The 55,994-nt window shown below is 71.9% G+C and carries 55 protein-coding genes and 2 pseudogenes (1 of these 57 running past the window's edge); 26 read left to right on the top strand and 31 right to left on the bottom strand.

From position 1 onward, the window contains the following. Positions 1-327: pseudogene (locus AC1DE0_RS05010) on the top strand (HNH endonuclease signature motif containing protein); the annotation flags it as partial. Here the strand turns inward: AC1DE0_RS05010 and AC1DE0_RS05015 are convergent. The 6 genes from AC1DE0_RS05015 to AC1DE0_RS05040 are packed head-to-tail and all read right to left on the bottom strand — an operon-like array spanning position 299 to position 5,449. Next, complete coding sequence (locus AC1DE0_RS05015) at positions 299-742, bottom strand: SPFH domain-containing protein (protein ID WP_478097789.1); 444 nt, start codon at positions 740-742, stop codon at positions 299-301. The pseudogene AC1DE0_RS05010 and the gene AC1DE0_RS05015 sit on opposite strands and share 29 nt — an antisense overlap. A 50-nt stretch (positions 743-792) precedes the next feature. Continuing rightward, positions 793-1,116 carry a TfoX/Sxy family protein gene (locus AC1DE0_RS05020; RefSeq protein WP_478097792.1) on the bottom strand — a complete coding sequence of 108 codons (324 nt, stop codon included), beginning with the start codon at positions 1,114-1,116 and terminating at the stop codon, positions 793-795. A gap of 4 nt (positions 1,117-1,120) precedes the next feature. After that, positions 1,121-1,471, bottom strand: a complete 351-nt coding sequence (locus tag AC1DE0_RS05025; RefSeq protein ID WP_478097794.1) for a TfoX/Sxy family protein — start codon at positions 1,469-1,471, stop codon at positions 1,121-1,123. 32 nt (positions 1,472-1,503) lie between these two features. Continuing rightward, a complete protein-coding gene (locus tag AC1DE0_RS05030) occupies positions 1,504-2,631 on the bottom strand; it encodes an endonuclease/exonuclease/phosphatase family protein (protein ID WP_478097796.1) in 1,128 nt (375 codons plus the stop codon). Positions 2,632-2,648: 17 nt separating this feature from the next. After that, complete coding sequence (locus AC1DE0_RS05035) at positions 2,649-4,091, bottom strand: MFS transporter (protein ID WP_478097798.1); 1,443 nt, start codon at positions 4,089-4,091, stop codon at positions 2,649-2,651. Between the two features lie 32 nt (positions 4,092-4,123). Next, a complete protein-coding gene (locus tag AC1DE0_RS05040; protein WP_478097801.1) occupies positions 4,124-5,449 on the bottom strand; it encodes a M20/M25/M40 family metallo-hydrolase in 1,326 nt (441 codons plus the stop codon). Positions 5,450-5,477: 28 nt separating this feature from the next. On the opposite strand from AC1DE0_RS05040, the gene AC1DE0_RS05045 reads away from it, so the two are divergent. Beyond that, the gene (locus AC1DE0_RS05045; protein WP_478097803.1) at positions 5,478-7,067 is read left to right on the top strand and encodes an LLM class flavin-dependent oxidoreductase; all 1,590 of its coding nucleotides are present in this window, start codon (positions 5,478-5,480) and stop codon (positions 7,065-7,067) included. 16 nt (positions 7,068-7,083) lie between these two features. On the opposite strand, the gene AC1DE0_RS05050 is transcribed toward AC1DE0_RS05045, so the two are convergent. Continuing rightward, positions 7,084-7,632 (bottom strand): type 1 glutamine amidotransferase domain-containing protein, encoded by a 549-nt coding sequence (locus tag AC1DE0_RS05050; protein WP_478097805.1) that lies wholly within the window; start codon positions 7,630-7,632, stop codon positions 7,084-7,086. Between the two features lie 133 nt (positions 7,633-7,765). Here AC1DE0_RS05050 and AC1DE0_RS05055 point away from each other — a divergent pair, with 133 nt between their 5' ends. After that, positions 7,766-8,485 carry an MBL fold metallo-hydrolase gene (locus tag AC1DE0_RS05055; RefSeq protein WP_478097807.1) on the top strand — a complete coding sequence of 240 codons (720 nt, stop codon included), beginning with the start codon at positions 7,766-7,768 and terminating at the stop codon, positions 8,483-8,485. 24 nt (positions 8,486-8,509) lie between these two features. Then, entirely contained in the window at positions 8,510-9,496 is a 987-nt protein-coding gene (locus tag AC1DE0_RS05060; protein WP_478097809.1) for an LLM class F420-dependent oxidoreductase, read from the top strand. 6 nt (positions 9,497-9,502) lie between these two features. Here AC1DE0_RS05060 and AC1DE0_RS05065 read toward each other — a convergent pair whose 3' ends face one another. The 3 genes from AC1DE0_RS05065 to AC1DE0_RS05075 all read right to left on the bottom strand — a co-directional run bounded on the left by AC1DE0_RS05065 (position 9,503) and on the right by AC1DE0_RS05075 (position 12,475). Continuing rightward, the gene (locus tag AC1DE0_RS05065; protein WP_478097811.1) at positions 9,503-10,033 is read right to left on the bottom strand and encodes a DUF4395 domain-containing protein; all 531 of its coding nucleotides are present in this window, start codon (positions 10,031-10,033) and stop codon (positions 9,503-9,505) included. A gap of 29 nt (positions 10,034-10,062) precedes the next feature. After that, positions 10,063-10,833 carry a DUF6498-containing protein gene (locus AC1DE0_RS05070; RefSeq protein ID WP_478097814.1) on the bottom strand — a complete coding sequence of 257 codons (771 nt, stop codon included), beginning with the start codon at positions 10,831-10,833 and terminating at the stop codon, positions 10,063-10,065. Positions 10,834-10,921: 88 nt separating this feature from the next. Next, entirely contained in the window at positions 10,922-12,475 is a 1,554-nt protein-coding gene (locus AC1DE0_RS05075; protein ID WP_478097816.1) for an MFS transporter, read from the bottom strand. A 94-nt stretch (positions 12,476-12,569) separates the two neighbouring features. Here AC1DE0_RS05075 and AC1DE0_RS05080 point away from each other — a divergent pair, with 94 nt between their 5' ends. Beyond that, positions 12,570-13,367, top strand: a complete 798-nt coding sequence (locus AC1DE0_RS05080) for a deoxyribonuclease IV (RefSeq protein ID WP_478097818.1) — start codon at positions 12,570-12,572, stop codon at positions 13,365-13,367. A 186-nt stretch (positions 13,368-13,553) separates the two neighbouring features. On the opposite strand, the gene AC1DE0_RS05085 is transcribed toward AC1DE0_RS05080, so the two are convergent. Both AC1DE0_RS05085 and AC1DE0_RS05090 read right to left on the bottom strand, forming a co-directional pair. Then, entirely contained in the window at positions 13,554-13,676 is a 123-nt protein-coding gene (locus tag AC1DE0_RS05085) for a hypothetical protein (RefSeq protein WP_478097820.1), read from the bottom strand. Then, positions 13,673-13,957, bottom strand: coding sequence for a hypothetical protein (locus AC1DE0_RS05090; protein ID WP_478097822.1), 285 nt, complete (start codon positions 13,955-13,957; stop codon positions 13,673-13,675). The genes AC1DE0_RS05085 and AC1DE0_RS05090 overlap by 4 nt, the downstream gene beginning before the upstream one ends. Before the next feature lie 109 nt (positions 13,958-14,066). Here AC1DE0_RS05090 and AC1DE0_RS05095 point away from each other — a divergent pair, with 109 nt between their 5' ends. From AC1DE0_RS05095 to AC1DE0_RS05110, 4 genes and pseudogenes are all read left to right on the top strand, one after another. Then, positions 14,067-14,471, top strand: a complete 405-nt coding sequence (locus AC1DE0_RS05095) for a DUF6855 family protein (RefSeq protein WP_478097824.1) — start codon at positions 14,067-14,069, stop codon at positions 14,469-14,471. A 23-nt stretch (positions 14,472-14,494) separates the two neighbouring features. Further along, a pseudogene (locus AC1DE0_RS05100) lies at positions 14,495-14,872 on the top strand (phosphotransferase); the annotation flags it as partial. After that, entirely contained in the window at positions 14,797-15,414 is a 618-nt protein-coding gene (locus AC1DE0_RS05105) for a phosphotransferase (protein ID WP_478099548.1), read from the top strand. The pseudogene AC1DE0_RS05100 and the gene AC1DE0_RS05105, both read left to right, overlap by 76 nt. A gap of 10 nt (positions 15,415-15,424) precedes the next feature. Next, positions 15,425-15,826, top strand: a complete 402-nt coding sequence (locus AC1DE0_RS05110) for a DUF3224 domain-containing protein (protein WP_478097827.1) — start codon at positions 15,425-15,427, stop codon at positions 15,824-15,826. Between the two features lie 89 nt (positions 15,827-15,915). Here the strand turns inward: AC1DE0_RS05110 and AC1DE0_RS05115 are convergent, their stop codons facing one another. Continuing rightward, positions 15,916-21,036, bottom strand: coding sequence for a GH92 family glycosyl hydrolase (locus AC1DE0_RS05115; RefSeq protein WP_478097830.1), 5,121 nt, complete (start codon positions 21,034-21,036; stop codon positions 15,916-15,918). Positions 21,037-21,273: 237 nt separating this feature from the next. On the opposite strand from AC1DE0_RS05115, the gene AC1DE0_RS05120 reads away from it, so the two are divergent. Then, complete coding sequence (locus tag AC1DE0_RS05120) at positions 21,274-22,305, top strand: LacI family DNA-binding transcriptional regulator (protein ID WP_478097832.1); 1,032 nt, start codon at positions 21,274-21,276, stop codon at positions 22,303-22,305. A gap of 32 nt (positions 22,306-22,337) precedes the next feature. Then, on the top strand, positions 22,338-23,378 hold the full coding sequence (locus AC1DE0_RS05125; protein ID WP_478097834.1) for a class I mannose-6-phosphate isomerase: 1,041 nt from the start codon (positions 22,338-22,340) through the stop codon (positions 23,376-23,378). 10 nt (positions 23,379-23,388) lie between these two features. Here AC1DE0_RS05125 and AC1DE0_RS05130 read toward each other — a convergent pair whose 3' ends face one another. Together AC1DE0_RS05130 and AC1DE0_RS05135 are read right to left on the bottom strand one after the other, a co-directional pair. Beyond that, positions 23,389-24,240 carry an ABC transporter permease gene (locus tag AC1DE0_RS05130; RefSeq protein WP_478097837.1) on the bottom strand — a complete coding sequence of 284 codons (852 nt, stop codon included), beginning with the start codon at positions 24,238-24,240 and terminating at the stop codon, positions 23,389-23,391. Further along, positions 24,237-25,286 carry an ATP-binding cassette domain-containing protein gene (locus AC1DE0_RS05135; RefSeq protein WP_478097839.1) on the bottom strand — a complete coding sequence of 350 codons (1,050 nt, stop codon included), beginning with the start codon at positions 25,284-25,286 and terminating at the stop codon, positions 24,237-24,239. Before AC1DE0_RS05135 ends, AC1DE0_RS05130 begins: the two co-directional genes overlap by 4 nt. Positions 25,287-25,521: 235 nt before the next feature. Between AC1DE0_RS05135 and AC1DE0_RS05140 the strand changes: the two genes are divergently transcribed. Further along, positions 25,522-25,944: a helix-turn-helix domain-containing protein gene (locus tag AC1DE0_RS05140; protein WP_478097841.1), complete on the top strand. Its 423-nt coding sequence runs from the start codon at positions 25,522-25,524 to the stop codon at positions 25,942-25,944. Positions 25,945-25,978: 34 nt separating this feature from the next. Here AC1DE0_RS05140 and AC1DE0_RS05145 read toward each other — a convergent pair whose 3' ends face one another. The 3 genes from AC1DE0_RS05145 to AC1DE0_RS05155 form a co-directional block, all read right to left on the bottom strand. Next, positions 25,979-26,932 (bottom strand): phage tail tip lysozyme, encoded by a 954-nt coding sequence (locus AC1DE0_RS05145; protein WP_478097843.1) that lies wholly within the window; start codon positions 26,930-26,932, stop codon positions 25,979-25,981. A 13-nt stretch (positions 26,933-26,945) separates the two neighbouring features. Then, entirely contained in the window at positions 26,946-28,022 is a 1,077-nt protein-coding gene (locus AC1DE0_RS05150) for a peptidoglycan recognition protein family protein (protein WP_478097845.1), read from the bottom strand. Positions 28,023-28,091: 69 nt separating this feature from the next. Then, the gene (locus AC1DE0_RS05155; protein WP_478097847.1) at positions 28,092-28,841 is read right to left on the bottom strand and encodes a D-Ala-D-Ala carboxypeptidase family metallohydrolase; all 750 of its coding nucleotides are present in this window, start codon (positions 28,839-28,841) and stop codon (positions 28,092-28,094) included. Between the two features lie 301 nt (positions 28,842-29,142). Between AC1DE0_RS05155 and AC1DE0_RS05160 the strand changes: the two genes are divergently transcribed. Together AC1DE0_RS05160 and AC1DE0_RS05165 are read left to right on the top strand one after the other, a co-directional pair. Next, positions 29,143-29,595, top strand: a complete 453-nt coding sequence (locus AC1DE0_RS05160) for a hypothetical protein (RefSeq protein WP_478097849.1) — start codon at positions 29,143-29,145, stop codon at positions 29,593-29,595. Positions 29,596-29,774: 179 nt separating this feature from the next. Continuing rightward, a complete protein-coding gene (locus tag AC1DE0_RS05165) occupies positions 29,775-32,177 on the top strand; it encodes a tetratricopeptide repeat protein (RefSeq protein WP_478097852.1) in 2,403 nt (800 codons plus the stop codon). Here the strand turns inward: AC1DE0_RS05165 and AC1DE0_RS05170 are convergent. Genes AC1DE0_RS05170 through AC1DE0_RS05180 form a run of 3 tightly spaced genes read right to left on the bottom strand, consistent with a single transcriptional unit; the run spans position 32,164 to position 34,648 of the window. Beyond that, positions 32,164-32,787 (bottom strand): ClpP family protease, encoded by a 624-nt coding sequence (locus tag AC1DE0_RS05170; RefSeq protein ID WP_478097854.1) that lies wholly within the window; start codon positions 32,785-32,787, stop codon positions 32,164-32,166. The two genes, AC1DE0_RS05165 and AC1DE0_RS05170, sit on opposite strands and share 14 nt — an antisense overlap. After that, positions 32,784-33,392, bottom strand: coding sequence for an ATP-dependent Clp protease proteolytic subunit (locus AC1DE0_RS05175; RefSeq protein WP_478097856.1), 609 nt, complete (start codon positions 33,390-33,392; stop codon positions 32,784-32,786). Before AC1DE0_RS05175 ends, AC1DE0_RS05170 begins: the two co-directional genes overlap by 4 nt. A gap of 38 nt (positions 33,393-33,430) precedes the next feature. Then, positions 33,431-34,648: a glycosyltransferase 87 family protein gene (locus tag AC1DE0_RS05180; RefSeq protein WP_478097858.1), complete on the bottom strand. Its 1,218-nt coding sequence runs from the start codon at positions 34,646-34,648 to the stop codon at positions 33,431-33,433. Positions 34,649-34,714: 66 nt separating this feature from the next. Here AC1DE0_RS05180 and AC1DE0_RS05185 point away from each other — a divergent pair, with 66 nt between their 5' ends. Further along, a complete protein-coding gene (locus AC1DE0_RS05185; RefSeq protein ID WP_478097861.1) occupies positions 34,715-36,361 on the top strand; it encodes an FAD-binding dehydrogenase in 1,647 nt (548 codons plus the stop codon). A 133-nt stretch (positions 36,362-36,494) separates the two neighbouring features. Continuing rightward, positions 36,495-37,004 (top strand): Hsp20/alpha crystallin family protein, encoded by a 510-nt coding sequence (locus AC1DE0_RS05190; RefSeq protein ID WP_478097863.1) that lies wholly within the window; start codon positions 36,495-36,497, stop codon positions 37,002-37,004. Between the two features lie 97 nt (positions 37,005-37,101). Here AC1DE0_RS05190 and AC1DE0_RS05195 read toward each other — a convergent pair whose 3' ends face one another. Next, positions 37,102-37,686, bottom strand: a complete 585-nt coding sequence (locus AC1DE0_RS05195; protein ID WP_478097866.1) for an MFS transporter — start codon at positions 37,684-37,686, stop codon at positions 37,102-37,104. On the opposite strand from AC1DE0_RS05195, the gene AC1DE0_RS05200 reads away from it, so the two are divergent. Then, entirely contained in the window at positions 37,685-37,843 is a 159-nt protein-coding gene (locus tag AC1DE0_RS05200; RefSeq protein WP_478097868.1) for a hypothetical protein, read from the top strand. The genes AC1DE0_RS05195 and AC1DE0_RS05200 overlap by 2 nt on opposite strands. A gap of 24 nt (positions 37,844-37,867) precedes the next feature. Here the strand turns inward: AC1DE0_RS05200 and AC1DE0_RS05205 are convergent, their stop codons facing one another. The 6 genes from AC1DE0_RS05205 to AC1DE0_RS05230 form a co-directional block, all read right to left on the bottom strand. Next, positions 37,868-38,950: a DNA polymerase IV gene (locus AC1DE0_RS05205; protein WP_478097870.1), complete on the bottom strand. Its 1,083-nt coding sequence runs from the start codon at positions 38,948-38,950 to the stop codon at positions 37,868-37,870. Positions 38,951-38,988: 38 nt separating this feature from the next. Then, positions 38,989-39,432, bottom strand: a complete 444-nt coding sequence (locus AC1DE0_RS05210) for a hypothetical protein (protein WP_478097872.1) — start codon at positions 39,430-39,432, stop codon at positions 38,989-38,991. 99 nt (positions 39,433-39,531) lie between these two features. Next, a complete protein-coding gene (locus AC1DE0_RS05215; RefSeq protein WP_478097874.1) occupies positions 39,532-40,839 on the bottom strand; it encodes a hypothetical protein in 1,308 nt (435 codons plus the stop codon). A 491-nt stretch (positions 40,840-41,330) separates the two neighbouring features. Then, a complete protein-coding gene (locus AC1DE0_RS05220) occupies positions 41,331-43,541 on the bottom strand; it encodes a penicillin acylase family protein (RefSeq protein WP_478097876.1) in 2,211 nt (736 codons plus the stop codon). Beyond that, positions 43,538-43,966 carry a TIGR03618 family F420-dependent PPOX class oxidoreductase gene (locus AC1DE0_RS05225; RefSeq protein ID WP_478097878.1) on the bottom strand — a complete coding sequence of 143 codons (429 nt, stop codon included), beginning with the start codon at positions 43,964-43,966 and terminating at the stop codon, positions 43,538-43,540. Before AC1DE0_RS05225 ends, AC1DE0_RS05220 begins: the two co-directional genes overlap by 4 nt. Beyond that, positions 43,963-44,409: a hypothetical protein gene (locus tag AC1DE0_RS05230; protein WP_478097880.1), complete on the bottom strand. Its 447-nt coding sequence runs from the start codon at positions 44,407-44,409 to the stop codon at positions 43,963-43,965. The genes AC1DE0_RS05225 and AC1DE0_RS05230 overlap by 4 nt, the downstream gene beginning before the upstream one ends. A gap of 51 nt (positions 44,410-44,460) precedes the next feature. Here AC1DE0_RS05230 and AC1DE0_RS05235 point away from each other — a divergent pair, with 51 nt between their 5' ends. The 3 genes from AC1DE0_RS05235 (at position 44,461) to AC1DE0_RS05245 (ending at position 46,409) form a co-directional block, all read left to right on the top strand. Next, on the top strand, positions 44,461-44,856 hold the full coding sequence (locus AC1DE0_RS05235; protein ID WP_478097882.1) for a DUF2237 family protein: 396 nt from the start codon (positions 44,461-44,463) through the stop codon (positions 44,854-44,856). 1 nt (position 44,857) lies between these two features. Then, entirely contained in the window at positions 44,858-45,649 is a 792-nt protein-coding gene (locus tag AC1DE0_RS05240) for a pentapeptide repeat-containing protein (RefSeq protein WP_478097885.1), read from the top strand. Positions 45,650-45,743: 94 nt separating this feature from the next. Further along, positions 45,744-46,409, top strand: coding sequence for a hypothetical protein (locus AC1DE0_RS05245; RefSeq protein WP_478097887.1), 666 nt, complete (start codon positions 45,744-45,746; stop codon positions 46,407-46,409). Between the two features lie 3 nt (positions 46,410-46,412). Here the strand turns inward: AC1DE0_RS05245 and AC1DE0_RS05250 are convergent, their stop codons facing one another. After that, positions 46,413-47,396 (bottom strand): DUF389 domain-containing protein, encoded by a 984-nt coding sequence (locus AC1DE0_RS05250; protein WP_478097889.1) that lies wholly within the window; start codon positions 47,394-47,396, stop codon positions 46,413-46,415. Positions 47,397-47,492: 96 nt separating this feature from the next. Between AC1DE0_RS05250 and AC1DE0_RS05255 the strand changes: the two genes are divergently transcribed. The 4 genes from AC1DE0_RS05255 to AC1DE0_RS05270 all read left to right on the top strand — a co-directional run bounded on the left by AC1DE0_RS05255 (position 47,493) and on the right by AC1DE0_RS05270 (position 50,682). Then, a complete protein-coding gene (locus AC1DE0_RS05255) occupies positions 47,493-47,876 on the top strand; it encodes an ArsR/SmtB family transcription factor (RefSeq protein ID WP_478097892.1) in 384 nt (127 codons plus the stop codon). After that, complete coding sequence (locus AC1DE0_RS05260) at positions 47,873-48,796, top strand: cation diffusion facilitator family transporter (RefSeq protein ID WP_478097894.1); 924 nt, start codon at positions 47,873-47,875, stop codon at positions 48,794-48,796. The genes AC1DE0_RS05255 and AC1DE0_RS05260 overlap by 4 nt, the downstream gene beginning before the upstream one ends. Beyond that, entirely contained in the window at positions 48,793-49,425 is a 633-nt protein-coding gene (locus AC1DE0_RS05265; protein WP_478097896.1) for a cation efflux transmembrane domain-containing protein, read from the top strand. Before AC1DE0_RS05260 ends, AC1DE0_RS05265 begins: the two co-directional genes overlap by 4 nt. Positions 49,426-49,491: 66 nt before the next feature. Continuing rightward, a complete protein-coding gene (locus tag AC1DE0_RS05270; protein WP_478097898.1) occupies positions 49,492-50,682 on the top strand; it encodes an MFS transporter in 1,191 nt (396 codons plus the stop codon). Here AC1DE0_RS05270 and pdxR read toward each other — a convergent pair. Next, entirely contained in the window at positions 50,645-52,105 is a 1,461-nt protein-coding gene (pdxR, locus tag AC1DE0_RS05275; RefSeq protein ID WP_478097900.1) for a MocR-like pyridoxine biosynthesis transcription factor PdxR, read from the bottom strand. The genes AC1DE0_RS05270 and pdxR overlap by 38 nt on opposite strands. A gap of 80 nt (positions 52,106-52,185) precedes the next feature. Between pdxR and AC1DE0_RS05280 the strand changes: the two genes are divergently transcribed. Both AC1DE0_RS05280 and AC1DE0_RS05285 read left to right on the top strand, forming a co-directional pair. Continuing rightward, on the top strand, positions 52,186-53,487 hold the full coding sequence (locus AC1DE0_RS05280; RefSeq protein WP_478097902.1) for an amino acid permease: 1,302 nt from the start codon (positions 52,186-52,188) through the stop codon (positions 53,485-53,487). Between the two features lie 44 nt (positions 53,488-53,531). Continuing rightward, complete coding sequence (locus AC1DE0_RS05285; protein ID WP_478099550.1) at positions 53,532-55,451, top strand: APC family permease; 1,920 nt, start codon at positions 53,532-53,534, stop codon at positions 55,449-55,451. A gap of 23 nt (positions 55,452-55,474) precedes the next feature. On the opposite strand, the gene AC1DE0_RS05290 is transcribed toward AC1DE0_RS05285, so the two are convergent. Beyond that, positions 55,475-55,994, bottom strand: partial view of a GNAT family N-acetyltransferase gene (locus tag AC1DE0_RS05290; RefSeq protein WP_478097904.1) — the 3' portion only. Its footprint extends 14 nt past the window's final position; the window shows 520 of its 534 coding nt (coding positions 15-534); its start codon lies beyond the right edge, outside the window — the gene reads right to left on this strand; the stop codon is at positions 55,475-55,477.

The raw sequence follows: 55,994 nt of genomic DNA on the forward strand, positions 1-55,994 counted from the left end.
CACGTCCCCGCGACCCGGTGCGACCTCGACCACGAGATCCCGTGGCCGGCCGGCGAGACCACGGTGACGAACTGTTACGCCAAGGAACGCCGCCACCACAACGTCAAGACCCACGGCATCTGGACCAGCACCCCCGTCGCCGACGACGGACTCGAGTGGACCACGCTGACCGGCCGCAGCTACACCACCTACCCCAAGGACTGGCGCGAAGGACTCGGCCCGCCGCCCGACACCGGGTCACCGCCGGATCCCGTTCAGACACAACTTGATCCACCGGAACCTCTCGCCTCTCACCCAGTCACGGACTCTGAGCTGCCACCGTTCTGAGCCCTGGGCGCGTCACCTCGCTGGTGGCCGCAGAGATCTGAGCAGTCGGCAGCACCGCGCCACGCCCCACCACCTCGTCGGCGGTCAGCGTCGCCAGGCCGTCACGCAGGGCGACCTGCGCGGCGACGTACACGGTCGCGGCCGGGTCGTCGGCGACCTCGGCGAACGCGACCGGGTCACGAACCGACCAGCGCACGACCGCGGAGACGCGCATCGACACCCCGTCCGAGGTCAGGACCTCCTGAGGCGCCAGCTGGAGCAGTCGCTCGCGCAGGTCGAGCACCACGAGCCGCTGCCCGCGGAGCCGACGGTGCCGTCCTGCGGGCAGCACCTGCTCGAGGACGCCGTGGCGGTAGCGCAGCGCGCAGTGGCGCGGCTGGATCGTGAACTTCATCAGTGACATCGACAGGGACATGCGGGCGACCTCCTTCGCCTGCACGCCAATGGTTTTCGGCCGAGGAGTCCTCAGCGGTGCTGACCGGCGACGTGGTCACGCGCTCGGAGCAGCCATGCGAGCTGCTCGGCCGGTGGCATATGGGAAGGGACGCTTCGGTATGCCTTCATCTGCCGGGTGCCCATCGTCAGCACCTCAGAGCCCGGCATCGCGCCGAGCTCTGCCAGGGCATCCGGACCGAGCTTGACGCCGATCTGCGCACCCATCGCGACGGCGAAGACGTGACCGTCGACGAGCGCGGCGAGCGTGCCGAACATCGGCCGCAGCTCCACGCGGTCGTCATTGCCGACGAGGTCGCGCAGCTGGGCGCGTGCCGCCTCGTCAGCGGGAGCCACCGGTCTACTTCTTCGGCTTCTTGACCTTGGGCGGCAACGTCGCCACATGGTCGCGCGCCCGGTCGACCCAGGCCGCACGCGCGTCGTCGTCGAGCTCGGCGGGCAGCGACAGGTAGCCGCCCATCGGGCGCTCGGCCGCACCGAAGGGACCGCTGCCGGGCAGGGCCCGCAGCTCGTCGAGACCGGCGGGGTCGAGCTTGACCCCGACGTTCTCACCGAAGAGCCCGGCGAACATGTTGCCGTTGACGAAGGCACCGAGGCTGCCGAACATCGGCTTCACCTCGACCCCGGGAGCATCGTGCACGAGAGACCGGAAGTGGGCCTTGGCTTCGTCGCTGTGCTTCGGCATCTGCATGGCCCCATCACACCACTCGCGGCCGACGGGCGTCAGAGATCGAGGTCCGCCCACACCGCGGCGTGGTCGGACGCAGCGTCCTGCTGCCGCTTGAGCGTGTCGTACATCGGCCAGCGCCCTGAGGCGGTCCACACGCCCTTCCGGTGCACGCCCGCAGCCGTGATGCGGTCGAACAGCGCCGGGGAGCACAGGATGTAGTCGATCTTGTTGCCCTTGTTGGCGGTGCCATAGGTTCCCGGCCAGCCGCCGTCGTCGAACCCGGCGAAGGCGGAGACGTCGCGCAGGTCGCTCGGCGTGCCGGCGACGCCAGTGCCACCTGACCCGAGCAGCGGCGACAGCGGGCCGCTCGTCGGAGTGTCGTTGAGGTCGCCGATCACCGCGACGAGATCGTGCCCCTCCGACCGGCGCTGCTCGTAGATCTCGCGGACCCGCTGGGCCTGGCGCTTGCGCCGCACGTTCGCCTCGGGCCCGCCGTAGCCCTTCGACTTGAGGTGGTTGACGAGCACCAGCAGCCGCCCACCGCCGGGGAGCGCCAGCGACAGCTCCGGGCAGTCCCTGCTGAAGACCGGACCGGCCAGGTCGGCGTCATCCACGTGGCTCACGATCCCGGTGATCTCGACGTCGCCGCGGGTGAGCAGGCCGACGTCGATACCGCGCTCGTCGTTGCCGTCGATGAGCATGACGTGCCCGTAAAGGCGTCCGCCGAGCGCGGCGAGCTGGTCGGCGTTGAAGTGCTTGAGCGCCCACCGGTCCTCGGCCTCGACGACGCCGAGCACGTCTGCCTGGAGGTCGTGCACCACCTGTGCCGTATGCCGCACGGCCAGGTCGGTGACCGTCTCACGCTCGAGCTCGAGCCAGCCGATCCAGTCACCGCGCCCCTCGGCGACCACGGTGACCGTGCCGTCGCGGGACCGGCTCACGAGACGCCCGCGGTTCTGGCGCAGGCGCACGAAGGCAGCATCGTCCGACTCTGCGAGCCCGAGCGTGCCGAGGAGCTCCACGATCGTCAGCTTGTCGGCAGCCGAGTAGACCTGCTGCTGAAGGATCTTCGTCAGCTCGGTGTAGGCCTCGAGGAGTGGTCGACCCGCTGCCCAGTCGCTCGAGGCGAGCAGCTTGGCCCGGTCGAAGAGGTTCTCGACGTTGTACGAGGCGAGTCGCATGCCTCAACGGTCCCGCGTCAGGCTCTCTGGCGCGACTCCGACGCATGGACGACGAGGAGGAAGACGGCGGCCACCAGCGCCGTGACGCCGCAGATCGCCCACACCGTCATGTAGCCGGACAGGGAGGCGTGCGCCGTCGCCTCGACGTCCACCGACCCCGTCGAGGCCAGCGCGATGGCGAAGACGCTGGAGGCGAAGGCGCCGCCGATCGTCTTCGTCGTGTTCGTCATCCCGGTCGCCAGTCCCGTGTGCGTCGGTGGCGCCTGCGCCGCGGCAGCCGTCGGCAGGCCCGCCACGAGCGCCCCCGACCCGAGGCCCGCGATCACCATGTTGGTCAGGGTCTGCGTGAGCGTGTCGTGGAACGGCAGGAACAGCAGGTAGCCCACGCCCACGAGCACCGCTGCGACGACCATGGCGATGCGTGTGCCGACGCGACGAGCCAGCACGTGCAGCAGTAGCGCGCCAACGGCGAGGGACAGCACGTAGCCACCGATGATGATCGACACCCGGCCGGCACTGGCCCCGAGCCCGTAGCCGGTCACCGCGGGGTCGGTGCGCGCGAACGTCGACAGGGGGATCTGCGCCCCGAGCACCGAGACACCGAAGAGGAAGGCCGTCGCCTGGACCGGCCACTGGCCCCGGGCGGAGAGGATGCGCAGGTCGACGAGCGGCCAGGAGCACCGGAGCTCCAGGCGCGCGTAGGGCACGAAGGTCACTGCACCGAGCAGCATGACGAGCCAGGCCCATACGTTGCCGGGGCCCTGGATCCGCACCATGACCAGGCCGGCCATGACGAGCCCCAGGGCCAGGGTGAGCAGTGCGAAGGCGCGCCAGTGGACGCGACCCTCGCCCAGCGCAGGTGTGTCCTCCACGCCGAACCAGATCGCGAAGAAGGCCAGCGTGACGATGACGGCGGGCAGGGCGAGCAGCCCGGTCATGCCGAGCGACTCCGCGAGCGCACCGCTCGTCAGGGCGCCGGCGATGACACCGAGCTCGAGACCCGCGACGAGCAGCCCTGCGGCGCCACGGACGCGGCTCTCCGCTCCCCCGGTGCGGCGGTGGATGATCGCCACCTCCATCGGCAGCCACACGACGTAGAAGCCCTGGATGGCCCAGGCGACGAGAAACGTCCCGAAGTTGGGCGCGAAGGCAACGCCCCATGAGGCCAGCGCGGTGACGACCGTCGACAGGAGCAGCACCTTGCGGTGACCGATGAGGTCGCCCAGCCGGGCCAGGAGCGGCACGACGAGAGCCGACACGATGAGCTGCGCCGCCTCGAACCAGTTGACGTCGGCGTCCTTGATCGACAGGTGCCGGGCGATGTCGGTGAAGATCGGCGTGTAGTAGCCCTGCAGCACACCGCTCGCGAGCTCGACGCAGATGAGGAAGCCGACGACCTTCGTGATCGGGCTGCGGGCCATCGCCCGGGCGGCGTCAGAGACGGCCGTGCTGTCGGACATGCGGATCCTGTTCTCGCGCGAGGTTTTCGGAGTCAGAGCTGCTCGATGAGGCGGCGGTACCACGCGATGCCGTCGATGAGGTCGGTCACGCCGATGCGCTCGTCGACACCGTGGATCGAGGCGCGCTGCGCATCGGTCATGCGGAACGGCGTGAACCGGTAGACGCGCGGCCAGACGCGGTGGAAGTGCCGCGAGTCCGTCGCCGCGAGCATCACGTACGGCACCGCGACCGTGCCCGGGAAGACGTCCGTGAGCGTCGACTCCAGGAGGGCGTATGCCGTGTCGTCCGTCGGCGACAGCGGGCTGGGTTCGTCGCCGCTGACGAGGCTCACCTCGACCCGAGGGTCCTTGACGGTGCGGCGAACCCGCTCGATCGCGCCGTCGACCGTCTCCCCCACCATGACGCGCATGTTGACGTGGGCCCGCGCGGTCGCGGCGATGACGTTCGCCCCCGGCGAGCCGCTCAGCTGCGTCACGGCGACAGTCGTCCGCGTCAGCGCCGCCGTCTCGTGCCCGAGGCGCGGCAGGACCCGGCAGAGGAGCGGACGCAGCAGCCGCGCGCTGCCGAACACGGCGGCATACGGCATCCGGGCGTGGGCGCCCGCGCGCTCCAGCATGTCCACGGTGGCGTCGGGCAGGTGGCTCGGGAACGGCTTGCGCTCGAGGCGCAGGATGGCGCGTGCCAGCCGCGCGGTCGCGCCCATCCGGCGCGGCGCGGAGGCGTGCCCGCCGTCGCCACGCGAGATGAGCTCGACGTCGACGGTGCCCTTCTCGGACACGCCGATGACGGCCATCGGCGCATCGACGCCGGGGAGCGCCCCCTGGACGATCGCGCCGCCCTCGTCGATGACGAACCACGGCTCGACCCCACGCTCGCGAAGGAGGGCCACGGCGTCCTTGGCCGCGCGCCCGGACACCTCCTCGTTGCAGCCGAACGACAGCCAGACGTCGCGACCCGGCACGACGCCGTCGTCGATCAGCGCCTCGACGGCCGCGCAGGTCGCGACGAGCGACCCCTTGCAGTCGAGCGCGCCACGGCCCCAGACGAACCCGTCGACGAGCTCAGCAGCGAACGGCGGGTGCGACCAGACCGACGGGTCGTCCACCGGCACCACGTCGAGGTGTGCCATCAGCACGACCGGAGCCTCGCGCGTGCGGCCTGGCCAACGCATGAGCAGGGCGTCGCCACAGATCCGCTCGATCTCGCACGCATCGTGCAGCCGGGGGAAGCGCTGACGCAGCTCCGTCAGCAGCGCATCGAAGGCAGCCCGGTCCTCCTTCTCGGCGTCCCAGTCGGACACCGTGGGGATGCGGATGAGCGCGCGCAGCGCCTCGACGGCAGCGTCGTCCCCGGTCATGTTGCGGAGCGTATGCCACGCTGACGGCATGGACTACGGGCACGAGCTGCGGTTCGGGGTGTTCGCGAGCCCGGACGCCTCGCGCGTCCACGAGACCCTCGAGCTGGCGCAGCTCGCCGACGTCCTGGGACTCGACCTGTTCACGGTGCAGGACCACCCGTACAACGCGAAGCACCTCGACACCTCGACCCTGCTCACGGCGGTCGCCACCCGCACATCGTCCATCCGCGTCGCGGCCAACGTCGCCAACCTGCCACTGCGACCGCCGGTCGGGCTCGCCAAGCAGGTGGCCACCCTCGACGTCATCAGCGGCGGGCGAGCCGAGCTCGGCCTCGGGACCGGAGCCTTCTGGGACGCCATCGTCGCGTCAGGCGGCGAGCGCCGGTCGCCCGGGGAGGCCGTCGACGCCCTCATCGAGGCGATCCGGATCATCCGGGCCGCCTGGGGCCAGACACCGGGCCAGCCGGGTGCCCGCTCGGTCACCCTCGAGGGCGAGCACTACTGGGTGAAGGGGATGCATGCCGGGCCGTTCCCGCTGCACCCGGTCGAGATCTGGCTCGGCGCCTACAAGCCGCGGATGCTCCGCGTCACCGGGCGGCTGGCCGACGGCTGGCTGCCGAGCCAGGGCTACGCCGAACCCGACGCCCTCCCTGCGCTCAACGCCACCATCGACGAGGCCGCCGACGGCGCCGGACGGGGCGCGCAGGCGATCCGCCGGATGTACAACGTCTTCGGCCAGTTCGGCACGGGCAGCGGCTTCCTGCGCGGCACGGCCGACGACTGGGCCGAGCAGCTCGCCGGGTTGAGCCTCACGGCCGGCATGAGCACCTACGTCCTCGGCACCGACGACCCCGACGTGCTTCGCCGCTTCGCGGGCGAGGTCGCGCCCGCGGTGCGTGAGCTCGTCGACGCCGAGCGCGCCCGGCGCGCCGGCGGGTCCACGCCCACACCGCACGCCGCGGCCGCGGCGGTCGATGCAGCCTCTTCCCCGAGGCCCGACCGCCTCCCGCTCGCGGTCCGCCCGACTCCCGACAGCCCCCGTCTCAGCGCCGACCTGCCCTGGCGGGAGGACGACCGGCCCGTGACCGCGAAGCCCGACCACGCGGCATACTCGCCGGCCGAGCAGGCGGTGCCGCAGCACCTCGTCGACGTGCACGACCACCTCCGCGGCGAGCTGGCGCAGCTGCGCGACATCGTCGGGCAGGTGCGCCGCGGGTCGCTGTCGACGGGCGCGGCACGGTCGGTCCTCAACACGATGGCCATGCGTCAGAACAACTGGACGCTCGGTGCCTACTGCGAGACCTACTGCCGGCTCGTCACCGGCCACCACACGCTCGAGGACCGCAGCATCTTCGTCCACCTGCGCCAATCCGAACCGGACCTCGGTCCGGTCATCGACCGGCTCGAGCAGGAGCACCACGTCATCGCCGACGTGCTGGAGCAGGTCGACGAGGCACTCGTCGGTCTGGTCGGCACCGACGGCTACGGCCGTGCCGGCGAGGGCGCGCTCGACGAGATCGAACGCGCCCTCGACCTGCTCACCGACACGCTGCTGTCACACCTCGCCTACGAGGAGCGCGAACTGCTGCACCCGTTGGCGCGCAACGGTTTCGGCTGATCCGAAGCAGTCGCGGTCAGGCTGACTCGGCGGCTGCCCCGTGCTCCAGGGCCTCGACCACCGCGCCGCAGAAGTCCGGCAGGTCGTCGGGCTTGCGGCTGGTGATGAGGTTGCCGTCGACGACGAGCGACTCGTCGACCCAGCTGCCGCCGGCGTTGCGGATGTCGGTCTGCAGGCTCGGCCACGACGTGAGCCGTCGGCCCTTGACCACGTCGGCCTCGACGAGCGTCCACGGCGCGTGGCAGATCGCCGCGACCGGCTTGCCCGAGGCCACGAAGTCCCGGGCGAACGCGACGGCGTCCGGCTGCATGCGCAGGCTGTCGGGGTTGGCGACGCCGCCGGGAAGCACCAGCGCGTCGAAGTCGTCGGCCTTCGCGTCCTCGACGGTCACGTCGACGGGCTTCGTGTCGCCCTTGTCGAGGTGGTTGAACATCTGGACCTCACCGGCCTCGGGGCTGACGAGGACCGCCTCGTGCCCGGCGTCGGTCACGGCCTTCCACGGGTCGGTCAGCTCGACCTGCTCGATGCCCTCGCTCGCGACGAGGAATGCCACTCGCTTGCTCATGTCGTCCTCCTGGTGCCGCCCGCGGGCGGTGGGTCGGGGTGGTGGCGACGTCCGCCGCCACGTTTCGCCCCTACCCGGAGGTCCCCGGTTCTCTCACCTGTCCCGCAGCGCGCGGCGCGGCTATCGTCGGCCCATGGCCAGGGCCCTCGTCGTCCAGCTCGCACCGAACGTCTGGCGCATTCCTCTCGTGCGCGACTTCGTCAACGGCTTCATCCTGCGCGACGACGACGGCCAGGTGACCCTCGTCGACATGGGCGTCAAGAGCTCGGGCCCGAAGGTGATGTCCGCGCTCGCGGTGATCGGTTCGGCACCCTCAGACGTGACCCGCCTGCTGCTGACCCACGCTCACCCCGACCATGCGGGTGGTGCGGCGCACGTGGCCCGCGAGACCGGCCGCGCCTTCACGCTGCACCACGACGACGCGGCATACGCGAGCGAGGGGTCCTCGCCCCCGCGCGACCGCAGCTTCCTGCTCGGCCGGCTCATCGACCGCTTCTCGCGCGACGGACGCGACTTCGAGCCGGTGCCCGTCGAGCGCGAGATGGCCGACGGCGAGGTGCTCCCGATCGCGGGTGGGCTGCGCGTCGTTCACACGCCCGGCCACTCGCCCGGCCACGTCTCGCTGCTGCACGAGGACTCGCGGCTGCTCATCACCGGCGACGCGATCTTCAACGTGCGGGGCCTGCGGTGGCCGATCAAGGCGTTCTGCACCGACTTCCGCATGACCCAGCGCACCGCGCACCTGCTCGGCGAGCTCGACTACGACGTCGCGGCCTTCACCCACGGCCCCGAGCTGCGCGATCGCCCGCGCGAGGCGATCCGGCAGTTCCTCGGGCGGCAGCCGATCGACTGAGCCCCATCCGGGTACGTCGCCAGCGTGACCAACTTCGGATACACCCTGATGACCGAGCAGAGCGGCCCCAAGGACCTCGTGCGCTGGGCCGTGGGCGCCGAGCAGGCCGGGTTCGACTTCGAGGTGAGCAGCGACCACTTCTCGCCGTGGCTCACCGAGCAGGGCCACGCACCGTACGCGTGGGCCGTGCTCGGAGCGGTCGCCCAGGCCACCGAGCAGGTCGAGCTCATGACCTACGTGACGTGCCCGACGATGCGCTACCACCCCGCGGTCGTCGCGCAGAAGGCCGCGACGCTCCAGCTGCTCGCCGACGGCCGGTTCACCCTCGGGCTCGGCAGCGGCGAGAGCCTCAACGAGCACGTCGTCGGCGACGGGTGGCCCGGCGTCGACACGCGTCAGGAGATGCTGCGCGAGGCGATCGAGGTCATCCGCAAGCTGCACTCGGGCGACCTCGTGACCCACCACGGCGAGTACTTCGACGTCGACTCGGCCCGCATCTGGGACCTGCCCGACCTCACCGTCCCCATCGCGGTGGCGGTGAGCGGCGACGCCTCGATCGAGCGCCTCGCCCCGCTGGCCGACCACATGATCGCCGTCGAGCCCTCCCCCGACCTCGTGTCGCAGTGGAACCGCACCGACGGCGCGCCCCGGGTCGGCGCCGACGCACGCGCGGTGGGCCAGATCCCGATCTGCTGGGACCCCGACGAAGCCACGGCCGTGAAGCGTGCGCACGAGCAGTTCCGGTGGTTCGGCGGGGGCTGGTCGGTCAACGCCGACCTGCCGACGCCCAAGGGCTTCGCGGGCGCCACGCAGTTCGTGCGCCCTGAGGACGTTTCGTCGTCCATCCCGTGCGGGCCCGACCTGGACAAGATCGTCGAGGCCGTACGCGCGTGGTGGGAGGCCGGGTTCACCGACGTCGCGCTGGTCCAGGTCGGTGGGGATGCCCAGGAGCGCTTCCTCGACGAGGCGGCGGGTCCCCTTCTCGGCAAACTACGCGCGGCCGCGGGCTGAGCCCGCTCAGGCCGCTGCCGCCCGCTCGGCGAGGAGCCGCTCGCGCCGCTTCGTGATGTCGGCGCACTCGAGGCAGACCTCCTCGGGCACGAGCCCGATGCGCATGAGGCCGGAGAAGAGCAGGCAGCCGACGCAGATGCCGAAGACCGACTCGAGCGCCGGGAAGACGACCATCACCGCCCCGATGCCGATGACCCAACCGGCCGCGGCCGACGAGCCGGTGGCGAGGCTGACGACCCAGAGCACGGTCGCGGCGACCGTCATGACCGCACCGATGCTCGCCGCGAAGCGCTTGGGCGGCCCCGCCGTCGGGCGCTTCGGCGCGGCCACGGCGGGTCGGATCCACCGCTGCACGAGCCGGGCGACCGGGCTGGCCTGGGGTCCGAGCGCGGCCCGCAGGGAGAAGTCGGCGGCGAGGACGGCATCGAGCCACCACTGCGAGGTGGCCAGGGCGATGACGCCGACGGCGAGGACCACAGCCGCGATCAGCCGGACGGTGACGTCGTCGACCACGGCGGGGAAGCGGGAGGAACTCATGCAGACATTATTGACTCCATAAGGGTTGCTTATGCAAGGGCTCCAGATGGCGGACAGGAAGCCGCCCGCGTGCGTCGCGCGTAGACGAGGTGCTCGCCGAGGTGGAAGCACAGGTCGAGCGCCGTCTTGAGACCCATGAGCAGCGCGACCACGCCGAGGTCGTCCGCCGTGCGCCCGTGCGGTCCGCCCAGCAGGAAGAAGCCCGCGATGACCGTGACGTGGAGCGCGATCATCCGGGGGTACGGCGCGGCCATCGCCCAGCCCGGGCTGACCGCCTGCCGCTCGCCACCACCGAGCCAGTGCAGCCCCAGCGACAGCATGTGGCTGAGCAGGATCGCGGCGCAGGCCGCCACCCAGTCGAGCAGGCCGCCGCGCACCCCCGACAAGCCGGCGAGCACCGCGGTGAAGACGCCGTGCACGAGCGTGAAGAGGCCGAAGTGCAGCGCGAAGAAGAGCGCGAGCGCCGGGTCGCCGGTCACCCACGTCTTGGCCGCCAGGGTCGACTCGAGGCGGCCGAAGTCGCCCGGGCGCCCGGCCGGGCCGCGCAGGAACGGCCGACGGGAGGGGCGGCGGGCCGTGAGGATGCGCATCGTCGTCGCGAACCAGATGACGACGTTCTCGAACCAGTAGACGAGCAGCACGTCACCCATGCCGAGCCGTCCCTCGAGCACCGCCCAGACGGGCAGCAGGTTCGCGCCGACGAGCAGGAGCCCGCTGACGAGACGGGCCACCGGGGCCGGGAGCGTGCGGCCGAGCTGGGCCATGAGCTCGACGCCGAGGATGCGCAGGAGGGCAGTCACGGGCGCCCATCGTGCCAGAGCACGGGGCGCCCGTCCTGCCGGGACTGTGCCGGCGACTTTCCTTGCTCAGCGGCTGCTCAGCGGTTGCTCAGCGGTTGCGCAGCACCCGAAGGGCGGCCGCGGCGCACACGACGAACATCGCTGCACCGACACCGGCGACGACGTTGAGACTCGTCGAGAACGCGGCCTGCGCTGCGGCGACGAGCTCATGGGCGGCGGCGGCCGGCAGTGTCGACGCGGCCTGGACGGCGCCGGCGAGGGAGTCGAGCGCAGCGGTCGTGGCGTCGGAGACGTGCGTGGCGGCATACGGCCCGAGCTGTCCGCGGTAGACGAACGTGGCCAGGGAACCCAGGCCCGCCACACCCACGGCGATTCCGAACTCGGCGGACGTCTCGGACATCGAGGCGACCGAGCCGGCCCGCTCGGGCGGGGCGGACTGCATCATGACGCCCATCGTCAACGTGGACGGGACCATGATCCCGAACGACGTCAGGCACATCCCGAAGACGAGCAGCCCCAGACCGGCGGCCGCCCCGACCTGCGTGTAGAGCGTGAGACCGGCCGCGCAGACGAGCAGTCCGAAGGCCATGCTGCGGGCGGTGCCGAGGCGACCCGCGATCCGCGCGGAGGTCGACGAGCCGAGCAGCAGCGCGATGTTTGCCGGCAGCATCCACAGGCCTGCGCCCAGCGGCGACAGGCCGGCAACGAGCTGCAGCCACTGCGAGCCGAGGAACGAGACACCGGCCATGACCACGCCACCGACGAGCATGATCGCCAGGGCGGTCGAGAAGGCGCGGCTGCGGAAGAGAGCCAGGTCGACGAGCGGGTTGGCGATGCGGCGCTGACGGCGGACGAAGACGATCGCCATCGCGAGGCCTACGCTGGCCGTGGTCAGGGCGACGGTCGTGTTTCCTCCGCGGGCGATCTCCTTGAAGCCGTAGATCACAGGCAGGGTCGTGGCGAGCGAGAGCACCGAGCTGGCGACGTCGACCTTCGTGCCGGCGTGGCGCTCGGACTCGGGCAGCACCCGCCGACCCACGACGACGAGCAGCACCATGAACGGCACGCCGAGCAGGAAGGCCGAGCCCCACCAGAAGTGCGCGAGCAGGACACCGCCCACGAGGGGGCCGACGGCCATGCCGCCCATGAAGCACGAGTACCAGACGCCGATCGCGGTCATCATCTGCTTCTCGTCGCTGAAGATCGTGCGGATCAGGCCCATCGTCGAGGGCATCAGGGTGGCGCCGGCGATGCCGAGCACGGCCCGCCAGAAGATCAGCTGGCCGGGGCTGCTCGCGTATGCCGCCGCAGCGCTCGCGACACCGAAGGCCACGGCTCCCGCGAGCAGGAGGCGCTTGCGTCCGATGCGGTCGCCGACGGCGCCCATCGTCACGAGGAAGCCGGCCAGGACGAAGCTGTAGATGTCGAGCATCCACAGCTGCTGGGTGGTGCTCGCGCCGAGGTCGGCGGACAGCTCGGGCAGCGCGAGGTAGAGCACGCTGACGTCGAGCGACAGCAGCAGTGCGGTGAGGGCGAGGACACCGAGCGCGAGCCACTGGCGGCGCGACGGCGTGCTGGCGGAGGCGGAGGTGGGGGCGAAGCCGGCCGGGTGGGCGGTCTGGGGCTCGGTTGTCGTCGTCATGTCCCTACGTCGAGCGGGCATGCGGCGCCTCGACACCCGGCCGCCGAAAAGGTCGGGAAATCTCCTGTCGGCCCCACGGCATACGCTCTGGGGCATGGCTCTACACATCGGTGCGCACGTCGACCAGGAGGACCCGATCGCCGAGGCGAAGGCCCGCGGGGCGTCGCTCTCACAGCTCTTCCTCGGCGACCCGCAGAGCTACAAGGGCCCCGTCATCAGGTACGCCGGCGGCGCCGAGGGGCTCAAGGTCGACGCCGAGGCGGCGGGGGTCGACCTCTACGTGCACGCGCCCTACCCGATCAACGTCGCGAGCCTCAACAACCGCATCCGCATCCCCGGGCGCAAGCTGCTCCAGCAGCACCTGACGGCCGCGGCCGAGATCGGCGCCAAGGGCGTCATCGTGCACGGCGGCCACCTCGGTGTCGACGAGGACGCCGCCAAGGGCTTCGACAACTGGCGCAAGTGCATCGACGGGCTCGATCTGCCCGTGCCGCTGCTCATCGAGAACACCGCGGGCGGCGACAACGCGATGGCCCGCCGCCTCGAGGCCATCGCCCGGCTGTGGGACGCCATCGGCTCCGCGTCGGGCAGCGACCAGGTGGGCTTCTGCCTCGACACCTGCCACGCGCACGCCGGCGGCAACGACCTCGGCACCGTCGTCGACGAGGTGCGCGCCATCACCGGCCGCATCGACCTCGTCCACGCCAACGACTCTCGCGACGAGTTCGACTCCGGCGCCGACCGGCACACCAACTTCGGCTCGGGCCACATCGCCGGCGAGGCGCTCGCCGGGGTGATCCGCGCAGCCAAGGCGCCGGTGGTGTGCGAGACGCCGGGCGGCCTCGAGGGCCAGGCTGCCGATATCGCATGGCTGAGGTCCAACGCCGACTGATTCCGCGGCCTTTCAGCCCGATCCCAGCATTTCCTGACCGGCTCTTTACCCCACGGGCGCCCTCCGGCACCTAGGTTCTTCAAGGGTTGCGCGCGGTCCGTCAATGACGCCGGTCCGCGCGTTCTCCTGTGTCGCGTGCCGCGTCCCGCCATCCCCTCCTCGGTGGCGGGCCGCGGCTTTCGTGCTTCAGGGGGCTGGGCCCGCTGCGCTCGCAGCCTGCGGCACGGCTTCCTCGACCATCCGGTCGGCGAGGAGGGCTGCCACGCGCCGCTGCTCGACGGTGGGTCGCACCACGTGCGTGGACGTCACGACCCGGAGGTGGCCGACCACCGCGCCGCGTCGGCGCACCGGCACGGCGGTGAAGGCATCGGTCGGCAGGCCGGACCGCTCGACGGGGACCGGCCTGCCACGCCGGCCACCCGGTCACCGGTCGCCGCGGACGCCACGACCGTGAGGACGAGCACCATGGCTGCCGTGCTCGTCTCCATGCCGGTGCGCAGGAGCCCGAGGAGCGCTCCGACCGCCACCGGGGCCAGCACCGCCAGCCAGCGGGTGAGGGGTCGATGGGCCGTCAACCAGTCGTCGTCCACCCCTCCATGACACCCCCGCCGCCTCGGAGGCCGCTGCGTGCCTGCGGATCCTGATGCGTTCTTGACGCGGTCCTGACGGGTGCCCCTCCTGCGGTAGTACAAAGGACCCATGAGCGGCAGCGGCACGAAGGACGACCCCTGGGGTCTCACCACCCCACCCGGCACCTCGGAGTACGCGATGTACCGCGACGACGAGGCGCAGCCGGCGCAGCTCGTCTGCCAGGTGGGCTCGACGAGGCTCACCTACGACGCCCGGGTCGTCGACGACCTCCACGCCTGGCTGCGTGAGCAGGGCGACTGGGTGCCGCTCGGCGCGGCCGACGAGCAGAAGCCCGCCAAGGAGGGCACCGTCGAGGCGTGGGGCCGGTCCGAGTCGAACCCGGTCGGTGGCTGGTACGGCCTGCGCAAGGGCTACCGCGGCCGGGTCGGCATGTACCTCCCGCCGCTGCTCGAGGAGCTCGGGCTCGCCGAGGTGGAGCACAACGCGCGCAACAACCGCATGCGCGCCCTCTGACCGTCGGGATGCCGCCGGCCCCGATGCACGACGACGAGCTCGCCGTCGACGAGGATCTCGTCCGCCGGCTGCTCGAGGACCAGCTGCCACACCTGGCGCACCTCCCCGTGCGTCGCTTCGCGTCCACCGGCACGGTCAACGCGATCGTCCGCCTCGGCGACGACCTCTACGTGCGGCTCCCCCGCGTGCCCGCGTGGGCCGACGACCTGGTCAAGGAGCTCGAGTGGCTGCCGCGGCTGGCACCGGCGCTCCCCCTCACCGTTCCGGAGCCCGTCGCCCTGGGACGGTCGACTGACGCCTTCCCCCACCCCTGGGCGGTCTTCCGCTGGGTGCCGGGCTCGCCGTATGCCGTGGGCGCCGTCGACGAGGTGACCACGGCCCGTCGTCTCGCCGGGTTCGTCACGGCCCTGCGCGAGGTGGCCGTCCCCCCGACGCACCGCCGGGCGGCCGACGTCCGCTGGCGGAGCTCGACGAGGCCACCCGTGACGCCCTCGAGCGGTCGCGTCACCTCGTCGACACGGATGCTGCCCTCGTGGCGTGGGACGCCGCCGTGGGGTCGCCCGCCTTCGATCCGACTGTCGCACAACGGGTCTGGCTGCACGGCGACCTGCTGCCGCCGAACGTCATCGTCGACGGCGGCCGGCTCACAGCGGTGCTCGACTTCGGCAGCCTCGGCGTGGGCGACCCAGCAGCAGACACCATCGCCGCCTGGACCATGTTCACGCGGCCCGGCCGGACGGCCTACCGCGAGGCACTCGGCGTCGACGACGCGACGTGGGCGCGGGCCCGCGGCTACGCGTTGACGCAGGCGGCGCTCATCGTGCCCTACTACGAGCACACCAACCCCACGTTCACGGCGATGGCCAGACGCACCATCGCCATGGTGCTGGAAGACGCGCGCGACGTCGGGAACGTTCTATCCCAGAGCGATTCGGCTCGGTAGCGTCGACCACATGCTCAGCACCTCGACCTTCACGACGTCCGACTTCGACGTCACCGACTACACCCCCGACATCACGACCGCCCTGCCGACCGGGCACCTCCGCATGCGCAAGACGTATGCCGGTGACGTGGCGGGCCGCAGCGTCACCCAGTTCACCTCGGCCTTCGACCAGCAGACGGGCGTCGGCACGTACGTCGCGATGGAGTCGTTCGAGGGGACGGTGGCCGGACGCCGCGGTGCCTTCAACTTCGTGCACGCCGCCTCGACGAGCGGCGCCGACCGAGCCCACGAGTACGGCCTCATCGTGCCCGGCAGCGGCACCGACGAGCTGGCCGGCATGGAAGGGACCGTGCGCCTGCACATCGCCGAGGACGGCACGCACCACATGGACTTCGAGCACAACCTCGGCTGACCGAACCGGCTGCACACCGGAGACACAGCAGAACGGCGCGGGGAGGCGTGTCCCTCGCGCCGCTCTGCTGCGAGCCGACCGGTTGCCGGCTACCCGACCGTGACCGTCAGCGTGCTCAGCACGTCGGACCGCGAGTCGGACACGAGGACCCGCACCGGGTAGCTGCCCGCGGTGGCCCAGGTGTGCGAGCCCTTCACGGTCGCCGTGCCGCCGGCGCCGACGGCGACCGTGGCGTCCTCGGTCACGCTGCCGTCGCCCCACTCGACCCGGGCGGTGTAGCCGCCCGCAGCGGGGACCCCACCCTTGGCCGTGCCCAGCGTGACCCCGGCCGCCTGGCCCGCCGTCGCGGTGGCGTCGTCACCAGCCGCGACCTCGAGCGCCGAGCCGTTGTCGGCCACCGCGAACACGTGGATCCGGCCGGCCGACTTCGGGTCGCCCGTCTGGGTCGGCAGGGTCACCGACTCGACGGTCTTCCCGGCCGGCACCGTGAGCGGCGCTGTCGCGAAGAGCTTGGCCCGGCAGCTGTCGGTGCCGGTCCCGTTGAGGCGGAAGGCCATCTCCAGCGCCACCGCGTTGCCGAACTGCGGTGAGCCGCACCAGTCGCCGTACTGCACCTTGTAGCTCGTGGTCGAGCCGTCGGTGAAGCGGACCGTGGCGGTCGTGTCCTGGTTCTTCTGCGTCGCCGTGCCGATGAGCGAGAGCTGCGTCGCCCCCGGCGCCAACGTCACCGGAAGGGTCTGCCCGGCGCCCGTGGCGTTGTCCTTCTGACCCACCGGGATGCCCGGCATGGAGAACTTCAGGTCGGTGCCCGGGACGGTGAGCAGCTTGCCCGGCACCCCGCCCGCTGCGGCGAGCGCCTCGCGGGACAGGCCCGCCCGGTCGCCGTCGCAGGGGACGGAGTCGCCCACGTTGCCGAAGCAGACGGAGTCGAACCCGGCGGCATACGCCGGCACGGAGGCCTGGTGCACGGTCGCGGCGCCGAGCGCCGAGCCGCTGTCGTTGGCCGTGGTGACGGTCACCTTGGGCTGGTACGGCCCCGGCTTCGCCCACGTGTGGGTGCCCCGGATCGTGAACGAGCCGAGGTCACCGGCCGCGATGGTGCCTTCGGAGCTCGTGCCGTCACCCCAGGCGATCGTCGCCTTGGCCGTGGCCGACGGGTCCTGCCCCTGGCCGACGCCACCTGAGAAGGTCGCGACGGTTCCGGTCCAGGCCGTGTCCTCGGACGTCTCGAACGGCTCGGCCGCGGACACCTTGATGCCGGTGTTCTGCGCCTTGGAGCCGTCGGTGAGCAGCTCGACCTCCGACAGGTTCGCGGCAGCACCGCCGACCGTCGCCGTGACGACGAGACGGTAGGTCGTGAACGTGCCCGTGTGTGCGATCTCGAACGGACGCGTCTGCGTCCGCCACGGGAAGACCTGCCCCGTACGCGTGTCTAGCGTCTGCCACGTGGCGCCGCCGTCCTTGCTGCCCTCGAGGCGCCACGCCGACGGGTCGCCTGCCTTCGGGCCCGAGGTAAGCGTGTACCAGGTGGCCCGCTGGCCGACCCCCGAGAGGGTGAAGCCGACGGTCGGCGTGGCCGACGTGAAGGTGGCGGCGGTGCGCGACGTGTTGTCGAAGAGCGCCTTGGCGTCCTGGCCCGACGCGAGGTCGGTCGCCGTCGCGGTGCCGCGGCCGGGGCCGGTCGCGTCCTTGAGCGGCTTCGGCGCCTCGGTGCCCTGGGTGATCGACGGCGGGGCGTCCTGAACTCGAGCGCCGAAGTCGGACGGCGCGCTGCCCATGGCGAAGTCGACCGTGGTCGGGCCGGCGATCTCGCTCTGGTTGATCGAGACGCTCTTGTGCTTCTGGCCGTTGACCGTCACGCCCTGGACGTAGATGTTCTTCTCCGAGTTGCCCGGCGCGTTGACGACGAGGTTGCCCTGGGTGCGCTTGACCGTGACCTGCTCGAACTTCGGCGACCCGATGGCCCAGTTCGGCGAGCCGACCTGGAGGGGGTAGATGCCGAGCGAGGAGAGGACGTACCACGCCGACATCTCGCCGTTGTCCTCGTCGCCCGGGTAGCCCTGGCCGATCTCGCCGCCGACGTAGAGGCGCCGCATGATCTCGCGCACCTTCTCGGCCGTCTTGTACTGCTGGCCGGTCCAGTCGTACATGTACGCGATGTGGTGGCTGACCTGGTTGCTCTGGCCGAGCATGCCCATGCGGACGTCGCGCGCCTCGAGCATCTCGTGGATGACGCCGCCGTAGCCGCCGGGCTTCGTCGCCGTCTCGGGCGTCGAGAAGAACGTGTCGAGCTTCTTCGCGAGAGCATCACGGCCGCCGTAGAGGTTGGCGAGGCCGTTGCCGTCGAAGGGCGCGTGGAAGGCGAAGTTCCAGGCGTTCGTCTCGGTGTAGTCGCCGCCCCAGTCCTCCGGGTCGAAGTCGGTCGGGTAGCTGCCGTCGGCCGCGCGGCCCTGGAAGAAGCCGACCTTCGGGTTGAAGAGGTTGCCGTAGTGGGTCGACCGCTCGAGGAAGTACTTCGACTCCTCCGTGAGCTGCGCGCGTCGGTTCGCCGGGGTCGCCGGGTCCTTCGCGAGCGCGGCCGCCATGGTGCCGATGCCGAAGTCGTTGACCAGTCCCTCGAGACCCCACGACACGCTCTCACCGGTGTTGGTGCTCGTGTAGCCGAGGAAGGTCGAGGTGTCGAGCCCCTTGCGCCCCACGGCGCTCGAGGTCGGCAGCACCGTCGCGTTCTTGACGGCGGCGTCGTAGGCCCCCAGCGGGTCGGGCAGCTTGACCCCCTTGACGTACGCGTCGGCGAACGCGACGTCGGAGCTCGTGCCCGTCATGAGGTCGGCGTAGCCGGGCGAGCTCCACCGGGCGACCCAGCCGCCGTCGCGGTACTGCTGCACGAAGCCGTCGGCGATCTCGGCCGCCACCTCGGGGTAGAGGAGGCTGTAGGCCGGCCACACGGTCCGGTAGGTGTCCCAGAATCCGTTGTTGACGTAGATCTTGCCGTCCTTGATGCCAGCGTTCGTCGTCGTGGTCGTGGCCGAACCCGACTTGGCCGCAACGGGGCTCGCGTACTGGTAGCGCGGGGCCGCGACGGTGCCGGTGTTCTCGAACTGGCTGTTCGGGTAGAGGTTCAGGCGGTAGAGGTTGGAGTAGAGCGTCGTGCGGTCGGAGTCGTTGGCGCCCTTGACGTCGACGACGCCGAGGCGCGTGTTCCATGCCTGCTTGGCGGCGGCCCGCACAGCGTCGAAGTCGCGGTCGGCGAGCTCGAACGCGTGGTTCTTCTTCGCTTGGTCGAGCGAGATGAACGACGTCGACAGCTTCAGCACGACCTGCTTGTTGCTGCTCGTGTCGAAGCTCGCGTAGCGGGTTCCGGTGTGACCGTTCGGCGCGGTGCCCACGGCCGTGGCCGGGCGGTCGAACGTGCCGTAGACGAACATCCGGCTGCGTCCGGCGGACAGGCCACTGCCGTTGTCGACCCAGCCGGTCATCGTGCCGGTCGCGGCGTCGACGGTGAAGGCGCCGTTGTCGTCACGGGTGTCGACGACGAGGCTGCCCTTGGCCGCCGAGGCCGGGAACGTGAAGCGGTAGACGCCGCCGTGGTCGGCGGGCGCCGTCTCGGCGGTGAGCCCGCCCGCAAGGACCGACTTGTAGTAGTCGGGGTGCGCCACCTCGGTCGCGTGGTCGAAGGCGAGGCCGCGACCCGATGCACTGCCGGTCGGGGTGCCCGTCGCGATCGACGGCATGACCGACATCTGGTTGCGGTCACCCATCCACGGACTGGGCTCGTGCGAGATCGCAAGCCCTTGCAGGACAGGGAGGTTCGCCGCGTTGTTCTGCGACTGGTAGTTGTACTCCCACGACTGCGAGTTCGCGTCGGTCACGGGCGTGAAGAACGTGAAGCCGTTCGGCACGGCGCTGATCGGCAGGTTGTTGCCGCGCGAGAAGCCGCCCGACGCGTTGGTGCCGCGTCGCACGTCGACGTAGTTCGTCAGGTCGGCCCCGTCGATGACAGCCGGGTCGCCCTGCACCGCGATGTCGTCGATCCAGCCGCCGAACCGGGTGTCCTTCGTGGCGCCGCCCGTGTTGTCGTAGCCGACGAGCACACGGTCGACGGTCTTGCCCGCGGCGACCTCGCCGACGTCGAGCGAGACCGCGTTCCACTGGTTGGCGTAGAGGATCTTGCCCTTGCCCTGCCCGCTCGGGCTCGCCGCGACGCCGTGCTGGTCGTCGCCGCCGAGGTCGGACAGGTAGGTGCCGTCGGTGAACCTGAGGTCGAGCGACGCGTACGTCGACGGGTACTCGAGGTCGCCGGCGATCATGTCGGGGAAGATCTTGTAGCTCAGCCGGGTCTTCGCGGTGACCGGCAGGTCGACGTCGAAGAGCCGGTTCCACGCGTACCCGCGGCCGTCGGCCGTGTGGCCGCCCGAGTAGCGCAGCGCCTTGACGCCGGTCCACCCGACGAGCGGCTTGATGTTGAAGCCCGAGATCGGTCCCGAGCCGACGACGGTCTTCATCGGTGACGCCGGGCCAGAGCCCGTCGACCCGTCGGAGAGGTCCCAGTCGGCGAGCTGGACGGTGCCGCCCGAGTGCACCGCGGTCACGTTGAGGCGGTAGTACGCGTACGTGCCCGGTGTCGTCACCTGGAACGTACGCGTCGCGAAGCGGCCCGAGAAGTCGATGCCGGTCTGGCGGTCGAGGTCGGTCCACGTGGTGCCGTCGCTCGACCCTTGGAACGTGAAGTCCTTGGGGTCGCGCTCGGGCGAGTCGTTCGCCGACGTCAGCGAGTAGCGCACCGCCTTGGCCGGTGTGCTGAGCTGGTAGCGCACCCAGGCGCTCGAGGCGAAGGCGAGCCACTTCGAGTCGGGGTTGGCGTCGGCGAGGTTCGCCGCCACCTCGCCCGGGCCGTTCTCGGCGCTCGCGGTGACCCCCGTGACCGAGCCGAGCAGGCTGCCGTCGGCGCTCGCCGTGCCGGAGACGGACTGCTGCCGCGGGCCGTCAGCCCCGACCTCGACGGTCGAGAGCTCGGGCTGCGGCTGACCCGACTCGAACGACGTCGAGAAGTCGCCGGCAGGGACATCCGCCGCAGGTGCGGTGAGGGATGGTGTGGCGGACGCGTCGAGCGCGCCGGCCTGGGACGGACCTGCGACCACTCCAGCGGTCGAGGTGGCCAGGACTGCCAGGGCGATGACGCCTCTGCGGATCCCGGATCTGTGGGACATGGGTTCCTCCGTGCTCGTCGTTGAGCCGTGCTGTGAGCAGCTGAAAATGGGGGCCGGGTCCGGCTGTCTTCGGGCCGGCTCCGACCCGCCGAGACTCGCCGCCGACGACAAAGGGCGTCAACAGGGCGAAGGGTTCTTGTCCGGTCAGGACATCGAATCGGACAGAACGGCCAGTCCGCGGCATCGGAGGAGCATCCTGCGTTGCCTTTTCCGGTGGGCGCTGGTCGGATGGCAGCCATGACAGCGTTGTCTGACCACCGGACAGCCATCCGCCCGACGATGGCCGACGTCGCAGCCGAGGCACACGTCTCGGTCAAGACGGTCTCGCGCGTGGTCAACCACGAGCCGGGCGTGCGGCCGGACACCGCCGAGCGGGTCCGCGCCGTCATCGAGCGACTCGGCTTCCGCCGGCACGACGGCGCGCGGATGATGCGCCAAGGCCGCACGTTCACCATCGCGCTCGTCGTCGAGGACCTTGCCAACCCCTTCTACTCGCAGATCGGGGCCGCGGTCGAGCGCGAGGCCCGCATCCGTCAGCACCAGCTGATCACCGCGTCGGCCGAGGGCTCCCCGACCCGCGAGCGGGCCGTCATCGAGGCGCTCATCAACCGTCGCGTCGACGGCATCGTCGTGGTGCCGGCCGACGAGAGCGCGTCGTCGGATGCCGCCGTCGAGGCGAGCCAGACCCCCATCGTCTACATGGACCGCCCGGTGCGCGGCACACCGCGCGACACGGTGCTCAGTGACAACCACGGCGGCATCCGGAGTGCCGTCGAGCACCTGGTGGCGCACGGTCACCGGAGCATCGCCCTCTTCGGCGACGACCCCGCCTTCTGGACGGCGAGGCAGCGGCGCGAGGCCTTCGTCGCGACCCACCAGTCGCTCGGGCTGCCCGGCAGCCCCCGCGTGTCGATGGGTCCCCACTCGCCCACCTCGGTGCGCGAGACCCTGACCCGCTGGAGCGAGACCACCGACCCCACGACGGCCGTCATCACCGGCAACAACCGGATCACCATCGCGCTGCTGCTCGCGCTGCGTGACCTGCGACTGCCGCTGTCACTCGTCGGCTACGACGACTTCGAGCTCGCCGACCTCGTCGACCCACCCGTCACCGTCGTGCACCAGGACCCGGCAGCCATGGGACAGAAGGCCGCGCAGCAGCTCTTCGCCCGGCTGCTGGGCGACGAGTCACCGGCGCAGACCGTCGTCATGCCGACGCGCCTCGTCGTGCGGGGCTCAGGTCTGCGACGAGGGTCCGCCCCGCGATGACCACCGCCCACCCACCGAGGAGCACCACGACCGTGTCAGCACCGACCCGCCTCCCGCTCAACACCCCGCGCCGGTTCTACCGCGGCGGTGAGCGGATCCTCGCGTTCCGCGGGCTCGACACCCCTGTGGACTTCGACGGCCATCGGCCCGAGGACTGGCTGGCGTCGACGACCCGGCTGTTCGCGGAGGGCGGCGACGGGGTCACGGTGTTCACCGACGGCACGTCGCTGCCCGAGGCCCTGGCCGCCGACCCCGACCACTGGCTCGGGCCCGACCACGTGGCCGCGCACGGAGTGGAGCCCGGCCTGCTGACCAAGCTGCTCGACGCCGGGGAGCGCCTGCCCGTCCACTCGCACCCCGACCGGGCCTTCGCCGCCGCCCACCTGGACTGCGAGCACGGCAAGACCGAGGCCTGGATCGTGCTCGACGCCGAGCCCGGCGCCAGCGTGTGGCTGGGCTTCCGCGAGGAGCTGCCGGCCGACGAGCTCGCGGCCCTGGTCGAGGGGCAGGACGAGCGGCTGCTCGAGGCTCTCAACCGCATCGAGGTGCAGGCCGGCGACACCGTGCTCGTGCCCGGCGGCCAGCCGCACGCCATCGGCGAGGGCGTCTTCGTGCTCGAGCTGCAGGAACCGACCGACCTGTCGGTCATGCTCGAGCACCGTCGATTCGGGCTCGAGGAGGCGCACGCGTTCCTCGGGCTCACCGTGCCTCGTGCGCTCGAGAGCGTCGACCGTGGCCCGCTCACGGACGAGCAGCTGAGCGCCCTGCGCCGGCGCTGGACCGACGTCGCGGGCACCGGCCACGCCCTGCCCGCGCAGGCGACCGAGTTCTTCCGGGCCGAGGTGCTGCGGGCGACACCAGGATCGCCCGCGGTCGGCGCGGCCGCCTTCGCCGTCGTCGTCGTCGTGGCCGGCTCGGGCACGCTCACGACAGCCGCGGCGGCTGACGCCGGAACGGCGTCGCCCCGCCCCACCGAGGTGGGACGGGGCGACGTGATGCTCGTGCCCCACGGCGCCGGCGAGCTGACCGTCGACGGCGACGTCACCGTCGTGCGGTGCATGCCGCCCGCCTGACCAGGCCTGACTACTCCGACGTGCGGTGGTTGAACGCGCGGATCGACAGCGGCGCGAGGACAGCCGTCAGCAGGACCGACCAGAGCACCGTGGCGAGTATCGGGTGGTGCAGCGGCAGGGCCGAGTCAGGCGGTAGCGGCACGGTGTTGCCCCACAGCTCGCGCATGGCTCGCACGAGCGAGCTGATCGGGTTCCACTCGGCGATGGTGCGCAGCCAGGCCGGGTTCATGTTGGCGGTCGGCGCGAACGTGTCGGCGAGGAAGGTCAGCGGGAAGATCGCCGTGAACATCACGCCCTGCACCGCCTCCGCGGTCTTGAGCCGGGAGCCGGCGAGGATGCCGATCCACATCATCGCGAAGCCGAAGAGCAGCAGCAGCGCGAAGCCCAGCAGTCCCTTGGCGAAACCGGTGTGGATGCGCCAGCCGATGAGCAGGCCCGTGACCGCCATGACGACCGTGCCGATGCTCGAGTGGATGAGGCTCGAGATGCTGCGCCCGATGAGCACCGAGGCGCGGGAGATCGGCAGCGACCTGAACCGGTCGATGATGCCCTTGTTGAGGTCGTTCGTCAGGCCGATGGCCACGATGAAGCACGAGAACGCCATCGTCTGCGCCATGATGCCGGGCAGCAGCCACTCGCGGTAGTTCACCCCGGCGTTGATCGAGCCGCCGAAGACGTAGGCGAACAGCACGACGAACATGATCGGCTGGAAGGTGACGTCGGCGAGCATCTCGGGCATCCGCCGGATGTGCTTGATGTTGCGCCAGACGTGGGTGCGCACCTGCTTCCACATGCCGGGGGGCTCGATCGTCAGCCGTGCCGGCTGTGTGGCCACCTCCTCGCGAACGGACGTGTGACTCATGGCCGTCCTCCCTTCGTCGTGGGGTCGGGGACCCGCTCGGCGTCGGTCTCCTGGGTGGCCTCGTCGACCTCTTCGGCCTTGCGGCCGGTGAGGTGCAGGAAGACGTCGTCGAGACTGGGTCGCTTGAGCCCGAGGTCGTCGAGGACGATCTCGGACCCGTCGAAGATGCTCGCGATGCGGGTCACGTCGGCGAGCCCGTCGGCGGGGGCCGTGAGCTGGCGGGCGCCCTCGTCGACGTGCACCTCTCGGACGTGGGAGGCGAGCAGGCCCCTCGCCGCCTCGAGCTGGTGGGCGTGTGAGACCGTGACGACGAGGGCGGCCTGCCCGGACTGGTCCTTGAGCTCGAGCGGCGTGCCCTCGGCGATGATGCGGCCGTGGTCGATGACGACGATGCGGTCGGCGAGCTGGTCGGCCTCTTCGAGGTACTGCGTCGTGAGCAGCAGCGTCGTGCCGTCACGGACGAGGCCGCGGAGCACCTCCCAGAGCTCGACGCGGCTGCGTGGGTCGAGACCCGTCGTCGGCTCGTCGAGGAAGAGCACCCGGGGGGCGGCGATGAGGCTGACTGCGAGGTCGAGGCGGCGGCGCATGCCGCCGGAGTAGTCCTTCACCACCTTGTCGCCGGCGTCGGAGAGCGAGAACCGCTCGAGGAGGTCGTCTGCGGCCGAACGGATCTCGGCCCTGCCCAGGCCGTAGAGCGAGCCCATCAGGCGGATGTTCTCGCGGCCGGTGAGGAACTCGTCGACGGTGGCGGCCTGCCCGGTCAGGCCCATGCTGCGACGGACGGCCTCGGGGTCACGGGTGACGTCGAAGCCGGCGACCCGGGCGGTGCCGCTCGTCGGGGTCGTGAGGGTGGTCATCATGCGCACGGTGGTCGTCTTGCCGGCGCCGTTGGGCCCGAGCAGGCCGAGCACAGAACCGCGCGGCACGGAGAAGGAGACGTCGTCGACGGCGACCATGTCGTCGAAGCGTTTGACGAGGTGCTCGGCCTCGATGGCCGGGCCGGTGAACCGCTCGTGCGACGCGCGCACGTCGGAGGTGATGGTCATGTGAGGGCTCCCCAAGGGGTGTGTGCAGATGTGAGCTGCGGGTGCGTGGATGCGCGCATCCGAGCGTAGAAGGCGACACCGACAGCGTCACCGATTCATGTGAACGCCGTCAACATCTGTGGGGCCGCCCCCCAGCGGACGTTCGCCCACGGCGTACGGCCTCGGCCGCCGCACCCGGACGACATCGCCCCCGCCCGTGCGACGCTGGAGACACGCACCGAGATCGGAGACGGCCATGACCCAGATCGCTCCCCGCGCGCAGCAGGTCAGCGCGCACGGCACGCGCACACCCCTGCTGCGCGAGGTCTACGGCCGCCTGCTCCGCGGCCTGCGCACCCGTCAGGGCCGCACCCTCGCCGAGGTCGCCGCACGCGCCGGCATCTCGGTCGCCTACCTCTCCGAGGTCGAGCGCGGCCTCAAGGAACCGTCGTCCGAGGTGCTGGAGGCGATCTGCATCTCGCTCGACTCGAGCATCATGAGCCTGGTCGGCGCCGCGCACCGCGACCTGCGCGACCTCGCTGCGGACGGCGCCACCGGCGGCCGGGTGCTCGACCTCACCTCGCGCGTCGGCTCGAGCCTCGCCGAGCCGGCCACCCACGACGTCGCCCCGTCGGGCACCCTCCTCGACACGAGCGGCTCGGTGGCGCTCGCAGCCTGAGCACCACCGAGCCGGTCGTCACGCGGCAGGTCCGTCAGTCGACGAGGCTGCCCCACGTGTTGTTGCCGACCACCCCGTCGACGACCAGGCCCACCTTCGACTGGTAGGACCGGACCGCCGTGTTGGTCGCCGGCCCGAACGAGCCGTCGACGGTGAGCGAGTAGCCGGCGTCGACGAGCTCGCGCTGGAGCCCCTTGACCGCCTCGCCGCTGCTGCCCTGGCGCAGGACCGGCAGGATCGAGTACCACGTGTTGTTGCCGACGACGCCGTCGACGGTCAGGCCGTGCGCCGACTGGTAGCTGCGCACCGCGGACTCGGTGCCCGAACCGAAGGCCCCGTCGGCGGTGACGGTCCGACCGGTGGCGCGCAGCATGTACTGCAGCGTGCGCACGGCTGCGCCCGAGCTGCCGTTCCTCAGGACGGGCAGCGCTGTCTCCGTGGTGCCCCCGCCGGTGCCGCCGGTGCCGTACTTCGCGAGGACGTCATTGGCGTACGCCACTCGCTGGGTCGTCGCGCACGTGCCGCAGCGCTCGAACTTCTGCATGAACACGGTCGTCGCGCTGCTGACCGAGGTCGCCCCGCGCAGCTCAGCGAGACCGTAGGAGGAGAACGTCGACAGCTCGTACCAGGTGAAGTCCAGCTGCGCGGCCAAGGCGTAACGGCTGCGCCCCGACAGGCCGGCGTACCAGACCATGTTGTCGCGAGAGTCGGTGTCCCAACGGCCGCCCTCGCTCCACTGGGCGATGCCCATTCCGGGCCCGCTGGGCTGGTTGGCGTACGGGTTGATCGGGCTGCCCGACTCCTGGATGAGGTTGCCGACGATGCCCGCCGACTGCCTCTCCGTCAGGCCCTTGCCGACGAAGTAGTCGAAGGCGATCTCGTCGTTCGACGCCGCTGACGCCGACGGCGCCGCAACGACCCCGAGCACCGCGACCGCAGCGCCGGCGATGAGGCCCGCGACTCCGCGACGAATCCTGTTGGTCTTCATGGGTTCTCCGTTCCTACGCGAGCAGCTTGGCCCACGTGTTGGGGCCGACGACGGCGTCGGCGTCGAGCGAGTGGGCGGTCTGGAAGGACTTCACGGCCGAGGCGGTGCCCGAGCCGAAGATGCCGTCGACCGTGACGGCATACCCCTTGCTGTTGAGGCAGGTCTGCACACCACGGACGGCGTCGGAGGTCTGCCCCTGGGAGCACGTGGCCGCGAGGGGCGCCTCCCAGGTGGCGCGGCCGATGACGCCGTCGGCGCTGAGCCCCTTGGCCTGCTGGAACGAGACCACGGCTGTCTTGGTGCCGGGGCCGAACGAGCCGTCGACGGTCAGCGAGCGCCCCGAGTGGCGCAGCAGGTACTGCGCAGCCGAGACGCGGAACCCGCTGCTGCCCTGCTGGAGCGTCGGCCACGACCGGGTGGGCGCCGGTGGCGGGTTGCTCGTGCCAAGCCTCGCCGCCACATCGCTCCGCAATTGGGGAAGCCTGGCGTACAAGGCGTTCCCCGGACACTCGGTGTCGAGGAAGTCACGGTGACCGTAGATGTCCTCCGGGCCGAGGGCGTACGTCTGGCAGAGGTACGCGCAGAGGTTGACCAGCGCGGTCCACTGGGCAGAGGTGGGCAGCGCCGTCGTGTAGGTGCCCTCGTTCTCGATGCCGATCGACGTCGAGTTCTGGCCCGTGCAGTGCGCCCCGAGCGGGAACACGGCGCTCGCGCCGGAGCCAAGGCCCTCGATGGACCGGTGGCGCCCCTCCATCGTGTAGCCGCCGCGGCTGACCGTGAACTGCTGGCCCGAGTCGATCCAGCCGCGAGCGAAGTGCCACTGCTGGATGTTGCGTGCCAGCGAGTATGCCGCCGCCTGCGAGTAGTCGGTGGTGTTGGCCGATGCCGTGTGGTGCACGAGGATCTTCTGCGGCGGCCCGGCCATGCTGACCGTGCCCGTCGCCGGCTGCGCACCCCACGCGGAGCAAGAGGCGATGGTGGGTCGCGCGACGGCGGTGACCGCCGCGTTGGCCGTGCCGGCCTTGGCGATCCCGAGAGCCCCCATGGCGCCGACGCCGAGCGCGCCGGCGAGAAGGGACCTGCGGTTCACGCGCGGGGGCTGGTTGTCCACGTCCGAGCCGGGCCTGACGGACAGGCCGTCACACTCACGACACACGGTTCACCAGCCGGGGCAGGCGTCGGCGTCCCAGGCGATGCTGGAGCGGATGTCGACGTGGGCGTGGTCGTCGTGCGCCGGGTAGCCCGGGCCGAAGATGCCGCCGAAGCCGGCATACCGGGCCTGCTTCGCGATGCTGCAGATCGACGTCGCGCTGTCACCGGGGACGAGGTCGAGCGCCCCACCGTTGAGGTGCACGCTGTTGCTCGCCCCGCCGACCGACGCGTTGCACGACGGGTCGCGGAAGCCGGACGTGACCTTCAGCGGATGGTCGCCGAGCTGGTGGCGCAGCGCCTCGGCGCGCCACAGCGCCCGCTTCATGTTCTCCTTCTGCGCGGCCGTGCCGGTGAAACCCTTGCCGCAGTTGTAGCTCGCCTCTGCGTAGGTGAAGTGGACGGGGCTGCAGTCAGGGTCCTGGAGGGCGTAGATCTTCGAGAACGTGGCTGAGCCGGCGACACCGTCGGCTGCGAGTCCGTACGCCTTCTGGAAGTTCGTGACGGCCGTCTTCGTCTGCGGGCCGTAGGACCCGTCGACTCCCATGACCTGGCCGCGCGGCACCCAGCCGGCGACCCGGATCTGCAGCTGCGTGACGTCGGCGCCCGATGCCCCGGAGCTGAGGGTGCGCGGCCACGAGTAGCACTCGTCGGCATGGGCCGTCGGGGCCGACGCGGTCATCGTCGCCGTCGCGACACCGAGTCCTCCGAGAGCGAGGGCGACGGCGGCGATGACGTGGGTCAATCGGTTCCTGCGCATGCGATGTCCCTTTCGTGAGGTGCTGCGTTCCTGTGTTCGAGACTGTCCGAGGTGCTCGAGGACCGCGCGCCGAGTGCATGGGGAGCACTCCCCGTGCCGGGCCGGTCCTTCTCAGACTCGCCAGTGGGCTCCCCTGCGGGCCACGCACGGCAACCCGGACATCGCGTTGTCCGGGTCGACCCGGACGCCTGATGTCCGACCGCACATCGCGCCGTGTCCGTGGGCCTCGAGTGGGGCGCGGGCCAGTGTCGTCGGCAACGGCTCGGCAGCCTGCCGGCCGCCCCCGACCCAGGAGGAACCCATGAACAAGAAGCTCGTCGCCGGGCTCGTGAGCCTGGCCGCAGGTGCCAGTGTCGCCATCGCCGTGGCGCCGCCGGCCCAGGCCTCCTCGATGTACGGCTGCACCTACCCGAAGGTCTGCCTGAAGGACGGCAGCTACCAGTCGGGCACGGTCTTCTGGGGCGGGGTCGACACGGTCTACCAGAACCTCCCGTCCTCGGGACAGAACCGCGCCGACTCCGTCGTCAACACCCGCAACGACGACTCGGTCTGGCTCATCGACACCGGGTCCTCGCCCGACCGCTACATCTGCATCCCGCGCAACACCGCCGTGAACCTCGGCGACTACACGCTCTCCGGGAGCAACTCGTGGGCCAACGACGTCGACACGATCCGCATCTGGAGCGATGACGGCACGTGCTCGGGCACGTACAACGTGGTAACCGGCACCCGACCCGACGGGTGGCGCGGCTGACACGAGAGCCGTCCCCGAGGGGACCGGGCCCGACCCTCGCGTCGGCCCGGTCCCCTTGCGTTCCCAGCAGTTCCGAGTTGCGGGGTGGTCGGCGCTCCTCCACGATTCGAGTGCGGGACCTCAGGGCCCCGTCTTCGCACGGGTCGCGCTGGCGCGGCCCCCACCGATCAGGGGACGGTATGGACGGAGATTTCGGGACGGCTCTACGTCGGATGCGACGTGCGGCGGGCCTCACGCAGGAGACGCTGGCCGCGCGGTCGGGACTCAGCGTCGAGGGCATCAGCGCCCTCGAGAGGGGGCAACGCAAGCAGCCACGCGCCGACACCGTCGCCCTGCTCGCCGATGGGCTCGGTCTCGGGCCCGAGGACCGACTGACGCTCGCTGGAGCGGCGACGCGACCACGCGTCGTGCCGGTCGCGCGTCGTGACGGCGCACCGCGCCAGCTCCCCGCCCGCACCCAGGCGTTCACCGGTCGCGTGGAGGAGCTGCGCACCGTGACCGACCTGCTGTCGCGGCCGGGCGCACGCGAGGCCCCGGTCGTCGTGGCGATCATCGGGATGGGCGGGCTCGGCAAGACGACGCTCGCGGTCCACGCCGCGTCGAACCTCGCCGACCGCTACCCCGACGGGCAGCTCTATCTCGACCTGAGGGGACACGACGCGCGGGCTCCGCTCACGGCGCTGCGGGCCCTCACTTTCCTCATCGGCTCGCTCGGCGGCGACGCCGGCGACGTGCCCGACGACCTCGACCAGGCGGCCGCGGCGTTCCGCTCGATCGTCTCCGGGTCGCGCGTCCTCATCGTGCTCGACAACGCCGCCGACGCCGCCCAGGTCGAGCCCCTGATCCCGGCCGAACCGGGCTGCGCGGTGCTCATCACCAGTCGGCGCGCGGTGTCGGGGCGGGCCGACGTGCACCACGTGCCTCTCGACGTGCTGCCACCGGAGGACTCCCGTCGCCTGCTCGGAACACTCGTCGGCGCCGACCGCCTCGCCGACGACCCGCGCTCGGCGGACGAGCTCACGCAGGCCTGCGGCGGGCTGCCTCTGGCACTGCGCATCGTCGCCTCCCGGCTGCAGGCCCGCCCGACCTGGCCACTGGGCTTCCTCGCATCGCGGCTCACCGAGGCGCGCACCTGCCTGAGCGAGCTGTCCGTCGGCGACCTGGCGGTGCGCTCCAACATCGCGCTGTCGGTCGAGCACCTCGAGTCGAGTGACGACCCCGTCGACCACCTCGCCGCCCGCGTGCATCTCTGGTGCGGCCTGCTGCCGGCCACCGGCCTCTCCGTGGCCGCCGTGTCCGCCCTCGTCGACCTCCCGGAGACCTCAGCCGCCGCGGCCCTCGAGCGGCTGGTCGACGTCAGCCTCGTCGAGGCGGTGGCGCCGGGCCGGTACCGGGTCCACGACCTCGTGCACGCCGTGGCGCGGGAGCGTGCCGCAACCCAGCTCGACGAGGCCGAGCAGGTGGCGGCCATCGAGCGGCTCACCGTCTTCTACGTCGCGGTGGGTTGGCGCACCCGGCACCACTGCCGGCCCACGCCGCCCGGCGTCGACGCCGACTCGCTGGCGCGGGCGTCCGGGTCGCTCGTCGAGACGGCGGACTGCCTCGACCTGCTCGTCGCGGACGCCGAGCAGTGCACGGCACTGGCCGGGATGCTCTCCGGCACGGGGCACCCCGCGCGCCGCCACCTGCMGTGGCTCGTGCTCGGGCTCATCACCTTCTTCGTGGGCAGGGTCGACACGTCAGGATGGCCCGAGATGCTGGTCATCGCGCTCGAGTCGGCACAGCGCACGGGCGCCGACCCCGCCGTGTCGGGGCACCTCCGAGAAGACCTCGCGCTCGCGCTCAGCGGCCGGGGTGAGCACCACGCCGCACTCGAGGAGGCGCGCGCTGCGACGACGCTCTTCGAGCAGGCCCGTGACGACCGGTCGCGCGCCTCGGCGCTCGGCACCGAGGCGATCATCCTGGGCCGGCTGGACCGCATCCCGGACGCGATCGCGCTGCGGGAGCAAGCCCGCCTCCTGAGCGAGTCCTGTGGTGACGACCGCGCCGTCGCGGCAGCCCACCGTGACCTCGGACTGCTCCTCGCGCGCGACGGTGACTACAGCGCCGCGATCGTCCACGAAGGCCGATCGCTCGAGATCTACACCCGCATCGGGGTGACCCGCGGGATCGCCATGGCGGCGGTCAACCTCGGCGTCATGCTCCGCGACACCGGTGAGCTCGCCAGGGCGAGGGGCCACCTCGAGCAGAGCGTCGCGATCTTCCACGACATCGGCGACCGGGCTGGCGAGACGGAGGCGCTCGACGAGCTCGGCTACTGGCACGTCGTGGCCGGCGACCCTGGGCTCGGACTCACGATCCTCAGCGACGGTCTCGCCCTCGTCGACGACAGCGACACGGGCCAGTGGGAGGCGAGCATCCGCAAGCGGCTCGGCCTCGCCCTGCTACGTCTCGGCCGTCGCGCGGAGGCTGAGCACCACTGGCGCGCGGCCGTCCAGATCCACATGCGCCGCGGCGAGTGGGGAGCGGTCGCCGAGGCCCACCAGCTCTTCTCTCCGCCGGTCGCGCTCACCCCGTCGTGACCACCGTGTCGAGCTCGGCCTCAGAGGCGCGCTCGATCACGTGGTCGACGACACCGAACTCGACGGCCTGGTCGGCGGTCAGCACCTTGTCACGGTCGGTGTCGAGGCGCAGCTGCTCGATGCTCCGGCCGGTGTGACGGCTGAGCACCTCCTCGACCTGCGACCGCACGCGCAGCAGCTCGTCGGCCTGCAGGGCGAGGTCGCTCACCGTGCCCTGCCCGCCTGCCGACGGCTGGTGCAGCAGCACCCGAGAGTGCCGCAGGGCGAAACGCCTCCCCGACTCGCCCGCAGCGAGCAGCACAGCCGCCGCCGACGCCGCCTGACCGAGGCAGTAGGTCGCGACCGGTGTCGGCACGAACTGCATCGTGTCGTAGATCGCCATGAGCGCCGTGAAGGAGCCCCCCGGACTGTTGATGTAGAGCGAGACCTCGCGGTCCGGCGCGACATCGGCCAGGTGCAGCAGCTGGGCCATGACGACGTTGGCCACGCCGTCGTCGATCTCGGTGCCCACGAAGATGATCCGCTCCTGCAGCAGCCGGCTGTAGATGTCGAAGCTGCGCTCGCCGGCCGGGGTCCGCTCGATGACGTGGGGGATCGTGTAGGTGCTCACCTCAGGCCCACCTTCCGCTCGACACCGACCGGGCGGACGTCCGTCAGCGAGGTGACGACATGGTCGACGATGCCGTACGCCTCCGCCTCCTCCGCGCTGAACCATCGGTCGCGCTCGCTGTCCCGGGTGATCTGCTCCACCGTCTGGCCCGTGTGCTCCGCCTGGAGCTCGTTGACCCGGCGCTTGACCGCTTTGAGGTTGTTGGCCTGCACCTCGACGTCGGCGGCCGTGCCCTGGATGCCGGCCGACGGCTGGTGCATCATGATCCGCGCGTTGGGCAGGGCGAAACGCTTGCCCGGGGTGCCTGCACCGAGGAGGAACTGCCCCATCGATGCGGCGAATCCCACTGCGAGAGTGGACACGTCGTTGGGGATGACCCGCATCGTGTCGTAGATGGCGAGGCCTGCCGTGACCGAGCCGCCGGGACTGTTCACGTAGAGGCTGATGTCGGCGCGCGGGTCTCGGGCCGAGAGCAGGAGCAGCTGGGCCGTGATCCGGTTGGCGATCGGGTCGTCGACCTCCGCCCCGAGGACGATGATCCGCTGGTGGAGCAGCTGCATCGACAGCTGGTCGTCCAGGGGTGTCGGCGTGAGTGTGTCGGTCATGCCGTCCAGCGTGCGTCAGTGGTGCGGCATACGGAATCTCACTCTGCCGGTGGCAGATTCGCCGACAGCGTATGCCGTGTGCCTGATATCGCGTGGCGCGACGTCGCCCGCTCACGGCGTCCCGGGTCACCGGCTCGCGAGGTGAGCGCGAGCCCTGCCCAGAGAGCGACCGCGAGGGCGACGAGCAGGTACGCGTTGCCGACGACGTGCTCGATCGGCCCCCACGCGTACTCACGTCCCTGGCCCCACGGGGGCCACAGGATCGGGCGCGCCACGAAGACCGTGGTCCAGGCGGCCGCCCACCGGCTGCGCTCCCACAGGCACAGGGCGACCGGAACCGCCCACACCCAGTGGTGCGACCACGAGATCGGTGACGCGACCAGGGCTGCCAGGGCTGCCAGGCAGGTGGCGAGCAGGTGGTCACCGCGGAGCCACCAGCGTCTCGCCACGAGCAGGATCGCCACGCCGAGCGGCACCGCGACCGCGACCCACACCAGCGTCGACGGCCGGCCGTCGAGCAGCCGCGTCAGCGCACCGTAGACGGACTGGTTGTGGGCCAGAGCAGGCGGCCCGATGCGGCCGGCGTCGACCAGACCGACGGTCCAGTACGAGGCGGCCCACCGCGGTGCGGCGAGCAGGCCGAGCGCGACGGTGACTCCGAAGGCGAGCAGGGCCCGTCGACCGGAGGCGCGACGGCCGACGAGCAGGAGCAGCACCACGAACACGAGGGGCGTCAGCTTCACACCGGCGACCAGACCGACGAGCACCCCGGACCAGCGCCGTTCGGGACGGAGCAGGTCGAACAGCGCCGCCCCCATGACGATGAGGTTGACCTGCCCGAAGGCGACGTTCTGCCACACCGGCTCCAGGGCGAGGGCTCCGGCTGTGACCGCGGCAGCCAGCCAGCCCGGCGTCGGCCGGCCTGTCCCGCGGCGCACGAGCACCACGACCGCGGCGAGGGCAGCCATCGACACCCCCGTCCAGAGCGCTGCGGCGAGCCGGGCGGGAAGCAGGGCGAGCGGCACCATGACGAGGGCGGCGAAGGGCGGGTAGGTGAACGTCAGCCCCGTGGCCGGGTCGCGCGGCGCCGAGGCCTGGAGCCCGTCGAGCACCGCCCGGCCGGCCTCCTGGTAGACGAGGAGGTCGGTGAGGCCGCCGTGCAGCCCACCCACGACGGCCGCGGCGACGACCACGACCGCGACCGGGGCCGGGCCGTCCAGCAGACGGGATCCCTTCACCGGACGCTGAGCCAGCACCTTCGAATCGTACGCGGACGCCGCCACCGCCGGCATCGTGCACGAGCCGGATGACATGATCGGCCCATGGATGCCGACGCCGTCGTCGTGGGAGCCGGCCTCGCCGGCCTCGTCGCCACCGCCGAGCTCGCCGACCGGGGCAAACGCGTCGTGCTCGTCGACCAGGAGGGCGAGCAGTCGCTCGGGGGCCAGGCCTTCTGGAGCTTCGGCGGCCTCTTCCTCGTCGACAGCCCTGAGCAGCGCCGGATGGGCATCCGCGACAGTCTCGAGCTCGCGACCCAGGACTGGATGGGCTCGGCCCAGTTCGACCGCGACGAGGACTTCTGGCCCCGCAAGTGGGCTGAGGCGTACCTCCACTTCGCGGCCGGCGAGAAGCGCTCGTGGCTGCACGAGCAGGGCCACCGTCTCTTTCCCGTCGTCGGCTGGGCCGAGCGCGGCGACGGCCGCGCCGACGGGCACGGCAACTCCGTCCCGCGCTTCCACATCACGTGGGGCACCGGCCCCGGCATCGTCGAGCCGTTCGAACGACGTGTCCGCGCAGCAGTCGCGAGCGGCCTCGTGACGCTGGCGTTCCGGCACCGCGTCGACGACCTGGTCGTGTCCGGCGGGACGGTCACCGGCGTACGCGGTCGCGTCCTCACGCCCGACGGTGTCGACCGTGGTCGGCCGAGCAGCCGCGAGGAGGTCGGCGACTTCGAGATCACCGCGCAGGCAGTCGTCGTCACGAGCGGGGGCATCGGCGGTGACCACGACCTCGTCCGTCGGGCCTGGCCGGAGCGGCTCGGCACGCCCCCGGCGCGGATGGTCGCCGGCGTGCCGGCGCACGTGGACGGACGCATGCTCGGCATCACCCAGCAGGCCGGCGGCAACGTCATCAACCCCGACCGGATGTGGCACTACACCGAGGGCCTGCGCAACTGGGACCCGGTCTGGGACAACCACGGCATCCGCATCCTCCCCGGACCGTCGTCGCTGTGGCTCGACGCACGAGGCCGGCGCTTCCCGGCCCCCTACTTCCCCGGCTTCGACACGCTCGGCACGCTGGGGCACATCCTGCGCACCGGCTACGACTACTCGTGGTTCGTGCTCACCCAGAAGATCATCGAGAAGGAGTTCGCCCTCTCCGGCTCGGAGCAGAACCCCGACCTCACCGGCAAGGACGTGCGCCAGGTCCTGGGGCGGGCTCGCAACGGTGCGCCGGCACCGGTCGACGCGTTCATGCGCAAGGGCGAGGACTTCGTCGTCGCCCGCACCCTCGAGGAGCTCGTGCGCGGCATGAACGCCCTCACCGGTGACGACCTCATCGACCTCGAGTCGCTGCGCCGCACGATCGTGGCCCGCGACAACGAGGTCGACAACGACTTCACCAAGGACGCCCAGATCACCGCGGTGCGCGGCGCCCGGAACTACCGTGGTGACAAGCTGATCCGCGTGGCGAGCCCGCACAGGCTGCTCGACCCCAAGGCCGGCCCGCTTGTGGCGGTGCGACTCAACATCCTCACGCGCAAGACGCTCGGCGGCCTCGAGACCGACCTGGCCGGCCGCGTGCTGCGGGCCGGCGGCGAACCGCTGCCCGGCGTCTACGCGGCCGGTGAGGTGGCCGGCTTCGGCGGCGGCGGCATGCACGGCTACAACTCGCTCGAGGGCACCTTCCTCGGCGGTTGCCTCTTCAGCGGGCGGACGGCGGGGCGGTCGGTCGCGGCCGCGCTCTGAGGCCTGACGCGGGTCTTGACGACCCGGGCCGGGATCGTCTAGAACAGGAGAACGAGCACGAAGTTGAGCGGTTTCCACTCAAGAAAGGTTCCGTGAGGCCGATCGGATCGGCCCCGTTCTCCGAGGAGTAGCCATGAGCACCACCACCTTCGACCCGTTCCGCTCCATCGACCGCACGTTCGACCGCCTGCTGGGCGAGGGCCTGCGCGGGGCGTCGACATCCGGATCGATCATGCCGATGGACCTCTACCGCTCCGGCGAGAGCTTCATCGCCCACATCGACCTGCCCGGGGTCGACCCGTCGAGCATCGACATCGACGTCGAGGACCGCACGCTGACCGTCCGGGCCGAACGCCAGCCGCCCGAGGCGGACGGTGACCAGTGGCTCTCGCGCGAGCGACCCACCGGCACCTTCGCCCGGCAGCTCTCGCTCGGCCGCGGCCTCGCCCTCGACCGCATCCAGGCCGACTACCGCGACGGCGTCCTCTCCCTGACGATCCCGGTCGCCGAGGAGGCGAAGCCACGCCGCATCACGGTCTCGCACGCCGGCTCACAGACCGACGGCGACGACTCACCCCGCACCCTCGAGTCGTCCGAGGCGAAGGCCGCTGACACGCGCACCTCGTCCCCCGCGTCGGCCTGACCCACCAACGCACCGAGCAGGCACCGAGCAGACGGAGGAGGGCCTGGCGGTCGCCCCGCCGGGCCTTCTCTTCGCGTCCCTGTCGACCGCCTTCGGCCTAGCCGGCCAGGGAGAGCACGTCTTCCGTGACCGCGACGTCGACGGCGCGCCTGGGACCCTCGCGTCGCTCGGCAGCGGTGGCCACGAGGATGACGACCAGCCCGAGTGAGGCGAAGCCGGCACCGACCCGCAGCGGCGACGTCCACCCGAGCCCGCCAGCGATGGCCAGGCCCGAGACCCAGACGCCGAGGAAGTTGCCGAGGTTGAACGCGGCGATGTTGGCCGACGAGGCCATCGTCGGGGCACCGGCCGCGTGGGCGAGCACACGCATCTGCAGGCCGGGCACCGTCGCGAACCCGAAGAAGCCCATCGCCAGCAGCATCGCGGCCGCGCCCACCGGGCTCTGCGCGAGCAGCGCGAAGGCCACGAGCGAGACGCCCAGCGCCACGGTGAGCAGCACGAGGGTGCGCGACAGGGCACGGTCGGCCCAGCGCCCGCCGAGCAGGTTGCCGACGAACAGCCCGACTTCGAAGAGGACGAGCAGCCACGGCACCGTGCTCTCGGCGAATCCGGTGACCCGGGTGAGCAGCGGCTCGACGTACATGAACGCGCCGAACATGCCGCCGAAGACGAGCACCGTCATGCCGAGCGAGAGCCACACCTGGCCGTTGCGGAAGGCCGCGAGCTCGGCCCACGCCCAGGCCACTCCGACCCACGACGCGGTGCTCGAGGAGTCGCTCGGCAGCGCCGGCGAGGTGCCCGAGCTCGCGGCCCTCGTCGACTTCCTGCACCGGTCCTGACGGCTTCGGGCCGCCGCGAGCGGCTCAGAGGCGCCCGCGGACCGGGGTGCGCTCGACCGGGTCGCCCTCGTCGGGCATCACCATCTCGGCGCGGACGCCGAGCAGGCGCACCTCGCGCTCGGGGTCGAGGGTCGCCGCCAACGCCACGGCAGCCTCGATGACGTCGGCGCGATCGGAGGTCGGGGCCGTCAGCTTGCGCGCCTTCGTCTGGGTGAAGAACGGCGCGTAGCGCACCTTGAGGGTGACCCGGAAGACGGGCCGGCCCTCCTTGGCGGTGTCGTCGAAGGCCTGGGTGGCGAGCTCGCGCACCGCGTGGCGCACCTCGTCGGGCGTCGTCAGGTTGCGCTGGTAGGTGGTCTCGCGGCTGTGGCCCCGCGCGACCCACGGGGTGTCGTCGACGACGGCCGACCCGATGCCCCGGCCGAGCTGGGAGTACCAGACGCCCATCCGCGGCCCGAACTCGCCGACGAGCACGGCCTCGGCGGCCTCGGCGAGCTGCCGCACGGTCTCGATCTCGTGCGAGGCCAGACGCTTCGAGACCTTGGATCCGACGCCCCACAGCGCGATGGTCGGCCGGTCGCCCATGACCTCGAACCAGTTCTCGCGCGTCAGCCGGAAGACTCCGCGCGGCTTGCCGAAGCCCGTCGCGATCTTGGCCCGCACCTTGTTGTCGCCGATGCCGACCGAGCTGTGCAGGGCGGTGACGTCGAGCACTGCGTCGCGGACCTGCTGCGCGAAGGCTTCGGGGTCGTCGGTCTGCACCCCGAGGAACGCCTCGTCCCAGCCCAGCACCTCGACGACGACGCCGAGCCCGCGGAGGGTCTCCATCACCCGCTCGGACGCCTCGGTGTAGGCAGGCGCGTCGACCGGGAGGATCACTGCGTCGGGCACCTTGCGCGCCGCCAGGCGCAGCGGCATACCGGAGCCGACGCCGAACTCGCGAGCCTCATAGCTTGCTGTGGACACGACGGCCCGCTCGGTGGGGTCGCCGCGTCCGCCGACGATGACGGGCCTGCCGACGAGGTCGGGTCGACGCAACACCTCGACCGCTGCGATGAACTGGTCGAGGTCGACGTGCAGCACCCAGTGGGCCGGCTCGGCGCTCATGCCGCCATTGTGCCCACGCGCACCGACAGGTCAGCCGGTCAACCGCGTGAAGGGCGGTCGCGCTTCGCCGGTCGGGCGGGGCGATCGGTGACCGGCTTGCCGGCGCGGAAGGTGTAGACGGCCGGGGGTTCCGGGGCCTCGGGACCCTCACGCTCCCCAGCGGTTGCGGGGACGCCGGCGGTTCCCGGGACTCCGGCGGCTCCCGGTCGGTAACCCTCGCCCGACGCGGTGTCAGAAGCCCACGCGTCGTCGGACGCGACCGGCCCGGCCGCGGCGTCCTGCTCGCGAGCGGCCAGCACGACACCGTGGAAGAGCATCGCCGCAGCCAGCGCAGTCAGCCCGAATGCCCCGACGGCAAGGGGCACGCCGGTGTGGGCGCCGCCCAGCTCGGAACGGAGCAGGTGCAGCCCGCCGGCGGCCGCGCCCACGATCGCGGAACCGACGAACCAGATGATCGTGCCCCGGGTCATTGAGTGCGCCACGAGGTCACTGTGGCACACGCGAGCGCCATTGGCGCCGAGGCCTGCTGCTCGGGGCCCCTCGGTGGCCGGTCAGGGCCTGCCCACGCCTCCAACGAGTTGTCAGCGCCCGGACGTCGCCGATGCGCCCGAAGACTTCGCGGCCTTCGTGGCCGTCTTCTTGGCGGCCTTCGTGGCCGTCTTCTTGGCGGCCTTCGTGGTGGTCTCTGCCGCAGCGTTCTTGGACGCCTGCTGCACGGTCTGCTTCGCGGTCTTCGCGGTCTGCCTCGCGCCCTTCTGACCGGCCTTCGCCACAGCCTTCTTCTCGACCTCCGCGGTCGCCCGCTCGACCTTCGTCCCGGCCTTCTTCACGAAGCCGAGGACGTGCCTCGGAGCCGATGCCGAGCTGAGTCCCCGGAGCGTCGAGGTGGCCGAGACCGCGACGTTCGTCGCTCCCTGGACCACGGCCCGAGCCTGCTTGGCCTCGGCCGCGGCAGCCTCGGCCGCCTTTGCGAGGGCGGCCTTGGCTGCCTTCTCGCGCGCCTTGGCGGCCTTCTCGGCAGCCTTCTTCGCGGCCTTCTCGGAAGCCTTGTCGGTGTCGACGCCGGAGCCCTTGTCGGCGCTCTTCCCGCCGTTCTTTCCGCCGTTCGTGGCGGAGCCCTTGCCGTTGTCGCCCCTCGGGCCGGGCGCCTTGTCACCCGGGTCCGAACCCTGGTCGTCGGCCTGGTGGCCGGCCCGCACATCGGCCGGGTCGACCTTCGGGCTGAGAGCATCGAGCGAGAGCGTCAGGCCCGGGGCGGTGGCCGGCGTCGGGGTCGGCACCACGGCCGGCGTCGCGGCCGGCACTGCCACGCGCGGGACGGCTGGACGGTTCGAGCCACTGACCGCTGGGTTGGACGAGCCGTGCGAAGGGGCAGCCGAACCCCCGGAACCAGTGGACCCGGCGGACCCGGCGGACCCGGCGGAGTCACCTGCCGGGGGCAGGGCGGCATACGCGGTCTGCGTGCTGACCGCAAAGGGCGAGCTCACGGGAACGGGCACGCCGTCCGCGACCTCCGGTGCGGGACGGTGCTCGTGCGTGGTGACGGAACCGACGATGAGGGCGGTGACAGCGGCGCCGAGCAGCACTGCTGCGCCTCGCTGGCCACCGACGGGTGAGAGGGACGCGTCGCCTCGGACGATCGCGGCGGTGGCCGCGAGCAGCGTCGAGACGCCGATGACGACGAGGCCGGCGGTGAAGCCGCCGACGAGGCAGCTGAAGGCGACGAGCGCACCGATGACCGCGAAGCCCGAAACGGTCCCCTCGGGCAGCCGGCGGGGCTCGGGGTCAGCGAGCAGGTCGAGCGGCTCGGGGGGCAGCAGGCCGGGCCTGGCCGGCAGCGTGAACGAGGGCTCCTCGAGCACGTCGAAAGTGGACATTTCGGACGTCACGGGAACAGTGTGCGGGAAAGCGGGCTCCACGTCACGTCCCGGCCGGTCGCCGCTCTGGTCGCCGCTTTGGTCGTCGCTCTGGTCGTCCCTGTGATCGTCACTGCGATCGTCACTGCCGGGACGCCCGGCGCGGGGGCTGCGGGAGGGGGCCCCGGCCGCCGCCCAGAGCTGCCAGCCGCGGGGCGGTACCGGCCAGGACGGGTCGGGCAGCCAGCGGTCGACGTCGGCCGATGCCGGCCTCCCCGGGCGCAGCGAACTGCCGTGCGTGGGCGTCGTGTGCGTGGTCACGGGACTCGGTTCTCCTGCGTCAGCGCGCGGCCCGCTCGTCGAGCGGGACCTCTCATAGCAGAACAGTACGGTGCAGAGTCACGTTTTGTACCGCAAATGGTAAAAGGCAGGCAAAGTGGCCTTTCGCGGTCGGTGTTCGGCCGGATGGAAGGCCGGGTCGCTCTGGATCGGCGACCCGCCCCGGTGACGCTCGACGTCGACGGCTACCTCGTGCCCGTCTGACCGGCCGGACCCGCCTGACCTGCCGGCGCTGCGTCCACCGGGTGCAGCTCGCCGACCAGCCAGGCCGCCGTCTGGTCGGCGAAGTGCGTGTCGCGGGCGTCGCCGCTCGTCCCGAACGGCACCACCCAGCGACTCGCGTCGCGGTCGGCGAGGTCCCAGACGTAGCGCGCCACCGGGCCCCCGTAGCAGCGGTCGGTCACCCCGGGTGCACTCGCGGCCGCCAGCACGCAGCCCTTGTCGCCGCCGACGGGGTCGCGCGGCACCGACGGCGCCTGGTCGCTGACGTCGAGCGCGTGGAGCGGGTCGAGCCAGTGCCGGTCGCCCCAGACGGCGCTCGGGTCGTACTGTCCTGCCACGCTCTCGAGAGCCGCGCGCACCCCCTCGGCGACGTCGATGCCGCGCTCGGGCCCGAGCAGCGCCATCGAGTGCCAGCCCGCACCGATCTGGCCGACCACCCCGGTCCAGGCGGCGAAGATGCTCGAATGACCGCTGGGCTCGAGCATCGGCGCGAGGCTCGGGTGGTCGGAGAACCACCGGACGAGGGCCGTACGCCACCGGGCGAAGACCGCGGCGCCGTGGCTGTCGGGGTCGCTGTGGCCGTCCCAGGCGAGCAGCACGTCGCGCACCTCGGCCGCGCGGCCGTGGACGTACGCGGCCTCGACGAGCTGGCGCATGAGGTCGGCGTGGCCGTTGCTCGTGTCGACGTGGATCCTCGCGCAGTCGTCGACGGTGAGTCCCGCGCGCGCACCGATGAGCGAGCGGATGCGCTCGGCCCGGAAGGGCGTCGCGTACTCAACCCCGAGCCCTCCCCCGCTCGCCCGGTCGTTGGCGCTCACCATGACGTCGGGCACGTCGACGGCCGGCCCGCGGCGATAGCCGTGCCACGTGTGCCTCGGGTCCCACGCCGGCAGCGGCACCACCAGGCCGGCCTCGTCGCGGTCAGGCACACGCCCGACGACGAGGTGGCGCATGCGACCGCTCGTGTCGGCGACGAGCGCCGAGTTGACCGGCTCGACCCAGTGCGACAGGGCCTGCTCGACGTCGTCGACGGTGCGGGCCCGCAGCAGCGGGAGCAGGGCCCCGAAGCCGAGGTCGGCCTCGACCTGCGTCGGGGTGCGCAGGCTGTACGGCGGCGGGCCGGCCGGGGGCGCTGCGTCCGCTCCCTGGGAGCCCTCGGCGCCCTGGTCGCCCGCGCTGTTCGCGGCCGTCGCTCGCTCGAGCTCGGCCTCGAGGCCGGTGACGACCGGGCCCCGAGCGGTGACGACGACGGGCACGTGCAGCTCGCCCTCACCCCGCACCCGCACCGTCTCGGTCGCGTGCTCCACCGGCTCCCAGCCGTCGATGCCGCGGGCCATGAGCCGGGGGCCGCGGTCGGCCTCGACGCCGTCGTGCCGCAGCCTCTCGATCGTGAGGTCCTGGTAGTCCGCCATCGCGTTGGTGATGCCCCACGCCACCGACCCGGTGTGCGCGAAGTGCTGCACGCCGGGCACCCCGGGAAAGGTGAAGCCGACGACGTCGAACTCTGGACAGGCGAGACCCACCTGCTGGTAGCACCCGGGCAGCTCGATGGTGCGGTGCGGGTCGCCGGCGATGAGCGGCAGACCGGAAGCCGTCTGCGCGCCGCCGATGACCCACGCGTTGCTGCCCGAGCGGTCGACGCCCTCGGCGTGGAGCAGGGGCAGCACGTCCTCACCGAGCCGGTCGGCGACGTGCCCGTTGAAGAGCTTGGCGGGGAAGGTGCCGAAGAGCAGGTGGATGCCCCAGAAGATGCCGAGCGGTGTCCACGGGGCCCACGGGCGCGGCGCGGCGGCATAAGCCTCGAGGCCCAGCGCCTCGACCTCGGGCGTGCGCGTGAGCCCTTCGGCGAGGGCGTCGTCCACCCCGCCGACGTATGCCGTCAGCCACGCCTGCGTCTCGGCGTCGAGCCGCTCGAAGCAGCGCCGCACGGTGTCCTCGAGCCGGACCTGGCGGGCGAAGCGGTCCCAGGGGACGCCGTCGGCGCCGACGTACTCCGCGGTGCGGCCCTCCATGCGCCACCGGTGGTGCTCGACCTGCCAGCCGCGGTCGAGCGCGGTGACCCGCCCCTGGAGGCGCGCCAGCTCCATGACGTCGCCGGCGCGCAGGTGCGGGACGCCGAGGGCGTCGCGCCGCAGCCCGGGGTCGGGCTGCCCGGGGGCGGACTGCCCGGTCACGTGGTCTCCCGCAGGCGTCCCCAGCCGTGCCACCGGTCGACGTCGACGAGGGCCGTGACGCGGGCACGGTCACGGACCCGGTACGGCTGCCCGGTGTAGTGCGTCGCGATGCGGTCGATGTCGACGAGGTCGCGGTCGTCGTAGAGCTCGACGACCCGCCCCTGCAGGCTGACGTGCGTGATCCAGTTCTCGGGGTCCATGGCGCTGAGGCTCACCCGCGGGTCGGCCCGCAGCCAGTCGAGGCGCTTGCGGCCGGCGTCCATGTTGACGACGACCCGACCGTCCTCGAAGAGGTACCAGGTCGGCACCGAGACGGGCTGGCCGTCGGGTCGCACGCAGCTGATCGTCGCGTAGTTGGGTCGGCCGAGGAACTCGGCGACCTCGGCCGGGAGCGGCCCCCGGGGCGGACGGGCCGACCCCGTCACCGGTCACCCGACGGCTTGCCCTGGATCTCGCGGAAGAAGGCGTCGGAGACGCGCCGGAACTGGTGCAGCGTCAAGGTGATGGGGTCGCCCGCACGCAGGCCGAGCACCGTGCGGTCGGGGTCGAGCGTCAGCTCGGGGTCGGCCATCACCGTGCCGCCGTTCTCGACCAGTGACCGGGCGAGCACCCGCACCTCGTGCAGGGCCTTGCCGGCCCGGCCCTCGGGCGAGCTGAGCCGGTGGATGAAGTAGCCCTCGAGGACGATGAGCATGTTGTTGAAGTACTCGTACTCGAGCGACTCGAGGGCTCCCTCGAGCGCCGAGACGTCGGCGTCGCCGTGGTCGCGGGCCGCTTGCGCCACTTCGCGGAACATCGCCACCTGCGACTCGACCCGCGAGCGGCAGGCGTCGAGGTAGTCGGGCTCGTACTCCTTCGTCCCCAGCATGGGTTCAGCGTAGCGAGCGAGAGCCCCCGTCCCGGCGACTAGGTTTGGGCCATGGCAGCGCGTGAGCGGAACGTGCTCGGCGGTGAGCTCGAGCCGTGTGGAACCGACCCCGTGACCGGCTTCTACCGCACCGGCTACTGCACCACCGGCCCCGAGGACCGTGGCAGCCACACGATCTGCGTCGTCGTCACCCCCGAGTTCCTCGCGCACCAGCGCAGCGTCGGCAACGACCTCGTCACGCCGCGCCCCGAGTGGCGCTTCCCGGGCCTGACGCCCGGCGACACGTGGTGCATCGTCGCGGTCCGGTGGCTGCAGGCGCACCAGGACGGCGCGGGAGCACCGGTCGTCATGGCCGCCACGCACGAGCGCGCGCTCGAGGTCGTGCCGCTGCAGCTGCTCCAGGCGTACGCGGCCGACGTGCCGGACGACCCCAGCTCCCTTCTCTGACATGGCCGCTCCCACCCTGCCGCGTCTCGAGGCGGAGTGCTCGCAGTGCTTCGGCCTCTGCTGCGTCGCCCTCCCGTTCCCCCGCTCGGCCGACTTTCCCGTCGACAAGGCGGGTGGCGACCCGTGCCGCAACCTGCTCGCCGACCACCGGTGCGGCATCCACGACCGGCTCCTCGAGGGTGGCTGGCGAGGCTGCGTCACCTTCGACTGCTTCGGCGCGGGTCAGCAGGTCTCGCAGGTGACCTTCGGCGGGGTCTCATGGCGCGACGCGCCAGCCACCGCCCCGACGATGTATGCGGTCCTGCCCGTCATGCGGCAGCTGCACGAGATGCTCGCCCACCTCCTCGAGGCTGCGGATCTGGAGCCCGACCCGGCCACGGCAGGCGTGCTGGCCGACCTCGTCGACGAGGTGGGAGCCGCCACGGCGGGAGACCCCGACACGCTCCTCGCTCTCGACCTCGTCGCGCTGCGCTCGCGGGTCGGCGACCTGCTCCGTATCGTGAGCGCGACCGCGCGCGAACGACATCGGCGGCGTGCCGGCATACGCGGGCAGTCTCGGCAGGCGCGTCGGATCCGTGCCGGTGCCGACCTGGTGGGCGCCGACCTGCGCGGGCTCGACCTCCGCGCTGCGGACCTGCGCGGCGCCCTGCTCATCGCCGCCGACCTCAGGGGAGCCGACCTGCGGTGGGCCGACCTGCTCGGCGCGGACCTGCGCGACGCCGACCTGCGCGGCGCGGTCGTCGACGGCGCGCTCTTCGTCACCCGTCCGCAGCTCGCGGCCGCGCGTACCTGACTGGGCGATTGGTGCATTCACTCGCGCGGGGACGGTCAAGAGCCCACAATCGACCCACAGTCACCAACCGTCCCGTCGAGCACCGGAGTCGACCGTGCGCCGAGCCAAGGCCGCAGCTGCCGTCGCGCTGCCGGCTGCCGTCGCCCTGGGACTGACCGTCGTCCTGACCGCCTGCACCGCGGGCACGCCGGCCGTCGAGCTGAGCCAGGTGGCCGGCTCTGGCGTGACAGGGACGCCGGTGCCGACCCAGACCGTCACGGTCACCGAGATCGACACGCGCACAGTCACGGCGACGGCGACGCTCGTGCAGACGGCGACGGCCACCGTCGTCGTCACGCCGACCGTCACGGTCACGGCGCTGCCACGGCCGAGTCTGACGACGAGCACCATCTTCAACCGCACCACGGCAGTGGCCGACTACGCCAACCTCGTCAACGACGTGCGCGTGCTCGACCGGATTCCCTTGTCGGGCAATGCTGCCGCGGTGCAGCTCGATGCGATGACACAGCACTTGGCGAGGCTCGGCGCCAACGGCCCACCTCCGGGGCTCGACGCCCCCAGCTACTACGGGCGGCTCCTGTCGCTCGGGCTCTTCGCCCGTGCGGGCGCCGACGAGGCCGCGGCAGGCTCGCCGGTGGCGACGAGCCGCTATGCCGTCGTCCGCCAGGAGACCGGGGTGCTGCTCTCCCTCGTGAACGGGGCACTCTCGACGACGTTCACGCTGCCGCCACCCGTGCCGCGGCCCACGACCACCCCGTGACCCTCACCGCCGAGGCGGGGGCGGCTCGGCGTGGACGTGCCGGCCCAGGCGCGAGTGCGACCGCGGCGCGGGCACGCGAGACCAGATCGCGCGCTGCAGGGCGAGGGTCAGCCACCCGGCGAGCGCCATCCCGATGATGTTGACGACGAGCTGCAGCCCGCTGCCCCGCACCTCGCCCCAGGCACCGAAGGCGAGACCGAGGGCGACGTTGCCGGCAGCGGGGATGGTCGTCACCGAGATGAACACACCGCTGAGCCCGGTGACCCGCGCCGACGTCAGTGACAGCACGCCCGCGGCCGCGGCGAGCACGGCGACGACGAACGACCACTTGTCCGGCGTGTAGATGAAGGCCGTCGCGGGCCGGTCGCCGGTGATGTCCTCGAGCGTCACCCAGCCCAGGGCCCGGCCGATGAGTGCGGCCACGCACGTCACCGCGATCGCGACGGCGAAGCCGACGGCCAGGGCCCGGGCAGCCACCGCCAGCAGCAGGGGGCGCCGGCGCACCAGCGCGACGCCGAGGGCCGCGATGGCACCGAACTCCGGCCCGAGCACCATCGCGCCGATGACGAGGATCTGGGTGTCGAGCACGATGGCGATGCCGGCGATGAGGGTGGCCAGCGACATGAACGAGAGGAAGGTCCAGTTCAGCTCGCTCTCCTCGTAGGAGCGCTGGGCCACCTCCGCCCACACCACGGCGTCGGCGCTGCTGCCGGGGGTCTCCTCGTCGGCCTCGAAGCCGGCCCTCGAGACCCAGGTGCTCACCGGCTCGAGCTGCAGGCTGCCGCCCTCGTGGACGCCGAGGTCGCGCAGGCTCTCGACGACGGCGTTGGCTCCCTCGCGGGCGATGTCGGCCTGGACGACGTCGCCCACCGGGCGCAGGGCTGCCCCCTTGAGGACGGACAGCGTGCTCACCGCCGAGGAGTCGCTGAGCACCTGGGTCACCTGGTCGGTGAGCTCGCTCGGGATCGTCGCGGTCAGTCGGAGCATGCGCGCCAGTCTGCCGCCGGCGTGGCACGTTTGACAGGACGGCGGGCACGACACGACAGTGACATCTGAACATCCGATCAGATGAAGCGGGAACCCATGAGCACCGTGACCGGCCTCGACGCCTGCGCCACCCCGTGCGTCCACCCCGAGAAGGTGGCGCTGGCCACCGACAACGCCCCCGGAGCAGAGGAGCTGGCCCGGGTGACCAGCGTCTTCAAGCTGCTCGGCGACCCCACCAGGGCCCGGCTGCTCTACGCCCTCCTCGAGGCGGGCGAGCTGTGCGTCTGCGACCTGGCAGCCGCGACCGGCACGGCCGAGACGACGGTCTCGCAGGCCCTCCGGCTGCTGCGCGCGTCGGGCGTCGTCACCGGGCGCCGCGAGGGCCGCAACATCTACTACCGCCTCAGTGACGCCCACGTCCGCCTGATGCTCGACGTCACGCGTGAGCACGCCCTCCATGATGGGGGCCCCCGGTCGTGAGCCACAACCACGGGGCTCACGGGGCCCACGGCAGCCACGGCGCGCATGCCGGTGGCAGGCACCGCTGGCGCCTTGCCGTCGCGTTCGGCCTCGTCGGCGCCTTCTTCGTCGTCGAGCTCGTGACCGGTCTCGTCTCCGGGTCGCTCGCGCTGCTCTCCGACGCCGGCCACATGGCCGCCGACGTCGTGACGCTCGGCGCCGCCCTCGTCGCCACCCGCATCGCGACGAGAGCCGACACGACCGGGCGGCGCACCTTCGGCTCCTACCGCGCCGAGGTCTTCGCCTCGGGCCTCGCCGTGCTGCTCATGATCGGCGTCGCGGTCTACATCGTCGTCGAGGCGCTCGGCCGCATCGGGTCGCCCGCTTCCGTGGCGTCCGGCACGATGCTCGTCGTCGGCGCCCTCGGGCTGCTCGTCAACCTCATCTCACTGTTCCTGCTGCGCGGGGGCGCCGCCGAGAGCCTCAACGTCAAGGGCGCCTACCTCGAGGTCGTCGCCGACACGGTCGGTTCGGTGGGCGTCATCGCGGCCGCCATCCTCGTCGGGGTCACCGGCAGCGCCTGGTGGGACACCGCCGTGGCTCTCGCGATCGCCGTCTTCGTCGCCGTGCGCGCGGTCGGGCTCGGCCGCGAGGTCGTTGCCGTGCTGGGGCAGCACGCCCCCTCCGGCATGGAGCCCACCGACGTCCTGCGAGCCCTCGGCGAGGTGCCCGGGGTCACGGAGGTGCACGACCTCCACGTCTGGACCCTCACCTCCGGCATGGACGTCGCCACCGCGCACCTGGTCACGTCGCGGCCGGACGCCGGCCCCGAGGTGCTCGAGACCGCGAGCCGGATGCTGCGCGACCGCTTCCACGTCGCGCACGCGACGCTGCAGATCGAGACCACCGACCGCAGCCAGTGCCAGGGCGCCGACTGGTGAGCACTCCGTCGCTGCCGGTCTTCTCGCTGCTGACGCCCTCGCGGCGGGCGGTCCTCGCGCGTCGCGCACAGCTGCTGGCGAGCGCCTCGGTCGCCTACAACGTCGTCGAGGCAGTCGTCGCCGTCGCATCGGGTCGTGTCGCCAACTCCACTGCGCTCGTCGGGTTCGGGCTCGACTCGACGGTGGAGGTGATGAGCGGCCTCGTCATCCTGTGGCAGTTCCGGCACCCGGTTCCCGAGGAACGCGAGCACCTGGCCCGTCGCCTCATGGCCATCTCGTTCTTCGCCCTCGCTGCCTACGTCACCGTCGAGTCCGTTCGATCCCTCGTGAACCGGGAGCAGCCCGACACGTCTGTCGTCGGCATCGTCCTCGCCTGCCTCTCCCTCGCGGTCATGCCGCTGCTCTCGCACTGGCAGCGTCGCACCGGCCGCGAGCTCGGCTCGGGCGCCGTCGTCGCCGACGGCACGCAGACGCTGCTCTGCACCTACCTCTCGGCCGTGCTCCTCGCGGGCCTGCTCGCCAACGCGCTGCTCGGCTGGTGGTGGCTCGACGCGATCGCCGCCCTCGTCATCGCCGGGGTGGCGGTGCGAGAGGGTCGCTCGAACTGGCGCGGCGACGCGTGCTGCTGAACCTGCGGGCCTGCTGCGCCCTGGCGATCTTGACGCCGTGACCCCCGACCGACAAGGTGACCATCCGTGACACTCCGGACCGAGTCCTCCCCTCTCCTGCGCGCGCGCCTCGCTGCGGGCACCGCCTTCTTCGTCCAGGGCCTGCTCTTCATCTCGCTGACCACGCGGCTGCCGCAGATCCAGGTGAAGTGGGACCTCGACGAGCTCGCCGTGAGCGGCCTGTTGCTCATGGTCGTGCTGCTCGCCGGTGTCGGCTCCGTGGTCGCCGAGGTCGTGGCGGGGCGCTCGTCGAGCGCGGTCTTGGTGCGCGTCGGGCTCGTCGCCGCGGCCGCCGGCTTCGCGGTGCTGCTGCTCGCGCCGTCGTTCTGGGTGTTCGTCGCCGGGCTCGCGGTCTACGGGCTCGCGCTCGGTCTCGTGGACGCCTCCTCGAACATGCAGGCCGTCACGGTCGAGCACCTCTACCGGCGCCCGATCCTGCCGTCGTTCCACGCGTTCTGGACCGCGGGCGGCATCCTCGGCACGGTCGTCACGCTCGTGACGGTGAACGTCGACCTCGGTCCGGGCCTGCTGCCCCTGCTCGTCTTCCCGATCGTCGCCCTGGCCGCACCGTTCGTCCGCCGCGACCAGCTCGCCCAGTCCGATGCGGCGGTCGACGTGCCGTGGCGACGCATCGCGCTGCTCGGCCTGGCGATGGTGCTCTTCTACATGGTCGACACGGCGGCGACGACCTGGGGCCCGGTCTACCTCAAGGGGGCCCTCAACGCCCCGAGCGGGCTCACCGCGCTCGCCACACTGCCCTACCTCGTCGCGACGCTGCTGGCCCGCGCGGTCGGCGACGGGCTCGTCGACCGGCACGGCGCGGTGTGGCTGCTGCGTGGAAGCGGCGTCGTCGCGGCAGGGGCTCTGGCCGTCATCGTCTTCGCACCGACCTGGTTCGTCGCCGTCGTCGGCTTCACGATCCTCGGCGGTGCCGTCGCGACGATCGCCCCGCTCAGCTTCTCGGCGGCCGGCGCCATCGCCGGCGGAGACGGCGGCTCGACGGGCGAGCGCATCGACCGCACCGACCAGGTCGTGGCGCGCTTCAACCAGTTCAACTACGTGGGCGCGCTGCTCGGGGCCGTGCTCACCGGCGCGGTGGGCTCCGACAACCTGCGTCTGGGCTTCGCCGTGCCGATGGTGCTCATCCTCGGCATCATCCCGCTGGCGTCGCAGTTCGCGATCATCCGCCGGCGCGGGGCCGCGGCCGAGACGCCCTGAGGACGTCCCCCAGCACCGCGAGCGCCGGCCCGACCTGCCCTTCGCGTATGCCGCCGACGCCGAACGCGAGCCCGTGGCGGGGTGGTTGCTCCAGGTGTCTCGGCGAGAGCGGTTCGACGAAGACACCTGCGGCGAGGGCGTCGTCGGCGATCGCGACGTCGTCGAGCCGGCCGTCGCGCAGGAAGGTGCAGACGTGCAGCCCAGCGGCGGACGGCACGACCTCGAGCCAGTCGTCGAGGCCCGCCAGACCGTGCAGCAGCTCCTCGCGGCGCGCCCGGTAGACCTTCGTGGCCCGCTTCACGTGGGCGGCGTGGTGGCCCTCAGCGAGGAAGTCGGCGAGAGCCCGCTGGGTCACGGCGTCGCCGTCCCACATGGTCACCCGCTTCGCCTCGCGCAGGGCCGCGGTGAGAGACGCCGGTGCGATCGCGTAACCCACGCGGAGGCCGGGCAGCAGCGACTTCGAGAACGACCCGACGTAGACGACCCGTCCGTCGCGGTCGAGGCTCTGCAGCGGCTCCAGGGGGCGGTCGGCGAACCGGAACTCGCTGTCGTAGTCGTCCTCGACAACGACGGCGTCGTGCCGGACCGCCCACTCCAGCAGTGCGATCCGCCGGGCGCGAGACATGGCCACGCCGGTCGGGTGCTGGTGCGACGGGGTGACGTAGACCAGTCGCGCAGCCGTGGGCAGTGCCTCGACGACCAGGCCCTCGCCGTCGACGGGCACGCCACGCACGGTGGCGCGGTGGGTCGAGAAGAGACGCGCGGCGGCCGTGTAGCCGGGGTCCTCGACCGCGACCACGTCTCCCGGCTCGAGGAGCACACGAGCGACGAGGTCGAGGGCCTGCTGGGCCCCTGCGGTCGCCACCACGTCGTCGGCGGACGCGGCGACGGAACGCGACACCCCGGCATACCGCGCGATCTCGGCCTCGAGACGGCTGGCGCCGCGTTCGTCGTACGTGTCGGGAGCGAGCCGCCCGAGCCGCAGCGTGCCGCTGACGATGCGGCGCCAGGTCGCGAGGGGGAAGAGGGTGCCGTCGGGCACGCCGACGGAGAAGTCGTGGGCCGCGTCGCCCGGCAGGCGTGACGGGGCGAACGGCGAGCGCCACGCGGCCGTCGGGGTGACGGCACCCGGACGCGTACGCCGTCGGCCGGCCCCACCCGACGACCCAGCAGCAGGTGGCACGCAGCCGGCCGCGACGAAGGTCCCGGCGCCGCGCCGGCTCTCGAGCAGCTCCTCGGCGAGGAGGCGGTCGTACGCGGACGTCACCGTGCCGCGTGACACGCGAAGGCTCGCTGCGAGCTCACGGGTCGCCGGCACGCGGTCGCCGCCGGCGAGCCGGCCGTCGAGCACGGCCTCGCGCAGCTGCGCGTAGATCTGGGCGGTGAGGTCGCCGGTGCCGGTGAGGCTGACGTGGAGGTCCACGCGGCCAGCCTAGGGTGGCCCAAACGACCGGGCAAGAAGTGGACCTTCAGACCGGTCCACTCTGGCGACAATCTTGAGTCATGGCCACACCCGTCCGCTCCTCGATCCAGGCCCGACGCCCCACGAGCGCCGGGAGCCTGACCGTCGCGCAGGGCGCGGCCCTCTCGGTGGGCGCTGTGCTCGGAACCGGGGTCATCACGCTTCCGGCACTCGCTGCCGAGGTCGCGGGCCCGGCATCCCTGGTTGCGTGGGCGGCCCTGGTGCTGCTGTCGATCCCGCTCGCCAGCACATTCGCGGCCCTCGGCGCGCGACACCCGGACGGTGGCGGCGTGTCGACCTACGTGCGACGGGCGTTCGGTGAGCGCGCGGCCGGCGCGGTCGGCTGGTGCTTCTACTTCGCCGTGCCGGTCGGTGCGCCGCCTGCGTCGATGATGGCGGGCGGCTACGTGGCCGACGTGGTCGGCGGCGGCCGCGTCACCACCGTCGCGGTCGGCTGCGCCCTCATCGTCGGGACGGCCCTGATGAACCTCGGCGGGCTCCGCTTCTCGGGCCGCGTGCAGCTTGGCCTCGCGACCGTGCTCGCCCTGCTGATGACCGCGACGATGGCCTTCGCCCTCCCCCACGGCAGCACCGCGTCGCTGACCCCGTTCGCCCCGAACGGCTGGGGCGCCGTCGGCACCGCCGCGGCCGTCCTCGCGTGGGGCTTCGCCGGCTGGGAGGCCGTCGCGTCCCTCGCCGGCGACTACCGCGACCCCCGCCGCGACGTGCCGCGGGCGACGACGATCGCCGTCGTCGTGGTCGGCATGCTCTACCTCGGCCTCGCGACGACGAGCGTTCTGGTGCTCGGGCCGGCGACGGGCCGCAGCCAGGCGCCGCTGTCGGATCTCATGGCGATCGCGCTCGGCGAACAGGCGCGGGTGGTCACCGCCGTCGTCGCCGTGCTGCTGACGGTCGGCGCCATGAACGCGTACTTCGCAGGTGGTTCGCGCCTCGGCGCTGCTCTCGCGCGTGACGGCGCCCTGCCGGGGTGGCTCGCGAAGGGGGGCGGGGCCGGCGAGGTGCCCCGGCGCAGCATCACGGTGATCACCGTCCTGTCGATGCTGTCGGTGGCGGCGTCGGTCGCACTGGACCTCGGGCTGACACCGCTCATGCTGCTCGCCACCGGCTGCTTCACGTTGGTCTACGTCCTGGGCACCGGCGCTGCGCTGCGCCTGCTGCCGCGCGGCACGGCCGGCTGGTGGACGGCGCTCGTCGGGTTCGTCTCCGTCGTCGCCCTGCTGCTCGTCAACGGGGCACACGCGCTCTGGGCCCTCGGCCTCGTCGCCCTCTCGCTCGCCTACCAGCGCGCCGCCCGACCGAGGGTTCCCAGCACCGCCCCCTAGACTTCGCCGCCGTGACGACGCAGCGCGCTGAGCGCACGCCCCTGATGCGGTGGTTCCTGGACGCCGAGGAGGCCGACCCGGGCGGCTACTACGAGCGTGAGTCCGAGGCGCAGCAGCAGCATCACGTGCAGCCCTGGTGGCGGGTCATGTGCCTGACCGGTGTCGACTACTTCTCGACGCTCGGCTACCAGCCGGGCATCGCCGCCCTCGCCGCCGGCGCCCTGTCGCCGATCGCGACGCTCGTGCTCGTGCTGATCACGCTCTTCGGCGCCCTGCCGATGTATCGCCGCGTCGCCGCCGAGAGCCCGCACGGCGACGGCAGCCTCTCGATGCTCGAGCGTCTCCTGGCGTACTGGCCGAGCAAGATCCTGGTGCTGTGCCTGCTCGGCTTCGTGGCGACCGGCTTCATCATCACGATCACCCTGTCCGCCGCCGACGCGAGCGCCCACGTCATTCAGAACCCGTATCTCAAGCCGGCTCTCACCGGGCACCAGGTCGGCGTGACGCTGGCCCTGCTCGTGCTGCTCGCCGCGATCTTCCTCAAGGGCTTCAAGGAGGCGATCGGCCTCGCCGTCGTGCTCGTCGTCGCCTACCTCGGCCTCAGCGCCGTCGTGCTGGTCCGGGGCATCATCGAGATCGGCGCGCACCCGACGGCGTTCGGCGACTGGATCGACGCGATGACGGCGGCGCACTCCGCCCCGTTCGGCATCATCGGCGCCGCCCTGCTCGTGTTCCCGGCCCTCGCCCTTGGCCTCTCCGGCTTCGAGACCGGCGTCGTGGTCATGCCGCTCGTGAGGGGCGACGCCACCGACACGGCCGAGCAGCCCCTGGGTCGCATCCGCAACGCGCGCAAGCTGTTGACGACGGCCGCCCTGATCATGAGCGTGCTCCTCATCGGGTCGTCGCTCGTGACGACCCTGCTCATCCCGCACGCGCAGTTCGAGCCCGGCGGGCAGGCGAACGGTCGCGCCCTGGCCTACCTCGCCCACGAGCTGCTCGGCGAGGGCTTCGGCACCGTCTACGACGCGTCGACGATCGGCATCCTCTGGTTCGCGGGCGCCTCGGCCATGGCGGGGCTGCTCAACATCGTGCCGCGATACCTCCCCCGCTACGGGATGGCGCCGGACTGGGCCCGGTCGACCCGGCCCCTCGTGCTCGTGCTGTCGTTCATCGCCGCGGTGGTGACGCTGGCCTTCGGCGCCAACGTCGACGAGCAGGCGGGGGCGTACGCGACCGGCGTGCTCGCGCTGATGACGTCGGCGGCGATCGCCGTCTTCCTCACCGAGCTGCGCCGGGGCCACCGGGGTGCCGCCGGGTTCTTCGCCGTCGTGAGCGCGATCTTCGTCTACACGATCACGATCACCATCGAGCAGCGCCCCGAGGGCCTCGTCATCGCCCTCGTCTTCATCGCGCTCATCGTCGTCATCAGCGTCTGGTCGCGCATCGTGCGCTCGACCGAGCTTCGGGTGCAGCGCGTCGTCTACGACGACGGGGCGAAGGCGATCCTAGACGACGCGGCGCTCGGCCCGCAGCCGCTGCGGTTCATCGCGAACAAGATCAACGCCGGCGACCGCGAGGAGTACCGGGCGAAGTCGCTCGACGTGCGGATGCACAACCACCTCAACGCCCGTCAGGGTGCGATCTTCCTCGAGGTGGAGATCAGCGACGCGAGCGACTTCGCGACGACCGTGCACGTCAGCTCGGCCGTCGTCGGCGGGCACTACATCCTCCGGGCCACCGGCCCGTCGGTGCCGAACGTGCTGGCTGCCGTGCTGCTCGACGTGCGCGACCGGGTGAGCAAACCGCCACACGTCTACTTCGAGTGGAGCGAGAAGGCGCCCGGCCAGAACGTGCTGCGCTTCCTGCTGGCCGGCGAGGGCGACATCCCGCCACTCACGCACGAGATCATCCGCCGCGCCGAACCCGACGCGGCCCGGCGCCCGCAGGTGCACGTCGGCGGCTGAGAAGCCCCGCTCGACAGTGGGACTCAGCCGCGCTGGGCCCAGCGTTGTGCCGTCGTGCGGTAGACCCGTGACTCGCCCTCGTACCACTTCTCCATGACGCCCAGGTCGTCGAGTCCGAGGCGGCCGCAGACGGCCTGGCTGGGCGCGTTGGTGGTGTGGGTGATCGCATAGATCTCGGGCAGGCCCCCGTCGAAGCCGTGCGAGATCACCGCAGTGGCAGCCTCGGTGGCGTAGCCCTTCCCCCACGAGTCGGGGTGCAGGTGCCAGCCGACCTCGACCTCGCCGTCGTCCGCGTTCGGCAGCGTCAGCAGGATCACCGAGCCGGCGACGATCCCGGTCTCACGCACCTCGACCGCCCAGAAGCCGAGCGGCGGTGCCTCGCTGCGCTGCTGGTAGCGGTCGATCCGCTCGTGCGCCTCGTCGAGGTCCTTCATGAGCACCGGCTCGCCATCGCCGAGCCACTTCACGACCTCGATGCGGCTCTGGATGTCGAGCACCCGGTCGGCCTCGTCGTGGGTCCAGGGGCGGATGCGCAGGCGTGCC

Source organism: Terrabacter sp. 05T424, assembly GCF_056396225.1.

Coding starts and splice junctions, on each gene's coding strand:
- AC1DE0_RS05015 (WP_478097789.1), bottom strand. CDS start 742: ATGTCCCTGTCGATGTCACTGATGAAGTTCACGATCCAGCCGCGCCAC.
- AC1DE0_RS05025 (WP_478097794.1), bottom strand. CDS start 1,471: ATGCAGATGCCGAAGCACAGCGACGAAGCCAAGGCCCACTTCCGGTCT.
- AC1DE0_RS05030 (WP_478097796.1), bottom strand. CDS start 2,631: ATGCGACTCGCCTCGTACAACGTCGAGAACCTCTTCGACCGGGCCAAG.
- AC1DE0_RS05035 (WP_478097798.1), bottom strand. CDS start 4,091: ATGTCCGACAGCACGGCCGTCTCTGACGCCGCCCGGGCGATGGCCCGC.
- AC1DE0_RS05040 (WP_478097801.1), bottom strand. CDS start 5,449: ATGACCGGGGACGACGCTGCCGTCGAGGCGCTGCGCGCGCTCATCCGC.
- AC1DE0_RS05045 (WP_478097803.1), top strand. CDS start 5,478: ATGGACTACGGGCACGAGCTGCGGTTCGGGGTGTTCGCGAGCCCGGAC.
- AC1DE0_RS05050 (WP_478097805.1), bottom strand. CDS start 7,632: ATGAGCAAGCGAGTGGCATTCCTCGTCGCGAGCGAGGGCATCGAGCAG.
- AC1DE0_RS05055 (WP_478097807.1), top strand. CDS start 7,766: ATGGCCAGGGCCCTCGTCGTCCAGCTCGCACCGAACGTCTGGCGCATT.
- AC1DE0_RS05065 (WP_478097811.1), bottom strand. CDS start 10,033: ATGAGTTCCTCCCGCTTCCCCGCCGTGGTCGACGACGTCACCGTCCGG.
- AC1DE0_RS05075 (WP_478097816.1), bottom strand. CDS start 12,475: ATGACGACGACAACCGAGCCCCAGACCGCCCACCCGGCCGGCTTCGCC.
- AC1DE0_RS05080 (WP_478097818.1), top strand. CDS start 12,570: ATGGCTCTACACATCGGTGCGCACGTCGACCAGGAGGACCCGATCGCC.
- AC1DE0_RS05095 (WP_478097824.1), top strand. CDS start 14,067: ATGAGCGGCAGCGGCACGAAGGACGACCCCTGGGGTCTCACCACCCCA.
- AC1DE0_RS05110 (WP_478097827.1), top strand. CDS start 15,425: ATGCTCAGCACCTCGACCTTCACGACGTCCGACTTCGACGTCACCGAC.
- AC1DE0_RS05115 (WP_478097830.1), bottom strand. CDS start 21,036: ATGTCCCACAGATCCGGGATCCGCAGAGGCGTCATCGCCCTGGCAGTC.
- AC1DE0_RS05120 (WP_478097832.1), top strand. CDS start 21,274: ATGACAGCGTTGTCTGACCACCGGACAGCCATCCGCCCGACGATGGCC.
- AC1DE0_RS05130 (WP_478097837.1), bottom strand. CDS start 24,240: ATGAGTCACACGTCCGTTCGCGAGGAGGTGGCCACACAGCCGGCACGG.
- AC1DE0_RS05135 (WP_478097839.1), bottom strand. CDS start 25,286: ATGACCATCACCTCCGACGTGCGCGCGTCGCACGAGCGGTTCACCGGC.
- AC1DE0_RS05140 (WP_478097841.1), top strand. CDS start 25,522: ATGACCCAGATCGCTCCCCGCGCGCAGCAGGTCAGCGCGCACGGCACG.
- AC1DE0_RS05145 (WP_478097843.1), bottom strand. CDS start 26,932: ATGAAGACCAACAGGATTCGTCGCGGAGTCGCGGGCCTCATCGCCGGC.
- AC1DE0_RS05155 (WP_478097847.1), bottom strand. CDS start 28,841: ATGCGCAGGAACCGATTGACCCACGTCATCGCCGCCGTCGCCCTCGCT.
- AC1DE0_RS05160 (WP_478097849.1), top strand. CDS start 29,143: ATGAACAAGAAGCTCGTCGCCGGGCTCGTGAGCCTGGCCGCAGGTGCC.
- AC1DE0_RS05175 (WP_478097856.1), bottom strand. CDS start 33,392: ATGACCGACACACTCACGCCGACACCCCTGGACGACCAGCTGTCGATG.
- AC1DE0_RS05185 (WP_478097861.1), top strand. CDS start 34,715: ATGGATGCCGACGCCGTCGTCGTGGGAGCCGGCCTCGCCGGCCTCGTC.
- AC1DE0_RS05190 (WP_478097863.1), top strand. CDS start 36,495: ATGAGCACCACCACCTTCGACCCGTTCCGCTCCATCGACCGCACGTTC.
- AC1DE0_RS05200 (WP_478097868.1), top strand. CDS start 37,685: ATGCCGAGCGAGAGCCACACCTGGCCGTTGCGGAAGGCCGCGAGCTCG.
- AC1DE0_RS05195 (WP_478097866.1), bottom strand. CDS start 37,686: ATGACGGTGCTCGTCTTCGGCGGCATGTTCGGCGCGTTCATGTACGTC.
- AC1DE0_RS05205 (WP_478097870.1), bottom strand. CDS start 38,950: ATGAGCGCCGAGCCGGCCCACTGGGTGCTGCACGTCGACCTCGACCAG.
- AC1DE0_RS05230 (WP_478097880.1), bottom strand. CDS start 44,409: ATGCTGGGGACGAAGGAGTACGAGCCCGACTACCTCGACGCCTGCCGC.
- AC1DE0_RS05235 (WP_478097882.1), top strand. CDS start 44,461: ATGGCAGCGCGTGAGCGGAACGTGCTCGGCGGTGAGCTCGAGCCGTGT.
- AC1DE0_RS05240 (WP_478097885.1), top strand. CDS start 44,858: ATGGCCGCTCCCACCCTGCCGCGTCTCGAGGCGGAGTGCTCGCAGTGC.
- AC1DE0_RS05250 (WP_478097889.1), bottom strand. CDS start 47,396: ATGCTCCGACTGACCGCGACGATCCCGAGCGAGCTCACCGACCAGGTG.
- AC1DE0_RS05255 (WP_478097892.1), top strand. CDS start 47,493: ATGAGCACCGTGACCGGCCTCGACGCCTGCGCCACCCCGTGCGTCCAC.
- AC1DE0_RS05280 (WP_478097902.1), top strand. CDS start 52,186: ATGGCCACACCCGTCCGCTCCTCGATCCAGGCCCGACGCCCCACGAGC.
- AC1DE0_RS05285 (WP_478099550.1), top strand. CDS start 53,532: ATGCGGTGGTTCCTGGACGCCGAGGAGGCCGACCCGGGCGGCTACTAC.